General features: G+C 64.9%; 53 protein-coding genes, 1 tRNA gene and 2 pseudogenes (2 of these 56 only partly in view). 27 read left to right on the top strand and 29 right to left on the bottom strand.

All coding sequences use genetic code 11. From position 1 onward, the window contains the following. A protein-coding gene (locus tag AC5STI_RS06565; protein WP_495446093.1) for a lytic murein transglycosylase crosses the window boundary here: on the top strand, positions 1 to 998 show its 3' portion. The gene continues 148 nt to the left of window position 1, outside the view; only the last 998 of its 1,146 coding nucleotides appear in the window; its start codon lies off the left edge, out of view; its stop codon occupies positions 996 to 998. Between the two features lie 27 nt (positions 999 to 1,025). On the opposite strand, the gene AC5STI_RS06560 is transcribed toward AC5STI_RS06565, so the two are convergent. Together AC5STI_RS06560 and AC5STI_RS06555 are read right to left on the bottom strand one after the other, a co-directional pair. Continuing rightward, a complete protein-coding gene (locus AC5STI_RS06560) occupies positions 1,026 to 1,670 on the bottom strand; it encodes a response regulator transcription factor (protein WP_495446092.1) in 645 nt (214 codons plus the stop codon). A 61-nt stretch (positions 1,671 to 1,731) separates the two neighbouring features. Then, positions 1,732 to 3,159: a cache domain-containing protein gene (locus AC5STI_RS06555; protein WP_495446091.1), complete on the bottom strand. Its 1,428-nt coding sequence runs from the start codon at positions 3,157 to 3,159 to the stop codon at positions 1,732 to 1,734. Positions 3,160 to 3,442: 283 nt separating this feature from the next. On the opposite strand from AC5STI_RS06555, the gene AC5STI_RS06550 reads away from it, so the two are divergent. From AC5STI_RS06550 to AC5STI_RS06540, 3 genes are all read left to right on the top strand, one after another. Then, positions 3,443 to 4,525, top strand: coding sequence for a TRAP transporter substrate-binding protein (locus tag AC5STI_RS06550; protein ID WP_475052726.1), 1,083 nt, complete (start codon positions 3,443 to 3,445; stop codon positions 4,523 to 4,525). A 141-nt stretch (positions 4,526 to 4,666) separates the two neighbouring features. Further along, the gene (locus tag AC5STI_RS06545) at positions 4,667 to 5,593 is read left to right on the top strand and encodes a TRAP transporter small permease subunit (protein WP_475052723.1); all 927 of its coding nucleotides are present in this window, start codon (positions 4,667 to 4,669) and stop codon (positions 5,591 to 5,593) included. A 14-nt stretch (positions 5,594 to 5,607) separates the two neighbouring features. Beyond that, entirely contained in the window at positions 5,608 to 7,962 is a 2,355-nt protein-coding gene (locus AC5STI_RS06540) for a TRAP transporter large permease (RefSeq protein ID WP_490398070.1), read from the top strand. A gap of 146 nt (positions 7,963 to 8,108) precedes the next feature. On the opposite strand, the pseudogene AC5STI_RS06535 reads toward AC5STI_RS06540, so the two are convergent. The 4 genes and pseudogenes from AC5STI_RS06535 to AC5STI_RS06520 all read right to left on the bottom strand — a co-directional run bounded on the left by AC5STI_RS06535 (position 8,109) and on the right by AC5STI_RS06520 (position 10,438). Further along, a pseudogene (locus AC5STI_RS06535) lies at positions 8,109 to 8,493 on the bottom strand (VOC family protein). After that, complete coding sequence (locus tag AC5STI_RS06530; RefSeq protein WP_475052718.1) at positions 8,493 to 9,317, bottom strand: arginyltransferase; 825 nt, start codon at positions 9,315 to 9,317, stop codon at positions 8,493 to 8,495. Before AC5STI_RS06530 ends, AC5STI_RS06535 begins: the two are co-directional and overlap by 1 nt. 143 nt (positions 9,318 to 9,460) lie before the next feature. Further along, a complete protein-coding gene (locus AC5STI_RS06525; RefSeq protein WP_495446090.1) occupies positions 9,461 to 9,892 on the bottom strand; it encodes an RDD family protein in 432 nt (143 codons plus the stop codon). 84 nt (positions 9,893 to 9,976) lie between these two features. Further along, positions 9,977 to 10,438 carry a DUF2852 domain-containing protein gene (locus tag AC5STI_RS06520; RefSeq protein ID WP_490398067.1) on the bottom strand — a complete coding sequence of 154 codons (462 nt, stop codon included), beginning with the start codon at positions 10,436 to 10,438 and terminating at the stop codon, positions 9,977 to 9,979. Between the two features lie 346 nt (positions 10,439 to 10,784). Between AC5STI_RS06520 and AC5STI_RS06515 the strand changes: the two genes are divergently transcribed. The 4 genes from AC5STI_RS06515 (at position 10,785) to AC5STI_RS06500 (ending at position 15,709) form a co-directional block, all read left to right on the top strand. Further along, positions 10,785 to 13,592, top strand: a complete 2,808-nt coding sequence (locus tag AC5STI_RS06515; protein WP_495446089.1) for a [protein-PII] uridylyltransferase family protein — start codon at positions 10,785 to 10,787, stop codon at positions 13,590 to 13,592. Beyond that, positions 13,573 to 13,845: a hypothetical protein gene (locus AC5STI_RS06510; RefSeq protein WP_475052711.1), complete on the top strand. Its 273-nt coding sequence runs from the start codon at positions 13,573 to 13,575 to the stop codon at positions 13,843 to 13,845. The genes AC5STI_RS06515 and AC5STI_RS06510 overlap by 20 nt, the downstream gene beginning before the upstream one ends. Before the next feature lie 101 nt (positions 13,846 to 13,946). Next, complete coding sequence (locus tag AC5STI_RS06505; protein ID WP_495446088.1) at positions 13,947 to 15,161, top strand: RSP_2647 family RNA methyltransferase; 1,215 nt, start codon at positions 13,947 to 13,949, stop codon at positions 15,159 to 15,161. Positions 15,162 to 15,166: 5 nt separating this feature from the next. Continuing rightward, the gene (locus tag AC5STI_RS06500; RefSeq protein WP_495447738.1) at positions 15,167 to 15,709 is read left to right on the top strand and encodes an RSP_2648 family PIN domain-containing protein; all 543 of its coding nucleotides are present in this window, start codon (positions 15,167 to 15,169) and stop codon (positions 15,707 to 15,709) included. Positions 15,710 to 15,784: 75 nt separating this feature from the next. Here AC5STI_RS06500 and AC5STI_RS06495 read toward each other — a convergent pair whose 3' ends face one another. Next, positions 15,785 to 16,471, bottom strand: coding sequence for a M48 family metallopeptidase (locus AC5STI_RS06495; protein ID WP_495446087.1), 687 nt, complete (start codon positions 16,469 to 16,471; stop codon positions 15,785 to 15,787). Positions 16,472 to 16,632: 161 nt separating this feature from the next. Here AC5STI_RS06495 and AC5STI_RS06490 point away from each other — a divergent pair, with 161 nt between their 5' ends. Further along, positions 16,633 to 17,805, top strand: coding sequence for a threonine/serine exporter family protein (locus tag AC5STI_RS06490; protein ID WP_495446086.1), 1,173 nt, complete (start codon positions 16,633 to 16,635; stop codon positions 17,803 to 17,805). Here AC5STI_RS06490 and AC5STI_RS06485 read toward each other — a convergent pair. The 5 genes from AC5STI_RS06485 to AC5STI_RS06465 all read right to left on the bottom strand — a co-directional run bounded on the left by AC5STI_RS06485 (position 17,802) and on the right by AC5STI_RS06465 (position 23,001). Next, positions 17,802 to 19,253 (bottom strand): HD-GYP domain-containing protein, encoded by a 1,452-nt coding sequence (locus AC5STI_RS06485; protein WP_495446085.1) that lies wholly within the window; start codon positions 19,251 to 19,253, stop codon positions 17,802 to 17,804. The two genes, AC5STI_RS06490 and AC5STI_RS06485, sit on opposite strands and share 4 nt — an antisense overlap. Before the next feature lie 185 nt (positions 19,254 to 19,438). Next, on the bottom strand, positions 19,439 to 19,702 hold the full coding sequence (minE, locus tag AC5STI_RS06480) for a cell division topological specificity factor MinE (RefSeq protein ID WP_475052699.1): 264 nt from the start codon (positions 19,700 to 19,702) through the stop codon (positions 19,439 to 19,441). A gap of 3 nt (positions 19,703 to 19,705) precedes the next feature. Next, entirely contained in the window at positions 19,706 to 20,554 is an 849-nt protein-coding gene (minD, locus tag AC5STI_RS06475) for a septum site-determining protein MinD (protein ID WP_475052697.1), read from the bottom strand. 26 nt (positions 20,555 to 20,580) lie between these two features. Beyond that, positions 20,581 to 21,345, bottom strand: a complete 765-nt coding sequence (gene minC, locus AC5STI_RS06470) for a septum site-determining protein MinC (protein ID WP_495446084.1) — start codon at positions 21,343 to 21,345, stop codon at positions 20,581 to 20,583. A gap of 201 nt (positions 21,346 to 21,546) precedes the next feature. Next, positions 21,547 to 23,001 carry an alkaline phosphatase D family protein gene (locus AC5STI_RS06465; protein ID WP_495446083.1) on the bottom strand — a complete coding sequence of 485 codons (1,455 nt, stop codon included), beginning with the start codon at positions 22,999 to 23,001 and terminating at the stop codon, positions 21,547 to 21,549. Between the two features lie 185 nt (positions 23,002 to 23,186). On the opposite strand from AC5STI_RS06465, the gene AC5STI_RS06460 reads away from it, so the two are divergent. Continuing rightward, the gene (locus AC5STI_RS06460; protein ID WP_475052691.1) at positions 23,187 to 23,555 is read left to right on the top strand and encodes a hypothetical protein; all 369 of its coding nucleotides are present in this window, start codon (positions 23,187 to 23,189) and stop codon (positions 23,553 to 23,555) included. 217 nt (positions 23,556 to 23,772) lie between these two features. On the opposite strand, the gene AC5STI_RS06455 is transcribed toward AC5STI_RS06460, so the two are convergent. From AC5STI_RS06455 to AC5STI_RS06440, 4 genes are all read right to left on the bottom strand, one after another. Beyond that, entirely contained in the window at positions 23,773 to 24,957 is a 1,185-nt protein-coding gene (locus AC5STI_RS06455) for a vWA domain-containing protein (protein WP_495446082.1), read from the bottom strand. Between the two features lie 21 nt (positions 24,958 to 24,978). After that, complete coding sequence (locus AC5STI_RS06450; RefSeq protein ID WP_421053625.1) at positions 24,979 to 25,146, bottom strand: hypothetical protein; 168 nt, start codon at positions 25,144 to 25,146, stop codon at positions 24,979 to 24,981. A gap of 33 nt (positions 25,147 to 25,179) precedes the next feature. Next, positions 25,180 to 26,550, bottom strand: a complete 1,371-nt coding sequence (locus AC5STI_RS06445; protein ID WP_495447737.1) for a DUF2927 domain-containing protein — start codon at positions 26,548 to 26,550, stop codon at positions 25,180 to 25,182. A 226-nt stretch (positions 26,551 to 26,776) separates the two neighbouring features. Then, positions 26,777 to 27,616 (bottom strand): AAA family ATPase, encoded by an 840-nt coding sequence (locus tag AC5STI_RS06440; RefSeq protein ID WP_495446081.1) that lies wholly within the window; start codon positions 27,614 to 27,616, stop codon positions 26,777 to 26,779. 186 nt (positions 27,617 to 27,802) lie between these two features. On the opposite strand from AC5STI_RS06440, the gene dksA reads away from it, so the two are divergent. Together dksA and AC5STI_RS06430 are read left to right on the top strand one after the other, a co-directional pair. Next, the gene (gene dksA, locus AC5STI_RS06435) at positions 27,803 to 28,225 is read left to right on the top strand and encodes an RNA polymerase-binding protein DksA (protein WP_421053780.1); all 423 of its coding nucleotides are present in this window, start codon (positions 27,803 to 27,805) and stop codon (positions 28,223 to 28,225) included. Between the two features lie 102 nt (positions 28,226 to 28,327). Beyond that, complete coding sequence (locus tag AC5STI_RS06430; RefSeq protein WP_495446080.1) at positions 28,328 to 29,494, top strand: FAD-dependent monooxygenase; 1,167 nt, start codon at positions 28,328 to 28,330, stop codon at positions 29,492 to 29,494. Positions 29,495 to 29,595: 101 nt separating this feature from the next. Here AC5STI_RS06430 and xth read toward each other — a convergent pair whose 3' ends face one another. Next, the gene (gene xth, locus AC5STI_RS06425; protein ID WP_495446079.1) at positions 29,596 to 30,402 is read right to left on the bottom strand and encodes an exodeoxyribonuclease III; all 807 of its coding nucleotides are present in this window, start codon (positions 30,400 to 30,402) and stop codon (positions 29,596 to 29,598) included. 278 nt (positions 30,403 to 30,680) lie between these two features. Between xth and AC5STI_RS06420 the strand changes: the two genes are divergently transcribed. From AC5STI_RS06420 to AC5STI_RS06410, 3 genes are all read left to right on the top strand, one after another. After that, a complete protein-coding gene (locus AC5STI_RS06420) occupies positions 30,681 to 31,307 on the top strand; it encodes a hypothetical protein (protein ID WP_495446078.1) in 627 nt (208 codons plus the stop codon). Positions 31,308 to 31,403: 96 nt separating this feature from the next. Further along, positions 31,404 to 32,465, top strand: coding sequence for a DUF6902 family protein (locus tag AC5STI_RS06415; RefSeq protein WP_495446077.1), 1,062 nt, complete (start codon positions 31,404 to 31,406; stop codon positions 32,463 to 32,465). Further along, positions 32,465 to 33,376, top strand: a complete 912-nt coding sequence (locus tag AC5STI_RS06410) for a DMT family transporter (protein ID WP_495446076.1) — start codon at positions 32,465 to 32,467, stop codon at positions 33,374 to 33,376. The genes AC5STI_RS06415 and AC5STI_RS06410 overlap by 1 nt, the downstream gene beginning before the upstream one ends. Before the next feature lie 122 nt (positions 33,377 to 33,498). Here AC5STI_RS06410 and AC5STI_RS06405 read toward each other — a convergent pair whose 3' ends face one another. Beyond that, positions 33,499 to 33,822: a HesB/IscA family protein gene (locus AC5STI_RS06405; protein WP_475052673.1), complete on the bottom strand. Its 324-nt coding sequence runs from the start codon at positions 33,820 to 33,822 to the stop codon at positions 33,499 to 33,501. 102 nt (positions 33,823 to 33,924) lie between these two features. On the opposite strand from AC5STI_RS06405, the gene AC5STI_RS06400 reads away from it, so the two are divergent. The 8 genes from AC5STI_RS06400 to AC5STI_RS06365 all read left to right on the top strand — a co-directional run bounded on the left by AC5STI_RS06400 (position 33,925) and on the right by AC5STI_RS06365 (position 41,684). Further along, the gene (locus AC5STI_RS06400; protein WP_495447736.1) at positions 33,925 to 35,076 is read left to right on the top strand and encodes a deoxyguanosinetriphosphate triphosphohydrolase; all 1,152 of its coding nucleotides are present in this window, start codon (positions 33,925 to 33,927) and stop codon (positions 35,074 to 35,076) included. A 166-nt stretch (positions 35,077 to 35,242) separates the two neighbouring features. After that, a complete protein-coding gene (locus tag AC5STI_RS06395) occupies positions 35,243 to 35,542 on the top strand; it encodes a YciI family protein (RefSeq protein ID WP_495446075.1) in 300 nt (99 codons plus the stop codon). Between the two features lie 176 nt (positions 35,543 to 35,718). Further along, positions 35,719 to 37,464 (top strand): arginine--tRNA ligase, encoded by a 1,746-nt coding sequence (gene argS, locus AC5STI_RS06390; protein ID WP_495446074.1) that lies wholly within the window; start codon positions 35,719 to 35,721, stop codon positions 37,462 to 37,464. A 117-nt stretch (positions 37,465 to 37,581) separates the two neighbouring features. Continuing rightward, positions 37,582 to 38,766 carry an SPOR domain-containing protein gene (locus tag AC5STI_RS06385; protein ID WP_495446073.1) on the top strand — a complete coding sequence of 395 codons (1,185 nt, stop codon included), beginning with the start codon at positions 37,582 to 37,584 and terminating at the stop codon, positions 38,764 to 38,766. A gap of 117 nt (positions 38,767 to 38,883) precedes the next feature. Then, positions 38,884 to 39,888, top strand: coding sequence for a beta-N-acetylhexosaminidase (gene nagZ, locus AC5STI_RS06380; protein ID WP_495446072.1), 1,005 nt, complete (start codon positions 38,884 to 38,886; stop codon positions 39,886 to 39,888). Continuing rightward, positions 39,881 to 40,675 (top strand): segregation and condensation protein A, encoded by a 795-nt coding sequence (locus AC5STI_RS06375; RefSeq protein ID WP_495446071.1) that lies wholly within the window; start codon positions 39,881 to 39,883, stop codon positions 40,673 to 40,675. The genes nagZ and AC5STI_RS06375 overlap by 8 nt, the downstream gene beginning before the upstream one ends. Further along, positions 40,675 to 41,352 carry an SMC-Scp complex subunit ScpB gene (gene scpB / locus AC5STI_RS06370; protein ID WP_495446070.1) on the top strand — a complete coding sequence of 226 codons (678 nt, stop codon included), beginning with the start codon at positions 40,675 to 40,677 and terminating at the stop codon, positions 41,350 to 41,352. Before AC5STI_RS06375 ends, scpB begins: the two co-directional genes overlap by 1 nt. 83 nt (positions 41,353 to 41,435) lie before the next feature. After that, a complete protein-coding gene (locus AC5STI_RS06365) occupies positions 41,436 to 41,684 on the top strand; it encodes a hypothetical protein (protein ID WP_495446069.1) in 249 nt (82 codons plus the stop codon). Here the strand turns inward: AC5STI_RS06365 and AC5STI_RS06360 are convergent. Beyond that, positions 41,659 to 42,810, bottom strand: coding sequence for an MFS transporter (locus tag AC5STI_RS06360; RefSeq protein WP_495446068.1), 1,152 nt, complete (start codon positions 42,808 to 42,810; stop codon positions 41,659 to 41,661). The genes AC5STI_RS06365 and AC5STI_RS06360 overlap by 26 nt on opposite strands. 104 nt (positions 42,811 to 42,914) lie before the next feature. Between AC5STI_RS06360 and AC5STI_RS06355 the strand changes: the two genes are divergently transcribed. After that, positions 42,915 to 43,412: an Lrp/AsnC family transcriptional regulator gene (locus AC5STI_RS06355; RefSeq protein ID WP_495446067.1), complete on the top strand. Its 498-nt coding sequence runs from the start codon at positions 42,915 to 42,917 to the stop codon at positions 43,410 to 43,412. Between the two features lie 67 nt (positions 43,413 to 43,479). Here the strand turns inward: AC5STI_RS06355 and AC5STI_RS06350 are convergent, their stop codons facing one another. From AC5STI_RS06350 to AC5STI_RS06315, 8 genes and pseudogenes are all read right to left on the bottom strand, one after another. Then, complete coding sequence (locus AC5STI_RS06350) at positions 43,480 to 44,559, bottom strand: 2'-deoxycytidine 5'-triphosphate deaminase (protein ID WP_495446066.1); 1,080 nt, start codon at positions 44,557 to 44,559, stop codon at positions 43,480 to 43,482. Between the two features lie 124 nt (positions 44,560 to 44,683). Continuing rightward, a tRNA-Pro gene (locus AC5STI_RS06345) sits at positions 44,684 to 44,760 on the bottom strand. A 2,093-nt stretch (positions 44,761 to 46,853) separates the two neighbouring features. Next, positions 46,854 to 47,108: pseudogene (locus AC5STI_RS06340) on the bottom strand (MerR family transcriptional regulator); the annotation flags it as partial. A gap of 16 nt (positions 47,109 to 47,124) precedes the next feature. Further along, positions 47,125 to 47,427: an integration host factor subunit alpha gene (gene ihfA / locus AC5STI_RS06335; RefSeq protein ID WP_008207184.1), complete on the bottom strand. Its 303-nt coding sequence runs from the start codon at positions 47,425 to 47,427 to the stop codon at positions 47,125 to 47,127. A 101-nt stretch (positions 47,428 to 47,528) separates the two neighbouring features. Continuing rightward, entirely contained in the window at positions 47,529 to 48,503 is a 975-nt protein-coding gene (locus AC5STI_RS06330; RefSeq protein WP_475052647.1) for a beta-ketoacyl-ACP synthase III, read from the bottom strand. 16 nt (positions 48,504 to 48,519) lie between these two features. Continuing rightward, entirely contained in the window at positions 48,520 to 49,632 is a 1,113-nt protein-coding gene (gene plsX, locus AC5STI_RS06325) for a phosphate acyltransferase PlsX (RefSeq protein WP_475052644.1), read from the bottom strand. A 37-nt stretch (positions 49,633 to 49,669) separates the two neighbouring features. Further along, complete coding sequence (rpmF, locus tag AC5STI_RS06320) at positions 49,670 to 49,876, bottom strand: 50S ribosomal protein L32 (RefSeq protein ID WP_008558107.1); 207 nt, start codon at positions 49,874 to 49,876, stop codon at positions 49,670 to 49,672. A 225-nt stretch (positions 49,877 to 50,101) separates the two neighbouring features. Further along, complete coding sequence (locus AC5STI_RS06315; RefSeq protein ID WP_495446065.1) at positions 50,102 to 50,638, bottom strand: YceD family protein; 537 nt, start codon at positions 50,636 to 50,638, stop codon at positions 50,102 to 50,104. A gap of 100 nt (positions 50,639 to 50,738) precedes the next feature. Here AC5STI_RS06315 and AC5STI_RS06310 point away from each other — a divergent pair, with 100 nt between their 5' ends. The 3 genes from AC5STI_RS06310 to AC5STI_RS06300 all read left to right on the top strand — a co-directional run bounded on the left by AC5STI_RS06310 (position 50,739) and on the right by AC5STI_RS06300 (position 53,911). Further along, positions 50,739 to 51,212 carry an outer membrane protein assembly factor BamE gene (locus AC5STI_RS06310; protein ID WP_495446064.1) on the top strand — a complete coding sequence of 158 codons (474 nt, stop codon included), beginning with the start codon at positions 50,739 to 50,741 and terminating at the stop codon, positions 51,210 to 51,212. An 80-nt stretch (positions 51,213 to 51,292) separates the two neighbouring features. Next, positions 51,293 to 52,033 carry a GNAT family N-acetyltransferase gene (locus tag AC5STI_RS06305; protein ID WP_495446063.1) on the top strand — a complete coding sequence of 247 codons (741 nt, stop codon included), beginning with the start codon at positions 51,293 to 51,295 and terminating at the stop codon, positions 52,031 to 52,033. 69 nt (positions 52,034 to 52,102) lie between these two features. After that, the gene (locus AC5STI_RS06300) at positions 52,103 to 53,911 is read left to right on the top strand and encodes an ABC-F family ATP-binding cassette domain-containing protein (RefSeq protein WP_495446062.1); all 1,809 of its coding nucleotides are present in this window, start codon (positions 52,103 to 52,105) and stop codon (positions 53,909 to 53,911) included. A 144-nt stretch (positions 53,912 to 54,055) separates the two neighbouring features. Here AC5STI_RS06300 and AC5STI_RS06295 read toward each other — a convergent pair whose 3' ends face one another. Next, the gene (locus AC5STI_RS06295; protein WP_495446061.1) at positions 54,056 to 54,610 is read right to left on the bottom strand and encodes a sugar O-acetyltransferase; all 555 of its coding nucleotides are present in this window, start codon (positions 54,608 to 54,610) and stop codon (positions 54,056 to 54,058) included. A 281-nt stretch (positions 54,611 to 54,891) separates the two neighbouring features. Next, on the bottom strand, position 54,892 holds a 1-nt sliver of the coding sequence (locus AC5STI_RS06290; RefSeq protein ID WP_495446060.1) for a 3-hydroxyacyl-CoA dehydrogenase. It continues 755 nt past the right edge of the window; only 1 of the gene's 756 nt is visible here; its start codon lies off the right edge, out of view; the stop codon is cut by the window's right edge — 1 of its three bases falls inside, at position 54,892.

Raw genomic sequence — 54,892 nt, 5'->3', positions numbered from 1 at the left:
GGGTAGCCACCTTCCGGTCCCGGGCTGAAGCCAGGGGCATTGCCCCGTCCACCCTGCGCGCGGCCTTCCGCGGGGCGGGGTACCTGCCGGGGGTCATCAAGCGCGACCGCAACCAGACCGAATTCAAGCGCTCGCTGGAGGATTACCTCTCCATCGCCGTCTCGGACGAGCGGCTGGCCAAGGGCCGCGCCGCCTTTGCCCGGTATGGTGCTACCCTGCGGGCGCTGGAGCGGACTTACGGTGTTGATGCGGAAGTCATCTGCGCCATCTGGGGGCTGGAGAGCTTCTTTGGCGAGCGCCGCGGTGATGTGCCAGTGATCTCAGCTACCTCGACGCTGGCCTATGACGGGCGGCGCGGGTCGTTTTTTGAGAAACAGCTGCTGGCCGCGCTCAGGATCCTGCAGAACGGTGATATCACACCCGCCCGGATGACCGGCAGCTGGGCAGGCGCCATGGGGCATACCCAATTCATCCCGACCTCTTACCTGGCTTTTGCGGTGGACTTCACCGGCGACGGGCGCCGCGACATCTGGTCGGAGGATCCCAGCGACGCACTGGCGTCTACCGCTGCCTATCTGCAAAGGAACGGCTGGACCCGCGGGCTGAAGTGGGGCGGAGAGGCCGGGGCGTCCGGCACCCCCGCAGGCAGCATCATCCAGCCGCAGGCAGGCGGGCCGAAGTTTGCGGTCACCAGCAACTTCAACGCCATCAAGCGCTACAACAACTCAGATGCCTACGCGATCGGGGTGGGGCATCTGGCAGACCGCATCGCCGGGGGCGCCCCGCTGCGCGCCAGCTTCCCGCCGGACAAATACGGGCTGACCAAGGACGACCGCATTCTGCTGCAGAAGCGCCTGACCGCCAGAGGTTTTGACACCGGTGGCGCAGACGGGGTGCTTGGGCCGAAAAGCCGCGCAGCGATCAGCGGATATCAGTCAAGCCGCGGCCTGCCCGCAACCGGGGAGCCGTCACAGGCGCTGCTGGCCAGTCTGAGATAGGGTCAGTCTGAGATCTGGGGTGTCGGTTCAGAACCCGGCGCCGGTGCCTTGCAGCACCCCGTGCTCCAGCGCATAGCGGGTCAGCCCGGCGGTTGAGGATATGCCCAGCTTGCGCTTGATGTTCTTGCGGTGTGTCTCGACGGTTCTGACGGAGATATCAAGCGCTTGGGCGACTTCCTTGTTGGACTTGCCCTGCGCCAGCTCCAAGAGGATGGTCTGCTCCCGCCCGGTCAGCGCCTCGCGGGTGTCGTCGCCCTTGGGCTTCAAGGATCCGGCTGCGCCGGTGCAGAGATAGGTCTGCCCCTCCATCACCGCGTCGATGGCCTGCTTGATTTCCTCGGTGGGCACGTCCTTCAGCACGTACCCCATCGCGCCGTGGCTGAGCGCGGTTGAGATATATTCGGTGCTGTCGTGCATCGACAAGATCAGGATGCGGGTGCCCGGGTGCTGTTCCAGGATAATCTCAGTGGCGCTGAGACCGCCCAGCTTGGGCATGTTCAGGTCCATCAGCACCACATCCGGCGCCAGCCGGCCCATCTGCTCGACCGCATCGCGGCCGTCCGTCAGCGAGCCGACCACCTCGATGTCTTCATAGCTTTCCAGGATCGACTGGATGCCTTCGGCCACCATCGGGTGGTCATCCACGATCAGAACCTTCACCGGATCAGCCATCCTTCCCCCAATGCAGCTTTCCGTTAACCAGGTGCCTTGCACCTCGCCGTATCCTCCCCGGTCACGGCAGTTGTGCAGACGTTCCCTCCTCGCCCGGCGGCAGCAAATGGCTGAGAGGCAGGCTTGCCTCAATCACCGTGCCGCTTTGGGTGCCCCGTGATGACAGAATGCGCAAGGTGCCGTCAAGCTGCTCAATCCGTTCCTGCATGTTGCGCAGCCCGATCCCGGGGCCGGTGCGCGCGTCCCTGGGCGGCAAGCCGCGGCCATTATCGGTGATCCGCATGGTGGCGCCTTTGGTATGGCCGCGCAGGTCAATGCTGACTTTAGTGGCCTCCGCATGGCGCTCGATATTGGTCAGCGCTTCCTGGGCGATACGGTAGAGCGCGATCTTGGAGTCCTGGTCCAGCCGGTTGCGGAAGACCACGGTGGAAAACGCCGTCTCAATCCCCGTGCGCGCAGCAAAATCATCGGTCAGGGCTTTCAGCGCGGGACCGAGCCCCAGATCGTCCAGCACTCCCGGGCGCAGGTCGCGGCTGATACGGCGCACTTCGGTGATGGCGGTCAGCAGGTTCTCCGTGCCCTTTTCGAGCGGCGCCACCGCGCCCTCGCCATCGCCGCGGGTCAGGCGGCGGCGGGTGTTGTCCAAGGCATAGCGCACCCCCACCAGCAGCTGGCTGATCCCGTCATGAAGCTCCCGCGCCACGCGGCCGCGCTCTTCCTCCTGGGCGTCGAACACCCGCTGGGTCAGTTCCTTGAGCTTGGCATCGGCCAGCCGCCGCTCGCGGATGTTCAGGAACATGCCGGAGCCAAAAACCAGCATCAGCGAAATCAGGGTGATGGCACCAATATAAATGAACGTGCGCCGCACGCGCGCCTCCACCTCGGCGCGCGAGGCGGCCACCGTGGCCAGCACATCGTCGATGAACACGCCGGTGCCGATGGCCCATTGCCAGTCCTGCAGGCCCAGCACATAGGCGATCATCTGCGCTTCTTCCCCTGTCGAGGGCTTCTCCCAGGTGAAGCTGTGCCAGCCGGCGCCGTCGCGGGCCAGGCGGATGAACTCATCCACCACCGGCACGCCCGCGCTGTCGGTCAGGCCTGCCCAGTTGCGGTTGATGAACTCGGTCTGCCGCGGGCTGACCAGATTGGTGCCGTCGTAGTCGTAGACAAAGAAGAACCCGTCCTTGCCGTAGATCATCGCGCTGAGAATTTGGGCCACCTGTTCTTTGGCCTGCGCATCGTCCGGTGCCGCCAGGCCATAGATATGGGCAAAGCCGTTGCGGGCCTGGGTCACGTAGTTGCGCAGTTCCGCCTTCTTGGCCTCCAGGAGCTGCACCTCCAGCGCCTGTATCTCGCGCTCCGCCAGAGCGCGCGACTGGTAGCCCACCAGAACCGCAATCGCTGTGCCCGCCACGATCAGCGGCAGGGTCATCAGAAGCGACAGTTTCTGCGCGTAGGTAGGGCGCAAAAGTGTTTCGAACAGGCGCATAAGCGGGGTCCTAGAATTGGTCAGATTCTTGTACCGAATCATTGCGCAGCCGCCCAGGGGAATCAAAGAGGCGGGGCACGTTTGCATCCTTTGCATGTGCTTAACCCTGCCGATTCGCGCAAGAAATGCGTCAACTTCTCCCTCACAACCGCGAAAAACGTGCCGTTCTACGCAGTACTAGGTATTCACATAAAGTTCGCCGCCGCTAGGCTGGCCGCACTCGAACCGATCCGCCCGGGGGGGACCTTCCGGGCAATCCGAATGCTAATGGGAGGAATAATTAATGGATCGCCGTTCTTTCTTGAAAACGTCCGCACTGGGCGGCTCCGCCGCAGCAGCCAGCACCCTGGCTGCGCCGGCCTATGCCCAGGGCAACCGCACCCTGACCATGGTTACCACCTGGGGCCGCGGTCTGGCAGGTGTGCATGATTCTGCGCAGTATGTTGCCGACGCCATTACCGCTATGTCCGATGGCTCGCTGACCATCGACCTGAAAGCCGCAGGCGAGCTGGTTGGCGCGTTCGAAGTTTTCGACGCCGTGACCGCAGGCCAGGCCGACATGTATCACGCGGCCGACTATTACTTCGTCAGCCAGCACCCGGGCTACGCCTATTTCACCGCCGTGCCCTTTGGCATGACCCCGCAGGAACTGACCAACTGGTACTACCACGGCGAAGGCATGGCGCTGCATGATGAGCTGGGCCAGATTTTCGGCCTGAAGTCCTTCATCGGCGGCAACACCGGCCCGCAGTCCGGCGGCTGGTACAACAAGGAAATCTCTGGCCCTGAAGATTTCAACGGCCTCAAATTCCGTATGCCGGGCCTGGGCGGCAAGGCGCTGGGCAAGCTGGGCGCCTCGGTGCAGAACATTCCGGGCTCCGAAGTGTATCAGGCGCTCTCCTCCGGCGCCATCGACGGCACCGAGTGGATCGGCCCCTGGGCGGATGAGAAGGCCGGTTTCCAGGAAATCACCAAGACCTACTACACCGCGGGCTTCCACGAGCCGGGCGCGGCACTGTCGGTTGCCACCAACCGCGAAGTCTTCGAAAGCCTGTCGCCTGCGCACCAGAAGATCATCGAAATGGCGGCCGCTGCCGGCCACCAGTGGAGCCTGGCGCAGTTCATGAACAACAACGGTGCAGCGCTGCAGCGCCTGCAGTCCGGCGGCGTGAAGACCCTGGAATTCCCGGACAGCGTCTGGGACGCTTTCGGCCAGGCAACCAAGGACACCCTGGACGAGTTCATGGGCGACGAGCTGTTTGCCAAGATCCGCAACAGCGTGGAATCCTCGATGAAAGCCTCCTCCGGCTGGATCACCAAGTCCGAAGGCGCCTACCGCGTACAGCGCGACCGCGTCCTGGGCTGATCCGCCTGACTGGCATTAACCGGATCCTCCGCCGCAGGCGGGGGATCCACATGCAGTTGCACGCAGTGCAGACGGGCCGGCCATCAGCGCCGTGAGCCCAGCCTGCCACCGCAGCTTCGCAGCAATCTTCCCGGGGGAAACATGCAGGAAGAGAGTGGCATCACCTTCTTTGGCGCAATCTGGGGCGGACTTGTCTGGCTGATCCAGAACATCGCCGGCGCCTTTTATAATCTCGGCTACGCCGTCACCCATCCGCAGCTCTGGCTCGACTGGTCCGACAAGGCCTCGATCATGCGCTTCGTCTACTATGGCGGCTCGGTCGAGTTCTTCTTTGTCGTCTTCACCACCTTCCTAGTGCTGACAGGCATCGGCCTCTACTTCCGCGGCTTCATGTGGGGCATGGTGCGGGGCCTGGAGGGGCTGGCCAACACCGTCGGCCGTTTCTTTGCCTGGGCAGGCCTTCTGATGGTGCTGCAGCAAATCATCATCGTCTTCATGCAGCGTGTGTTCGCGCGGCCGGACATCAGCTTCGGCTTTGGTATCCCGTTCAGCCAGGACATCAGCTGGTTTGCCGAAGAACTGAAGTTTTACAACGCCTTGGTGGTCTGCCTTTGCGTGACCTACACCTTTGTGCAGGGCGGCCACGTGCGGGTGGACCTGATCTATTCCGGCATCAGTTTCCGCGCCAAGAAGGTCGTGGACATGATCGGCTCGCTGATCTTCATGATGCCTGCTGCGGTCCTGACCTGGATGTACGGCTGGTTCTTCCTGTGGCGGCACCTCATTGTGCCGAACCCCTCGGCCTCGGACACGCTTGAGCGGCTGGTGATGAAATCCCGCGCGCTGCGCTGGAACGTGGAAACCATCGGCTTCAGCCCGAACGGGTTCAACGCCTACTTCCTGTTCAAGATCCTGCTGATCGCCTTCGCCGGTCTCGTCTTCCTGCACGCCATCGCCTTCTTCTACCGCTCCTTCCTGGAGTTCGTCGAAGGCCAGGGCAGTGAAAACAAATACCTCGACAAGGACAGCCTTGGAGAGGGTGAAGAAGCCTACGAAGGCACGCATTAAGGGACGTCGGAAACATGCTATTTGGACTTGATGGCGTCGAGATCGGCCTGCTCATCGTATTTTTCTGCCTCTTCGGGGGCATCCTCTCCGGCTTTCCGGTGGCCTTTGCCATCGGCGGTGCCGGGATCATCTCCTTCGGTATCATCGCCGCGCTGGACAGTGCGGGCATCCTGATCCACCAGGCCATCGACACCTCGTCGCAGGCCTACCGTGATCTGGTGAGTACGGGCATCAGGCCCGACAAAATATCCACCTTCCGCTATCCGGACCTGCCAAGGATCGCCGAGCCCGTTTTCATCCAGGGCTGGGAAGTGGCGCTGGACCGCAACATCTCCTTCATCGTCAACCGCATGAACGAGCGGGTGCTGGCGGGCGCGTCGATTGAAACCCTGCTGGCAGTGCTGATGTTCGTTCTGATGGGCATCACCCTGGAGCGGTCCAAGATCGCCAACGACCTTCTGACCACCATGGCGCGCGTCTTCGGGCCGCTGCCGGGCGGCCTGGCGGTGTCGATCGTGGTTGTGGGCGCCTTCCTGGCGGCCTCCACCGGTATCGTTGGCGCGACTGTGGTGACCATGGGCCTGCTGGCGCTGCCCACCATGCTGCGCAACAACTACTCGCCGGAACTGGCGACCGGTGTGATCGCGGCGTCCGGCACGCTGGGCCAGATCATTCCGCCGTCGATCGTGATCGTTCTCCTGGGCACGCTGGCGGGCGACCTTTACTCGACCGCGCAGGAAACCCGCGCGATGGAGGCAGGCTGCTCCGACGCGCTCACCTACCTGGGTGAGCCGGCGGTGGTCTCGGTCGGGACCCTGTTCCAGGCGGCGCTGCTGCCGGGCATCCTGCTGGCGCTTCTGTATGCAACTTACGCCTTTGGCTACGCGCTGCTGAACCCGCACAAGGCGCCCGCGGTGACCATCGAAGGCGGCACCGGCGAGGTGATCACCCGCAATGAAGGCCTGACCTGGTTCCTGGCGGTTCCGGCGGCACTGATCGGCGGCGCGATTCTGCTGTCGAGCTTCAATGTGATCGGCAGCCAGAACATCACCGTCTCGACCTTCTCGGACGCCGGTGAGACCGCTTCGCTGCGCACCAATGTCGGACCGCAGTGTCAGGAGGCCATGATCGACCTGCACGGGCAGGAGGCCTGGGACGCCGCCGTTGCGGAACAGGAAGCCATCGACGCAGCTGGCGGCGTGGCTTTGGCTGCGAAGCTGAGCGAAGAGGAAATCGCCGCTGCCCGCGAAGCCAAGATCGCCGCTGCGGCCCCGATCGGCACCGGCATCAGCGTGATCATGATTGTGCTGGGCCTGGTGCTGGCGTTCGGCCGCGGCGTGGCGCCTTCGCGCGATGCCAAGCCGCTGATCCTGGGGGCCATCGGCATCCTGCTGATTGCGCTGGTGGATCTGGTGGCGATTGCGCCGACCACATCGGCGGGCGTAACCGTGCTGTGGATCGCGCTGCCGCTGCTTCTGGCGCTGTGGGGCTGCCGAGAAGCGGCTGCCCGCTGCGCCAAAAACGATCTGATCCGGGTGGTATTCCCGCCGCTGGTTCTGATCGTTGCGGTGCTGGGCTCGATCCTGGGCGGCATCACCAACCCGACGCCGGCTGCGGCGCTGGGGGCTGGCGGCGCCATCATGCTGGCGGCCTACCGCAAGCTGCAGGACGAGGGGCGCTCCGGCAAGATCATCATCTGGTCCACCTTTGCGGTGATGCTGTGCATCCTGGTCGGCATGAACTTCGACCTGCGGGTGAACCAGGGCGGGGTCTCGGTTGAAACCTGGATTGCCTTCATCGTCGCCTATGCCGCGTATCTCTATGCGCTGTTCGGGCTGCTGTTCGGCTGCTGGGTGCTGTTCAAATCGGGCGTCCTGACCCCGGTGGTGCGGGAAACCGCCAAGGTGACCTCGATGGTCTTCACCATCCTGATCGGCTCGCAGCTCCTGAACCTGGTGGTGATCTCCTTTGGCGGCGAGCACTACATCCAGCAGTTCCTGAAGAGCTTCGACAACGAGATGACGGTCTTCCTGATCGTGATGCTGGTGCTGTTCTTCCTGGGCTTCGTGCTGGACTTCCTGGAAATCATCTACATCGTGATCCCGATCGTGGGGCCGGTGATCTATGGCGGGTCTTTCGATCCGAAGTGGGTGACCATCATGGTGGCGGTGAACCTGCAGACCTCGTTCCTGACACCGCCCTTCGGGTTCGCGCTGTTCTACCTGCGCGGGGTTGCCCCCAAGGAGGTGACGACAGCCCATATCTACCGCGGGATCGTGCCCTTCGTGCTGATCCAGGTGGTGGGCATCGCCATCCTGTGGGCCTTCCCGTCGATCGTGACCATCGTGCCGGCGCTGATCCCGAACTGATCCGGGACGCAGGACAGGAAAACGGAAAAGGGGCCCCAAGCGGGCCCCTTTGCTTTTCCTGCAGGGGGAGGGGCGCTGCCCCTCTTGGCCAAGGGCCAATTCACCCTGGAGTACTTCTTGAAAGATGAATTGGGGCGGCGCAGTTCTCAGGCGAACTGGATCAGATCCCAGCGGTTGCCGAAGGGATCGCGCCAGACAGCGACGGTGCCGTAGGGCTCGTGCCGCGGGTCTTCCTCGAAGGTCACGCCCTGGGCCAGCATGGCGGAATGGTCGCGGTCAAAGCTGTCTGTGGCGAGGAACAGCCCGACGCGGCCGCCGAACTGGTTGCCGATGGCGGCCTGCTGCTCAGGGCCTTCGGCACGGGCCAGCACCAGGCTGCCCTGCGAAGCACCCCGGCGGCAGAATGCGCACCCAGCGTTTGCCGCCCTGATCGATGTCCTCGGCCAGCTGCCAGCCGAGCTGGCCGCAGTAGAAGGCGATGGCGGCGTCGTAATCGGGCACCACCAAGGAAACCGCGTGGAGGTATTGCATCAGCGGCTGCGGTGTATGGGATGTTCAGGCAGCTGGATGTTGGCGACCTGTTCGGCGATCGGATCGGTCGACAGCGGGTGGCTGGCCGCCTCGAATTCCGCCGGGTCGGTCATCTTCTTCCATTCGCTCTGATGATAGATCTCAAGGCCTGAGAATTTGGCTTTGTAGCCCATCTTCTGGCTGCCGGGCACCCAATAGCCGAGGTAGACGTAGGGAAGGCCCGCCTCGCGCGCAATGCTGATGTGGTCGAGGATCATGAAGGTGCCGAGCGAGTTCTGCGGCTGGTCCGGCGCGTAGAACGAATAGACCATGCTGAGCCCGTCCTCCAGCACATCGGTGAGCGATACAGCAGTCAACTGGTTGCTGCCTTCTTCGGCATATTCCACCACCCGGCTGCGGACCGGTGTTTCCTCAATCATCGCAGCGTATTCGAAGACATCCATGTCAGCCATGCCGCCATCGGCATGGCGGCTGTCCAGATAGCGGCGGAACAGGGCGAACTGATCCTCGGTCGCCCAGGGCGATGTCGCCCGCCGCTCCAGACGGGCGTTGCGCTTGAGCGTGCGTTTCTGGCTGCGGGTTGGGGTGAAGGCCGAAACATCAATCCGCGCCGACAGGCAGGCCGAGCACTCCGAGCAGGAGGGCCGGTAAAGCACGTTCTGCGAGCGCCGGAAGCCCTGCTGGCTGAGGCTGTTATTAAGCTGCTCCACCCCGTCGCCCTGCAGCGCGGTAAACAGCTTCCGCTCCATCCTGCCCGCCAGATAGGGGCAGGGCTGCGGGGCTGTCACGTAGAACTGAGGAGCAATGGGAAGGGTATGGCGCATCGGAACTCTTCAGCGGTTTTGCGGGGCAGATGGAACGGTCGCCTGCAACGGGCGGCAGATACTCCAGCTGATGATAGCAATGCGGTTCCGATGCGCCAAGTAGCCTTGTGGAAAATGGTTTAACGGGCTCTTGCGGATTTCGCTCAAACCCGGCGGTTCAGCATTACGGTGCCGAGGAAATGGTCGGTCAGCCCCTGGCCGCGCGGCGAGGTCAGCATCAGAATAATCGAGATCACTTGCAGGACCGGAAAGCCCAGCGAGATGGAGTAGCCCGCGGTGTGCAGTGCTGCCAGGCCGCTGTCGAGCCGCTGGCCGGTGCTGTCGCGCAGCTCGATCCCGGCAAAGCGCATCCCCCAGGTGGCGGAGCCGTTGGCGATTGTCACGGTCCGGTAGGCAAAACCCACTGCCAGATACAGAAGCGGCCAGATCAGCAGGCCGGTAAAGGCGGTCAGCACCACCGCAACGGCGCTGAGGGTAAAGATCAGGATGCTGTCGATGATCCAGGCGATCAGCCGCTTGGCCGGAACAGACGCATAGAATTCTGCCTGGTAGTCGGGATCGGGCAGGGCGGTCATGTATGGGGTCCTTTGCGAGGGGGAAGAAGCAGGTAGGGGAAGCCCCGCCCGGACGGGGCGGGGCAGCCGGAGGAGGAGGGCAGCTTAATGGCGCTTGGGTTCGCCGCCGTCTTGGTCCTCGTCCTCCGCGTCATCGCCATGATCGGCGGCGCGGGCGCGCTCATTCATGAACTGGTCGAACTCGGCTTTGTCCTTGGCTTCGCGCAGGCGTTCGAGGAAAGCTTCGAAATCATGCTGCTCCTGTTCCAGGCGGCGAAGCGTGTCGGCCTTGTAGGCGTCAAAGGCGCTGTTGCCCGAGGGTTTCATCGCCGAGAAGCCGTGACGTGCCCAGGTTTTGCCTTTGTGGCGGCAGGAGGATTTGCTGAACATTCGTTTGCTCCAGATCATGTAGAAAAGAAGGGCCAGGCCCACTGGCCAGAAGAAAACAAAGCCAAGCACCATGGCGGCTATCCAGGCGCCTTTGCCCTTGCTGTCCAGCCAAGCTTCGCTGCGGGAAAACCAGCCCTGCACCGGTGCATGGGGGGCGGTTGGGGTGAAACTCGTCATCGGGGTCCTCCAGTTTGCGGGTGTATGTAAATCCCTTTCACATTACAGCATATCGGAAGCTCCCGCTGGGGTTTCAAGGTCCCATGTAAATCTTTTTCACATCTTCTGCTGCGGCCAGGTCCTCAGGTGCGCAAGGGGCAATTGTCTTGCTGATAAGGCAATTGCTATTTCTTCAGAGGCCGGACCGTCAGCGGTTGGCGCAATCCTGCGTCAGCTCCGGCTAGACGCAGATGCTAAAGAAGGGCCATGGAAACCTTGAAAACGCGCGCCGGCACCGGGCCTCGCATAGTGCGGAGCGGCAATTCGGCCATTGACGCGGCGGTGCAGCGGGAACAGTGTCGGGAGCATGACGACCGCTCTGCAGATCACCCGCATTCCCCGCCCCTTTGACCACGAACTTGGCGACGAAGCGCGCGCGCTTGTACCGGCGCTAACCGGCGATCTGGCGGATCTGGTGGCCGGGGCCTGCGGCTCCAGCCCCTATCTCAAGGAGCTGACAGCGCGGGAGGCGGGCTGGTTGCCGGAAGCGCTGCAGGACCCGGATGCGGCGCTGCGCAGCGTGCTGGCGGACTGCCGCGCGCTGGAAGGCACACAGCTCAAACCCGGCCTGCGTCAGGCCAAGCGGCGGCTGGCGCTGCTGACCGCGCTGTGCGACCTCAGCGGCGGCTGTAGCCTGGAACAGGTGACCGGCGCGCTGACGGAATTCGGCGGGCTGAGCGCGGATGTGGCCATCAAGGCGGAGATCGCGACGCTGATCCGGCGTAAAAAACTGCCGGGGCTGACGGAGGATGACGTGGAGACCGCAGGCGGGCTCACCATCCTGGCGATGGGCAAGATGGGCGCGTATGAGCTGAACTACAGCTCTGACATCGACCTGATCTGCCTGTTCGACGAAACACGTTTCGACCCGGATGATTTCTATGAGGCACGCCAGGGCATGGTGCGCGCGACCAAGAACATGTGCGCGGCGCTCAGCGACCGCACCGGCGAAGGCTATGTGTTCCGCACCGACCTGCGGCTGCGGCCGGACCCGGCGGTGACACCCGTCTGCCTGGCGATGGAAGCGGCCGAACGCTATTATGAAAGCCTGGGACGAACCTGGGAGCGCGCCGCCTATATCAAAGCACGTCCCTGTGCCGGCGACATCAAGGCTGGGGAGCGTTTCCTCAGCACCCTGCGCCCCTTTGTGTGGCGGCGGCACCTGGATTTTGCCGCCATTCAGGACGCCCACGACATCCGCCTGCGCATCCGCGAGAACAAGGGCACCGGCGGTGCCCTGCATGTTCCGGGCCACGATATGAAGCTGGGCCGCGGCGGCATCCGCGAGATCGAGTTCTTCACCCAGACCCGGCAGCTGATTGCAGGCGGGCGCGACGAGAGCCTGCGTCTGCGTGGCACCGTTGAAGGGCTGGCAGCACTGGCGGACAAAGGCTGGGTGCCGCCAGAGGTGGCAGAGACCTTGACTGCCCATTACCGCGCTCACCGCGAGGTCGAGCACCGCATCCAGATGGTGCATGACGCCCAGACCCACCGGATGCCGAAATCCGAGGACGGGATCGCCCGGGTCGCTTGCCTGATGGACCGTGACCCTGCCGAGCTGATGGCGGAAATAAAGGAGCGCCTGGAAGAGGTGCATACGCTGACCGAGGGATTCTTTTCCCCGGGCGCCGCTCCGCCGCCTGCAGCCGTGCCGGAGGATACGGCAGAACTCGACGGCGCCGTAATCGCCCGCTGGCCGACTTACCCGGCGCTGCGCTCGGCCCGCGGCGCGCAGATCTTTGAACGGCTGAAGCCGGAACTGCTGGCCCGGGTCGCCAAGACCGCCAAACCGGCCGAGACGCTGCTGGCGCTCGACGGTTTCCTGGCGGGGCTGCCTGCCGGGGTGCAGCTGTTCTCGCTGTTCGGCGCAAATCCGCAGCTCATCGACCTGCTGATCGACATCGCCGGCACTTCCCGCGAGCTGGCCAGCTTTCTGTCCCGAAACTCTGCCGTGTTCGACGCCGTGATCGGCGGTTCGTTCTTCGACCCCTGGCCGGGGAGCGCCAAGCTGCGGGAAGAACTGGATCGCCGCCTGGCCCTGGAAGGCGATTACGAATCCCGCCTCGACGCCACCCGGCGCTGGTGCAAGGAATGGCACTTCCGCATCGGGGTGCACCACCTGCGCGGGCTGATCGACGGCCGCCAGGCCGGGGCGCAATACGCCGAATTGGCCGAGGTGGTGATCGCCGGGATCACTCCGGAAGTGGTGGATCACTTCTCCCGCAAGCACGGCCCGCCGCCGGGCCGGGGCGCAGCGGTGCTGGCGATGGGCTCGCTCGGTGCCGGGCAGATCCACGCACAATCCGATCTCGACATCATCGTGATCTATGATCCCGGCACGGAGGAGATGTCCGAAGGCAAACGCCCGCTGGCAACGCGCCCCTACTACGCCCGTTTGACCCAGGCCTTTGTCACGGCGCTTTCCGCCCCGATGTCCCAAGGCCGCCTTTATGAGGTCGACATGCGGTTGCGCCCCTCCGGAACGCAGGGCCCGGTGGCGGTCAGCCTGGCGGGGTTCACCCTCTACCAGCAGAACGAGGCCTGGGTCTGGGAGCATCTGGCATTGACCCGCGCGCGGGTGGTGGCCGGGGAGGACAGCCTGGCTGCGGAAATCGAGGATTTCCGGGCAGGCTTCCTGGCGCAGCCGCGGGAACGCGGCAAGGTGCTGCAAGAGGTCGCGCAGATGCGCACGCGGCTTGCTGCCGCCAAGGCGCCGGCGGGCGTTTGGGACGCCAAGAACGGGCCCGGCCGGATGATGGATGTGGAGCTGATTTCCCAAGCAGGCGCGCTGACGTCCGGCTCCGGCGCGCGCGATGTGGCCGCGGGCCTGGCCGGTGCTGTCGCTGCCGGATGGCTGAGTGACGCGGATGCAGAATACCTCGGCGCCAGTTACCGTCTATTCTGGTCCGTGCAATGCGCAGCGCGGCTGCTCTCCGGCAAAGCCATCGACTCCGATGGTATAGGGGAGGGCGGGGCGCAGTTCCTTTGCCGCACCACCGGCTATACCCGGCTGGAAGAGCTGGAGCAGGAACTGCAGGCCCGCTACACACGCTGTGCTGCGATCATAGGGGAAGCCTTGCAACAGGAAGGGGCGGATGAAGAAGGGCAGCATTGAACAGGACCCGCGCGGTCTGATCTACGAATCCTACCGGATCGACGGCATTACCGGCGCGCAATGCCGCAGCATCTTCTTTGACTGGGCGCTGGGCATGGACGCCGCTCGCGACAGCCGCGCCGATATCCAGGCGCTGCTGGAGCGCTACGGCAGCGAACAGCCGGATCACCCGATGACGGCCGTGCTGCGCGACGGTTTGGCTGGCGCGGAAAAGCCGCGCCGCCGCGGCGGCTGGCGCTCGCGCGAACGGTGACAAGCCTGCTGGGCACACAGACCCAACTCCGGGCTAATGTTCTGAAGGCAGGGGTGAAGCGGCCCCTTTTCCTGTACCTGGCTTAAGGATATGAGGGGGCCATGACAGCCTCCTCCGATGCGCCGCAGCGCCCCCGTGTGAAAATGAAACCCAAGTCCAACGCCCGCGCCATCCGGCACGGGTTTCCTTGGGTCTATGCCAACGAGCTGGTGACCGACCGGCGCACCCGCAAGCTGGCGCCCGGCACCCTGGCGGTGCTGGAGGATGAGGCACAGCGCCCTCTGGGGCTGGTCTCCGTGAACCCGGAAAGCAAGATCATCGCCCGGATGCTTGACCGCGACCCGGAGGCGGTGATTGATCAGGCCTGGTTCGCCGCTCGCCTCTCCCGTGCACTGGAAATGCGCGAACAGCTCTATGACGCGCCCTTCTACCGGCTGGTGCACGCAGAATCCGACGGGCTTCCCGGTGTGGTGATCGACCGCTTTGGTGCGGTTTGCGTGGTGCAGCCCAACGCTGCCTGGGCTGAGGCGCATCTGGACATGCTCTCTGCCGCTCTGGCCGAGGTAACCGGCGCCGAAGTGATCCTGAAAAACGCAACGGGCCGCACCCGCGGGCTGGAAGGCCTGGATGACGTGAACCAGACCGTGCTGGGCGAGGCCCCCGCAGCGCCGGTGCCGGTGCAGATGAACGGCGCCACCTATATGGCGGATCTCACCGGCGGCCAGAAGACCGGGCTGTTCTTTGACCAGCGGGAAAACCACGCCTTTGCCGTCCGCCTGACTGCGCCGGGCGCCAAGGTGCTGGATGTGTTCTCACACGTCGGCGGCTTTGGCCTTGCGATGCTGGCCGGCGGGGCAGGGCATGCGACCTGCGTCGACGGCTCGGCAGCAGCACTCGAACTGGCTGTGCAGGGCGCCGCCTCCAGCGGCCACCAGGAAAAGTTCACCGCCCGCCAGGGCGATGCCTTCGAAGTGCTGGCCGCGCTGGCTGAGGAAGGCGAGAGCTTTGACGTGGTGATCTGCGACCCGCCCGCCTTTGCACCGTCGAAACAGGCGCTGGAGGCTGGCCTGCGCGCCTATGAGCGCGTCGCCAAGCTGGCCGCACCACTGGTGAAACCCGGTGGCTACCTGGGCCTCTGTTCCTGCTCGCACGCCGCCGATCTCACCAGGTTCCGCAACGCTTCGGCCCGCGGCATTGGCAAGGCAGGCCGCCGGGCTGCGCTGATCCACACCGGCTACGCCAGCCCAGACCACCCGCAGCTGCCGCAGCTGGCCGAAAGCGGCTATCTGAAGGCCGTGTTTTTCCGGCTGGATTGAAACGGGTGAAGCTGCTCTTCGACACTTGCGTGCTCTACCCGACCGTGATGCGGGAGATGCTGCTGGGCGCGGCGGGGCTGGGCCATTTCACCCCGCTCTGGTCTGCCCGCATTCTGGGCGAGTGGGAACGCGCGGCGCTGAAACTCGGACCTGAGGGCGCAGCGCAAGCGAAGGCGGAAATCGCCCTGGTCCGGGCTCATTGGCCCAAGGCCGAAGTTGATCCGGCCCCGGGTATTGAGGCCCGCCTCTGGCTTCCTGACAGCGCAGACACCCATGTGCTGGCCGCTGCTATTGCAGGGCATGCCGACGGTATCGTGACAGTGAACAACAAGGACTTCCCCCGCCACACATTGGCAGAGGAAGGCCTGGAGCGCCTTGGCCCGGATGAACTCCTCTACCGTTTTTGGCTTGAGGACAGCACCGGATTGGAGGCGCTTGGCAACCAGGTGCTCGCGGAGGCAAACCGCCTCTCTGGCGGCAGCTGGGAGATCCGCCCGCTGCTCAAAAAGGCCCGATTGCCACGGCTCGCCAAGGCATTGTCAGCCTGACCGCGATTTCATCTTTCCTGAAATACTCCGGGGAGTTTGAGGGGCCGGCCCCTCAATCCCGCCCGTGCCGCAGGCTCAGCCCTTGGCCCATTTCGCTTCCAGCCGCTCCAGCGCGGCGATGCGCTCTTCGGTTTTGGGGTGGCTCATCAGCCAGGCCGGTGCCATGCCTGCGCGCGATTGCGTCAGCTCTTCCAGCTTGGCAAACAGGCTTTTCTGCGGGGCGAGGCCGATGCCTGCCTTGGTCAGCAGTGCAGCGGCGTATTCATCGGCCTCATACTCATCGCCGCGCGACAGCCGCGCCGCGAGCAACGATGTCAGCACCCCGGCAATCCACGGCCCGACAAAGGGAATGTAGCGCCCGAGAATGATCATCAGCGCGGTGCGCAGCGCGTTCTGGCCGGAGAAATCAATCATCCGCTTCTTCGCATGCCCCAGCGCCACATGGCCCAGCTCGTGCGCAATCACGGAGGCCATTTCCTCGGCGCTGACCTCACCGTTCTGGTACTTGCGGTAGAATCCGCGGGTAATGAAGATCCTGCCGTCCGGCGCTGCCAGCCCGTTCACCGGGTCGACCTCGTAGATATGCACCGGGATGCGGGCAATGTTCAGCGCCGCCGCCAGCCGGTCAGTCAGCTGTTTGAGCCTGGGGTCGGCCAGCTCAGTCGAGCGCTGGTCAAGCTCCCGGTGGGTGCGCCAGATCGAAATCCGGTACATCACAAGGCCATAGGCAACGGCCAGCAGGATCGGCAGAAGGCGCAGCATGCTTCAGATATGGGCCGAAACCGCGCCGCCAGCAAGAGGCAGCAGTCAGGAAGCCTTGCACCCAGCGCAGGCCGCCATGCAAAATCCGCACTCGCCGCCGCGCCCCGCATCCATTAAGGGGGTGCGACCCAAAGGCTCCAGATAACAACGGCTTCCGGCACATGGCACCGCTCTCTCAGCTCCGCAACATCGCCGACACCGGCGAGACCCTGCACCGCAGCGGCTGCGCGCCCTACAAGATCGAGAAATACCTGCAGTTCTATGCCAGGAAGCAAGGCATCAACGTGATCGTGCAGGCCACCCCCACCTCGATCTCCTGCCAGTTCCCGGACGAGGACAACCAGTTCATCATCCGCCGCCTGGAGCCCGCACAAATCAACCTCAGCCTGCTGGCGCGCACCATCATCCGCATCAACGCGGTGGAGGACCCGGGGATCGAGGAGCCGGGGCGCTATCCTGGCTGGCTGATCATGCTGGCCAATATTGCCATTCCGCCCGCCTTCCTGACCCTCATCGGCAGCGCGCTGACGACAATCGCGCTATCGGCGGTGCTGGGCTTCCTGGTCTGGCTGTGCCAGCTGTTCTGCCGCGGCGACCGGGTGATCCTGGTGGAATTCCTGTCGGCGCTGGTCGCGGGGCTGGCGGTGTCGCTGGTCAGCAGCATGGGGGTGGAGGTGCCGGTCTGGGGCACCTGCATCGCCGCCATCGTACTGTTCGTGCCGGGGCTGTCGATTGCCAACTCGCTGGAGTGCCTCGCCTTCAATGACGTGATCTCAGGTTCCAGCCTTTTTGCCCAGTCTATCTTCGTGCTGATGAAACTTTTCATTGGCATCTACATCGGCGTCAGCATCGGCGCCGCGCTGTGGGGGGCAACGCCGCATGTGGAGAACGTGAACGGTGTCTTGTGGTGGATGCCCTACCTGGCGCTGCCGGCGCTGTCGTTTTCCATCGGGATAATCTTCAACGCGCGGATGGTGGACATCCTGCGGGCGCTGCCGGTCACCGTGCTGGGTATGTGGGGGCCGCTCTATCTGGGCTTTGGCGGCGGCTGGATCGTCGGCACCTGGGTTACCGCCATGTGCATCACCCTTTATGGCACCTGGCTGGCCAAGACGCTGAACCTCACCGGTGCCATCTACATCGTGCAGGGCATCCTGATCCTGGTTCCCGGCAGCCGGGTGCTGATGAGTGCGACGCAGTCGCTGTTCAATGAGACACTGATGGCAGACGCCAGCATCGGCCTGTCGGCCCTCCTGATGTTCTCGGCCATCGTGGCGGGGCAGGTGACGGCGCTGGCCCTTTATTCGCAGAAGAACCGCAACCTCGCCAGCTAGGCGCTGCGTTCAGCGGCCGGAAGTTCCCACGTGCTTTCGGGCAGCCCCGCGTCCGAGGCCGATGGCCAGCCGCTGGCGGTCACCGCATCCTGCAGCGCAGCATAGCAGTCCGGGTCGATACCGGGGCCTGCCAGGTCATCCATGATGGCATAGGTCTTCTCCAGCGGCAGCGCTGACCGATAGGGGCGTTCGGCGGTCAGCGCGTCAAAGATATCGGCCACTGCCATCACCCGCATATCCTGCGTCAGCTGGCTGGCATCCATACCGTAAGGGTAGCCCTTGCCGTCCAGCCGCTCATGATGCGCCGCGCTCACATCCGCAAGCTCCCGGAAGGCGGCAATCCTGCTCAGCACCTCGTGGCCCAGTGCCGGGTGCCGTTTCATCAGGGCGAACTCCTCATCCGTCAGCTTGCCGGGCTTGTCCAGGATGGTGTTGGAGACACCAAGTTTGCCGATGTCATGCAACAGGGCCCCCCGCACCATCCAGCGGCGGCGTCCGGGGGAGTAGCCCAGCTGGTCGCAGATCAGCCCGGTATAACGCGCCACCCGCTGCGAATGGCCGTGGGTAAAGGGGCTCTTGGCGTCGATCACCAGCGAAAACGCCCGGGCGATCTCATCCAGATAGTCTTCATCCACGGTATGGATATGCTGTGCCTGCGGGGTGGCAAAGACCTCTGCCTCCAGCCCTGGGTCCTGCAAGTCCGCCAGGAAGCCGGGGCGGCGGATCACCGCGGTGAATACCGGCACAAGCTCCGGGTCGAACCAGCTGCCTGCGCGGGCTTCCAGCTCCGCCGCGGCGGCCTCTGCCCCTGCGCTGGCGGCAAAGACGTCTGCTACCTGCGCCATCAGCGCGATGCGCGCAAACAACGGTATTGCTGCGCCTTCCAGGCCCTGCGGCTGGCCGCCGCCGTCCCAGTGCTCATCCAGGCTGGCGATGCCCTCTGCCACATCCTCGGAAAAGCGCATCTGCCGGGCAATACCGGCGCCGCGGTTGCAGCGGGTCTCGATCAGCTCGCCCGCCAGCTGGCCGTTTCTGGCAATCACGTGGCCCAGCGTTTTCAGCTTCTGCAGCGGGCTGGCCCCCAGCGCGGTGTTGCGCAGCAGGAATTCGATGCCCTGCCGTGAGCCGCTCACCGTCTTGAAGTTCTGTTTGAAGGACAGATCATCGGTCAGGTACAGCTGGCAGATGCGGGCCGCGTTGGAGCTGCACCCCAGATCCTTCAGCAGCAGCGTGAAATAGAGGTCGGAGAGCGCCTGCGGCGGCAGTTCCAGCTCCCGCGCGGCCTGCATACCGATCCAGCAGCAGCGGACGCAATGGCCCTTGGGCTGGCCTTCGGTAAGATCCAGCGCATGGCTGAGCGCGCCAAGCAGCTCCCCCAGCCGCAGGATGCCCTGCGGTGCGGAACCGCCGGCCTGGCCGGGACTGGAGGAGGAAAAGGTATAGGTCATTGGCCTTCGGCAGTGATAATGCGGAAGGCCAATGACAGCACGGACAGGATTAACCTGGCCTTACCCGGCGCAGGATAGGGTGGGAACTCTGCGCCCGATTTTCGTAAAATGTCCGGGGCCGCCGTTTGGCAGCCCCGCGGTCATAATTCAGGGGCCGCCGCTTGGCAGCCCCCAGGGCCCCGGCCCTAATTCACACCCAGCTTGCCTGGGAATTCTATGTTGATCTCCAGGCTCGACAGTTCGTCGCCGCGCTCCATGCGGATGTCGATCGCCTCGTCGCCGAGCTGCATGTGGCGGCGGATCACTTCGAGAATCTCGCGCTGAAGCTGGGGCAGGCAGTCGGGGCGGGCGCCGCCGCTGCCGCTGCGTTCATGCGCCAGCAGGATCTGCAGCCGTTCCTTGGCGGTGCTGGCAGAAGCTTTGCGGGGGCGGAGGGAAAATCCGAACATCGCTTACACCGCCCGGCGGAACAGCCGCTGCAGCAGCCCGCGCCTCGGGTCGGCCGCAATCCGCATCTCGATCTGCTCGCCGATCAGCCGGCCCACCGCGTCCTCATAAGCGGTTGCCGCTGCAGACGGTTCATCCATCACCACCGGCACACCCAGGTTAGAAGCGCGCAGAACCGCAGTGCTTTCCGGGATGATGCCCAAGAGCGGCACCGCCAGGATTTCCAGCACATCCTCCACCGGCATCATCTCGCCGCTGTCGATGCGGGACTTGTCGTGGCGGGTGATCAGCACCTGCGCCTTGACCGGCTCGGCACCGGTTTTGCTGGCGCGTTCGGTGATGCTGTTCAGCAGCCCAAGAACCCGGTCGCTGTCACGGACAGAGGACACTTCGGGGTTGGTGACGACAATCGCCTCATCGGCAAAATGCATCGCCATCTGCGCGCCGCGCTCAATCCCGGCAGGGCTGTCGCAGATGATATAGTCGAACTCCTGGCGCAGCTCGTCCAGAACTTTCTCAACACCTTCTTTGGTCAGCGCATCCTTGTCGCGCGTCTGCGACGTGGGCAGCACCGACAGGTTCTCCAAACGCCGGTCGCGGATCAGCGCTTGCTTCAGCTTGGCATCGCCCTGGATCACGTTGATGAAGTCGAACACCACCCGGCGCTCGCAGCCCATGATCATGTCCAGGTTGCGCAATCCGACGTCAAAATCGATCACAACCGTTTTGTGTCCGCGCCGCGCCAGTTCGGCACCCACTGCCGCCGAGGTTGTGGTCTTACCAACGCCGCCTTTGCCCGAGGTGACCACGATCACCCGGCCAAGCGGCTCTTCCAGTTTCAGGTCTTTACTCATTCGTCCTGCCTCTCTCATCCCAGCCTTCATCCCAGGGCTTCTACACACAGCCGTTCGTCCTGCAGGAATACCTGCACCGGACGGTTCAGCAGATCCGGCTCCAAATTCTCGCTTGTCCGGTACAGCCCGGCGACTGCCAGCAGCTCCGCGTCCAGGTCGCGGCAGAAGATCCGGGCGCTCTCGTCACCTTCGGCCCCCGCCATGGCACGGCCTCTCAGCCGCCCGTAGACATGAATGCTGCCGCGCGCGATCAGCTCCGCGCCCGAACTTACCGGCCCGACCACCACCAGGTCGCCGCCTTCGGCCACCACCGTCTGGCCCGAACGCACCGGCTGGGTGATCAGCCTGTTTTCCGGCGGCCGCAGTTTCTTGGGGAGCCCGCGGCGGGTGCCCGGCTTGGTGCCGCTGTCCATGTTCAGCGGTGCATCTTTGCCGCTGGCGATGCTGATCAGCCCGGCGTCCTCAGCCGCAGAGATCTGTTCCGGCGAAGCATTCTGCACACCAAACACCGCCAGGCCGCGGCTGCGCAAACTGTCGGTCAGCGCCCGCAGCTCGGCCGGGCGCGACAGGCCGGGAGCCTGGGCCAGATCCAGAATCAGCGGTGCGCCGTCAAAGAAATGCGGGCTCCAGCGCAGCTGTGCATCCAGTGCCGCGTAAAAGGCCTTGTCCAGCGGCCCGTCCTCCGGGCGCAGCGCTACGGCGGTGAAGTACCGCCCGCGGATTTGAAAGGGCTTTATGGCGGCGGCGGGGGAGTCCCCGCGGGGGGCTATGTCTTGATGCGGCACGCTCACGCGATGCTCCTGCTCGGGGGATTGCGGCTTTGGCCCGCTGTTTCTTTTTAACTTGGGTACCGTTTGGGCAATGGGCCGTTCAACCGTCGCATGGCGGCTTCGGCGGACATGCGCCGGATGCCGTGCGCACCGGCGGATTTCCGCAGGCAAACTGCTTCAGGTTGCAAAGAAAACCATTGCCCCGGCCAGATGCGGCTGCGGCTAAAGCTGCAGGGGCGCGGACTGTCCTGAGGTCTCGAGGTCCCAGACCGCTTTCCACTCTGCCCCCTGGCGCTCGAGGATCAGATAGTTCCGCTCCGCCGCATAGCGGCCGGCCTGACCGGGGATCTTGCGGATACGGATGGGGTGGCCGGGCAGGGGTGCATCGCCCAGCCAGGACAGAACGCCCAGTGCCCGCGCCCAAGCCTTGGGCGGGGCGCGGTGGGAAATGCCGGAGGCCACCAGCTGGTGCAGAACCTTGCCGCCGCCCAAGGCCATCTCGCCCCGCGTGGCCAGGTGGATTTCGCCGGACACCGCCGCGACCTGCTGGCCGTCCTTGGCGGCCACGTCCCGCATCATGCGCAGCATCCGCCGCCAGGAGGCACGATGCGCCCGGCTCTGCCACTGGTCGCGCAGGTCGTCCTCATATTTCTGCATCCTCGGCGTCAGCACCATCAGAAGCTCCAGCAGCGACAGCCGCGGCCCCAGCAGAGGCACGCTGGACAGCAGAAAGGTTTGCCCCGGCGCAGCACGTTTCACCTCTGCCTTGATCATCCGCCAGCCGCCCCGTGCCATCACACGGCGGCGGCTGCGCTCGGAGCGCAAGTCCGGCGCCAGCAGCCGCAGCCCCGGCGCCTCGATACGCCAGCCCAGATGGGTGCCCTCGGGGTCAGCAAACCGTGCGGGCAGGTCTCCGTCGCAGCAGCCGTGCTGGTACAGCAGCGCCGCCTCGCGGGCCGCTGCAAACAGGGTCTGCCCGACCGGCGAATAGGTGCTGGAGCGGCGCAAGCTGCCCCAGCCGTCGCAGATATCGTGATCATCCCACTGCATCAGCGAGGGGACGCGGGCCGCAATCCACGCCAGCTCCGGCGCGCTGTAGACCGCCAGGTAGCGGCGCAGAAAACCTTCCCGCAGATGCCTGCGCAGACTGGCAAGGTCCTCCCGCGAGGGGTCGCTCGGCAGTTTGTCCGGCCAGCCATTGCTGAGCCGGTGGCCGTCCGTGACCTCGTCGGCATAGACCTGATCGCCGCCGTGCAGCAGCAGCGAAAAAGGCCGCGCACGGTGCTCAGCCCCCATCCGCGCCCACATGGCGTTGCGCTCTTTGCCGTCGCGGTCCAGGTCGCCATGCTCCTCGCCGTTGCAGGAGGCATAGGCAATCCGCATATCGCCGCCAAAACCGCCTGCGAGCTCATAGCGCGTGCCGTTCCATTGGTAGGCGGAAGGGCAGTCCGCCGACAGGCTGAACCGCGCCCGCAGCACCGTATGAGTGCCGTATTCCGCCAGCGGTTCGGGCTGCGCTTCACCGCCGTCCAGCTGAACAGGCGGCAGAGCCGCGCCGTAGGGCGCAATGAACATAGCGGCCAGATGCATCCGGCCATCGCGCAGATCATCAAGGATCAGGATCGGGCCGGTTACTTCGCCAGTTTTCGGGACTGTAGTATGGGTGCTGCTGCTCATGCCGTCACAGCACCTAGGTGCGGGCTGCGGCGCAATCAACCGCTGGCGGCATTACTTTGTGCGGTTGCCGGGTCTGCGGCAGAAAAGCCGGTGGCGATACACGGGCGGGTGTGGTCAGACTGCCTGCATATTGGCCCAGCCGCCTCCGGCCCGCCCGCAGGTGCGGATTTTTTAGGAGATTTGACATGCAATGGAGTTTCTTGGCCGCAGCCCTTCTGGCCGCCCTTTGGATGCTTGTTCATGCCTTTGCTGGAGGCCGTGAATGCGCCCGTCCCCTGGCGCAGGACCGGCAGCTGCCGGATGTCGTGCGCGAGACCACGCTCTTGTGCTGGCATCTGGTCACCGGCTGCCTGGGGCTGATGGCGCTGTTCCTGTTCCTCGGCGCCCGCGGATCGGAGGGGTTGGCGCTGGCCGGAACCGCAATGGCCGCAATGATGGCGGCGGTCGGCCTGGTGCTGCCGCCGTTGCGCCGGGCGGGTTACGGGCTGCTGCCGCAGGGCTGGCTGTTCGTGCCGGTGGCCGCTCTGGGCGCTTGGGGGCTGTGGGGCGGTTAGCGCAAGGTCGAACACAAAGGCGGCCCTCCCGCCCGTCCGGCCAGCATTGGAAATGCCGACCTCCCGGTTGGGCCCGGCGCCGGAGCCGCGGCTCCAGCGCGCATCCTGCCCGCAGGGCAGGATGCCATGCCCAAGACCGCCAAGGGGTTCTGGCACCAGCCAGCGCACCTGCGGGGGCGGGAGAGCTGATTGGCCTGAGGGTCCGCTTGTTCCGGGGTTAGCGGCTCAGCTCGCGCATTCCGCGTTCCAAACCGTCCAGCGTCATCGGCACCATGCGGTCTTCAAAGATCTCGCGGATCATGCCGATAGAATGGGTGTAGTCCCAGTATTTCTCCGGCACCGGGTTGATCCACAGGTTCGAGGCCCAGGCTTCACGCGCGCGTTGCAGCCAGACCTGGCCCGCTTCCTCGTTCCAATGCTCATTGGCGCCGCCGGGATAGGCGATCTCATACGGTGACATCGAGGCGTCGCCGACGAAGATGCATTTGTAGTCCGGCCCGTAAGTGCGCAGCACCTCGTGGGTTGGGATCTTTTCGTTCCAGCGCCGCCGGTTATCGCGCCAGACGCCTTCATACAGGCAATTGTGAAAGTAGTAGTATTCCAGATGCTTGAATTCGGCCCGCGCGGCAGAAAACAGTTCCTCTACCACTTGGATATGGGGATCCATCGAGCCGCCCACGTCCAGAAACAGCAGCACCTTGACCGCATTATGCCGCTCCGGCCGGGTCTTCACGTCCAGATAGCCGTGCTCGGCAGTGGAGCGGATGGTGCCGTCCAAATCCAGCTCTTCCTGCGCGCCTTCGTGGACCCAGCGGCGCAGGCGCTTGAGGGCCACCTTGATGTTGCGGGTGCCCAGCTCGACATCGCCGTCCAGGTTCTTGAACTCGCGCTTGTCCCAGACCTTGACCGCGCGCTGGTGGCGGCTCTTGTCCTGCCCGATCCGCACGCCCTCAGGGTTATAGCCATAGGCCCCGAACGGCGAGGTGCCCGCTGTCCCGATCCACTTATTTCCGCCCTGGTGGCGGCCCTGCTGTTCCTTAAGGCGCTCCTTCAGCGTCTCCATCAGCTTGTCGAACCCGCCTAGCGCCTCGATCTCGGCCTTTTCTTCCGCGCTCAGATGCTTCTCGGCCATCTTGCGCAGCCATTCCTCGGGAATGTCCACGGCTTCCATCACCGCCTCGGCGGGGATCGCCTCCAGTCCTTCGAAGGTGGCGGCAAAGGCGCGGTCGAACTTGTCGATGTTGCGCTCATCCTTCACCATCGCCGCGCGGGCGAGGAAGTAGAAGGCCTCGATGTCATAGGTCGCCAGCCCCGCCTTCATCCCTTCAAGGAATGTCAGGTACTCGCGTAAGCTGACCGGAATGGCTGCCTTGCGCAGGTTTTCAAAGAAGGGCTGGAACATCGCGGGGGCCTCCGGCTCTGGTTACGCCAGCACCCGGTGCGTCAGGATGGTTGCCAGCAGGCCGAGAATACCAAAAACGATGGCATACACAGCCCCGTATTGCAGCATGTCCAGGGTGTTGCCGCCACGTTTGCGGGCCTTCAGCGCGCCGATGAGGGCGCCCAGCAGCACGCCTGCGATTACGATCATGGTCTTTTCCGTCCGTTGTCTTTTGTTGCAGGATCAGGACCCGGCGGGGCGCAGCGCGGCAATTTCCTCCAGCCGCGCCTCGACCACCCAATCCGGGCCAAAGCCGTACCTTGCCCATCCCAGGCTGTCCAGCCTGACCCGGCGGGCTTCGGTAGTGCGGTCCTCCAGTTCCAGGGCTTCCGCTTGCAGCATCAGCAGGGTGGACAACAGCGCTGCGTTTTCATGCGCCGAGGCGGTTTCCACTGCCGGGCCAAGCCGCGCCAGCGCCGCCGCACCGTTGCCGGTCGCAACCTCATAGGCGGCCAGCTGCACCGTCAGCTTGGCCTGGTGCATCCGGGTGCCCGGCTGGCCTTGCAAATAGCTCATCGCGGTCTGGAAGTGCTGCAGCGCCAGTTCCGGCTCGCGCACATGCAGCATCCGGCCCAGCGTATAGTGGCTCAGGGCGCGGCGGTGGTCCTGCCAGCCCAGGTCGCGGGCAATCGCCGCGGCGCGGTTGGCGGCGCGCAGCCGCTCGCGCAGCCCGGTGCCAGGCCCCAGAGCCTGCTCATAGGCGTTGATCCAGGCCCGCGGGGTTTCCGGCAGCCAGGTGGCTGCAGACCGGGCGCCGCCGGGATTGAGCCGCGCCAGGATCGCGGGCAGCCGCTGCGCCACTTCCGCCCGGCTCATGCCGGTGCGCAGCTCGGTCGCATAGGTGGCGCGCAGGATCAGCATGTCAAAGCCGGTCAGCACCGCGTGGATATTGTCGTCGTTGAAGATCGAATCCGGCAGCCTGTACAGATCGTTCAGCGGTCCGAGCGCCTGGGCCAGCTCCTCATGCAGGCAATCGCGCACTTCCTGCGGGCTCACGTCGTTGGGGATGAACACTGCCAGCCGCTCGCGGCTGCGCAGCAGCGACCAGTTGGTGCGCGGGCTGCGCCGGTTGCGCCGGTATTCCGCCAGAGACGAGACATTGGGCACCACGAAACAGGCCGCCTTGGGCAGCGCCCGGCGGATCTCGGCGCGGGAGACAGACTGGATTGTAATGCTCGCACTGTCGCCGGAGACGCGGCGGATCGGAATGCCGGCCTCGTCCTGCAGCCGCGCCAGAAGCATGTTCAGATCACGGCTGAAACCCGGCGCAGGGGTGCCCGTCACCCGCAGGGTGATCGGGGTTTCGAACCGGGTGAACTGGGGCAGGGTGCTGCCGCCTTCCAGCCGGAAATGCAGGTCCAGAAAATCGCGGGCGATGTCGGCGTTGGACCGCTGCGGAGGCTGCGGCCGCTGGCGGGTGAACACCTTGACCGGAGGCAGCGCTGCCGGAGCCGCCACGGCCCGTGTCGGGGCCTCCACCCGCGCAGACGGGACGGCGCAGGCCGAAAGCGCCAGCAAGGCAGCGCCTGCAGCAGCTCTCTGAAGCAGCCTCAGGCCCTCGCGGCAGGCCAGGAGGTGTGAAACCGGGGCAGCGTCAGCAGGCAATCTGGCGTCTCCTATCAGCCCGGACCTGGACGCCCGGCTATTTCTCTTCTGATAGTGGAATTCGGCGGTGATTAGAAGGGACAGGCTCAACTGCCGGAAAAGGGCGCCTTCCGAATGGTCCCGCGGGCAGGGCCGCGGAACCGTTAAGCGCGGATCACGCGCGCAAGGCTGGGCCTCAGCGCCGCCCGCGGGCCATGAAGGCAAGCCGCTCGAACAGATGCACGTCCTGTTCGTTCTTCAGGAGCGCCCCATGCAGTTTGGGCAGCGCGTCCGCGCCGTTGCGGGCGATGTCCTCGGGGCTCAGATCCTCGGCCAGCAGCAGTTTCAGCCAGTCGATCACCTCGGAGGTCGAAGGCTTCTTTTTCAAACCCTGCGTTTCCCGGATCTCGTAGAACTGGGTCAGCGCGGCCGTCAGCAGCGCGTCCTTGATGCCAGGGTGATGCACCTCGACAATCTTCTTCATCGTCTCCGCATCCGGGAAGCGGATGTAGTGGAAGAAGCAGCGCCGCAGGAAGGCGTCCGGCAGCTCTTTCTCGTTGTTAGAAGTGATGATCATGATCGGCCGGTGCTTGGCCTTGATCGTCTCGCCGGTCTCGTAGACGTGGAACTCCATCTTGTCGAGTTCCTGCAAAAGGTCGTTGGGGAACTCGATATCGGCCTTGTCGATCTCGTCGATCAGCAGGACGACCTTCTCATCCGCCTCAAACGCCTCCCACAGCTTGCCCTTCTTAATGTAGTTCTTCACGTCATGGACGCGCTCGTCGCCCAGCTGGCTGTCGTGCAGGCGGCTGACGGCGTCATATTCATACAAGCCCTGCTGGGCGCGGGTGGTGGACTTCACGTTCCACTCGATCATCCTGAGCCCGAGGGCGTCTGCCACCTGCTTGGCCAGCTCCGTCTTGCCGGTGCCCGGTTCGCCCTTGACCAGCAGCGGCCGCTCCAGTGTCACCGCCGCATTCACCGCAACCTTCAAGTCATCCGTTGCGACATATTCCTTAGTGCCCTGAAATTGCATATCTTTCCTGTTCCAGTCATAATCGGTGCCGCAGCGCCAAGTTCTTATCACGCTTTTAACCAAACCACGCCACTATTGTGTAGTGACATTCCTTCCCGATAGGGATAAACGCTGCGGCAGAGGGGGAGCCAAAATGTTCAGGTGCAAATTATGACCAACATTATGGGCCAGACCGAAGGAGCCGAAATGAAGCAAGAAGTGTTTCTGCCGGACGACTACCGACCGGCCGAAGATGAGCCGTTCATGAATGAACGGCAGCTTGAGTATTTCCGACGCAAGCTATTGAATTGGAAGCAGGAACTACTGTCCGACAGCCGCGATACGATCGAAGGGCTGCAGGGCAACACCCGCAACATCCCCGATGTTGCCGACCGTGCCAGCGAAGAGACCGACCGCGCGCTTGAACTGCGCACCCGCGACCGCCAGCGCAAGCTGGTCGCCAAGATCGACTCTGCGCTGCGCCGCATTGACGAAGGTGAATACGGCTATTGCGAGGTGACCGGCGATCCGATTTCGCTCAAGCGCCTGGATGCGCGTCCCATCGCGACGATGAGCCTGGAAGCCCAGGAGCGCCATGAGCGCCGCGAAAAAGTCCACCGCGACGACTGACCGCTGTCTGCAGCGGACAAACCGACAATTAGATGACGCCGGGGTCTTTTGCTCCGGCGTTTTTTGTTTCATTGGGGGCGGGCGGAGAATCTGCAGGAGCCCATGGAACTCAAAGGCCTGAAAATAACCGTCATCGGCGCCGGGATCGGCGGTCTGACCGCAGCGCTGGCGCTGCGGCGCCAAGGCGCCAGCGTGACCGTGCTGGAACAGGCCGAGGCAATCTCCGAGGTTGGCGCGGGCCTCCAGATCACTCCCAACGGTGTCGCGGTGCTCAAGGCGCTGGGGCTGGCCGATGACCTGGCCTGGTGCTCACAGCGCGCGCGCGCGGTGGTGCTGCGCGGCCACCGCCGCGGCAATGAGGTGCTGCGGCTGGACCTCGACGAATACGCCCACGGCCTGAACTATTACTTCGTGCACCGCTCGGATCTGATCGGCATCCTGGCCGGCGCTGCCCGGCGCGAGGGTGTGCAGGTGCGGCTGCTGCAGAAGGTTGAGCGGGTGGAGACCGGACCGCAGCCCGTGGTGCATCTGGGCAATGGCGCTCAATGCGGCGGCGACCTGGTGATCGGTGCCGACGGGCTGCACTCGAAAGCCCGCGCTGCGCTCAATAGCGCGGATAAGCCGGTCTTCACCGGCCAGGTGGCCTGGCGCGCGACCGTTCCGAACCATCTGAACCTGCCGGCCGAAGCGCAGCTGTTCATGGGGCCGGGACGGCATCTGGTCGCTTACCCCTTGCGCGATGGCAGCCTGGTCAACCTGGTGGCGGTGCAGGAGCGCCGCGCCTGGGCTGAGGAGGGCTGGCATTTCAAGGACGACCCCGCCAACCTGCGGGCTGCCTTTGCAGGCTTCGGCGGCAATGCTGCGGCCCTGCTGCAAGCGGTCGAGGAAGTGCTGCTGTGGGGGCTGTTCCGGCATCCGGTGGCGGACCGCTGGCACGGCCGCAACACCGCGATCCTGGGTGATGCCGCGCATCCCACGCTGCCGTTTATGGCTCAGGGCGCCAATCTGGCGCTTGAGGATGCCTGGGTTCTGGCCCGCGCGCTGCACGAGGCGGAAGATACTGGCGCAGGCCTCGCGCTCTATCAGGCCCGCCGCCGCGAGCGCGCGCAGAAAGTGGTGCGGGCCGCGAGCCGCAACGCCTGGAAATACCATCTGCGGGCGCCGCTCAGCTGGCCGGCGCATCAGGTGCTGAAACTGGGCGGCCGCTTTGCGCCGGACAGGATGGTCAGCCAGTTCGACTGGATCTACCGCCACGACGTCACCGCCTGAGGCAGAGCTGGCGGAGGCCTCCCGCCCGTCGCAGGCTCATTTTTGAAATGAGCCGCGCCCGTTGGGCCGTGCGCCGCGCTGGCGCGCGGCGCTGGCTGTGCCTAGATGTCCAGTTCGACCCAGACCGGCACGTGGTCGGAGGGTTTCTCGCGGCCGCGCACATCCTTGTCGATCTGGCAGTCCAGCAGCAGGTCGGCGGCTTGCGGGGTCAGCAGGAAATGGTCGATCCGGATGCCGTCATCGCGGTTCCAGGCGCCGGCCTGGTAATCCCAGAAGGAATAATGCCCCGACCCCTGGTGCCGCGCGCGGAACGCCTCGGTAAAGCCCAGGTTGATGATCCGCTGGAAGGCGGCGCGGCTTTCCGGGCGGAACAGCGCATCCTCCACCCAGACCTCCGGCCGTTTGGCATCTTCCGCCTGCGGGATGATATTGTAATCGCCCGCCATCAGCGCAGGCATCTCGCCGGCCATCAGCGCCTGCGCCCGCGCCTTCAGCCGCTCCATCCAGGCGAGTTTATAGGCGTATTTGCCGCCCGCCACCGGGCTGCCGTCCGCTTCCAGCTCCACCGGGTTGCCATTGGGCAGGTAAAGGCCGCAGATCCGGATCGCCTGCTTGCCAACAACGGTGGCCTCGATCCAGCGCGCCTGCTCGTCGCTGTCATCGCCGGGCAGACCGCGGCGCACATCCTCCAGCGGCAGTTTCGACAGGATCGCCACCCCGTTAAAGCTCTTCTGCCCGTGGGTTTCCACGTTATACCCGCGCTCTTCGAAGATCTCGCGCGGGAACGCCTCGTCCACTGATTTGATTTCCTGCAGCACCACCACGTCGGGCTGAGCCTCGTCCAGCCAGTCCGGCAGCGCCTGCGCCCGGGCCTTGATGCCATTGATGTTGAAGGTGGCGATTTTCATGGCTTGTCTCCGGCGCAGGTTGCGGTATTTGAGGCTGATCTATCGCTGAATCAGCGCCGCGGGGCAAGCCTGCTTGCGCGGCCAGCGAATCACTGCATCGCGGCTGGATCACCCGGTTTTGCGTTGCTGAAAAATAGCCCGCCAGGTTGATTTGGATTATTTTGCAAAAACACCCGTGTGAATAACGCGGTGAATATTCTGTGGATTAGTTGAATTAAATTAAATTCAACAAAAAATAACGCGCAGAAGTTAAAGTTTAAATTTTGCAAAAATACAATGTGAAATTGCATTTTATCTTTGCGCTGTGCAGCGGGCGTGCCAGCGTCGAGGAGCCTTTTGTCTTCAACGAATGGGGTTCCAAAATGACTGCTCAGCAAAAAATCAATGCCTTCCGCGCAACCCGTCCGGGCGCAGACGACAGCCTGTTCACAGGCGGTGCCACTGAGATGTTCTCCTCCGGTTCCGCACCCGGATACGCGGCAGATCCCGCCGTGGGGGATGGTGTGTCGCTGTTTTCGTCCGGTTCAATGCCGCAGAAGACCGAAAGCTGGGCTGGGGAGGAAACCGGTCTTTTCTCGTCTGGATCTGCACCTTCGACCGCAGCGGAAAGCACTGCGGGCGATCTGGTGCAGCTTTTTTCATCCGGTTCCGCACCCGCTTCACACGCAAGGGTTGAGGCTGGTGATCAGACCGGGATGTTCTCGTCCGGCTCCGCGCCTGCTCTGCGCAGCGGTTCAGCAGAGGGCGAATTGACGGAAATGTTTTCGTCTGGCTCTGCGCCGGCGCCGCAGTCCGAAACCCGTGCGGGCGACCTGACGGAAATGTTCTCTTCGGGCTCCTCTCCCGCGGCTGAGGCGCGCACCAGCACCGGCGATGCCACCCGGCTGTTCTCTTCGGGCAGCTGATCCTGGCGGGGCCGGGGAGCCTCCCGGCCTTATGCCCCGGGGCGGCGCCAGTATTCGGGGCCGCCGCCGTACCGCATCCAACTGCAAGAGGTTTCCATGGCCAAGATCCTCCCGTTTTTCTCTCCCGCCGCCCGCCAGTCCCGGGCCGCCGCTCAGGAGGCGCTGATCGCCAGCTTCGCATCGCACCGGCGCAGTCAGGAAGACGTGTTCTGGCTCAAGGAAAATGCAGAGCTTCTGAACATTCTCGAATGCACCGGGGCGGATGTGACTGCTGAGGCCCTGGCGCCCTTGCAGCCGTTTTACGAGGGCGCGGCGCGCCGCATCAGTTTCTTCCGCCAGTACTACCGCTTCATCCTGTCGATCTGCCTGGATCTGGAGGATCTGGGCCTGCCGGGCCAGACCGGGGCGCAGATTGCCGAGTGGGTTTGCGCCCAAGGGCTGGTAGCGGCAGAGCTTTCGGACCTGCAGCGCGCCGAGGCCCGCCGCCTGCTGGCGCGGCGCGGCGTCACTGTGCGGGATGACGGGCTGGATGATCGGCTCCGCAGCTTTATCTCGCGCCCGCAAACCTTTGCCATTCCCAACAAAAAAGCCGCCTACGAGCTAACACATATCGTGTTTTACCTGTCCGGGTACGGACACCGGGACCCTGGCCTGCCGCAGGCCGCAATCACCAGCCTGGATTTCTCCGGGCTGGTGGCGTTCCTTGATCAGAATGCCGACCTGCTGGCCGAGATTTGCATCGCCATGCGCTACGCCGGGCAGCAGCCGCCGGCCGCGTGGGAGGCCTGGCTTGATGCGCAGGTTTCTGCCTATTCACTCGCTAGGGGTGAATTTTGTGGACTTCATGATGCGTATCACGAGTATTTTGTAGTCAACTGGCTCATGCTGCTGTCCGGTCGCCCGGCCTTCCGGCAGCCGGTTCCCGTAGGGGCGGTGCATGTGTCGGCGCAGCAGGGAGGGAGCATCTTGAGGAGCCTGTCTGAAGCCGTATTCGAGGCCGGAATGGCCCGGGCCAGCTGGAGCGTCGTGAAAGCGCGCGCGGAGGCGGCGCTGAGCGAAGAGGAACATGGCATCCTGCTGGCGGCCGAACGCAGCTGCGAGGGATTTGCCGGATTTTTCGAAGGTTTTGCGCGCGCGGGCAGCGCAGGGGCGGCGTGATGCGCTGGTCCCGCAACCAAGCCCTGGCCGGGGCGTTGCTGGTGGTCGCCTACACCGGGCTGATTGCTTCCGCCGACGGGATCACCAAGCTGCTTGCAGGCCAATACGCCGCCGCCCAGCTCTATGCGCTGTCCGGCGCGATGGTCGCTGGCTTCTGCCTGCTGGCGGACCGGCTGCCCGCGATGCGCGGCGGCTTCCGGACCGTGTGCCCCCGCGCCATGGCCTTGCGCTCTGGCGCGACGCTGGTTGCGGCGGTTTGCTTCTTCTATGCGTTCCGGTTGCTGCCCTTTGCCGAGGTGTTCGTCTTTATCGGTTTGATGCCGCTGCTGGCCGGCGCCATGTCCGGTCTGGTGCTGAAGGAGCCGGTGCGCCCGGCGGCCTGGGCAGCCCTCGGCGCTGGTTTTACCGGGGTGCTGTTCCTGTTTCCGGGAGGGATTGCCTCTGCGTCTCTGGGCCATTTTGTAGCCTTTGGCGCTGCGGTCTCCGGCACGTTTTCCATGACGCTGGCGCGGTTTATAGGCCGCTATGAAAGCAATTCCCTGGCCCAGGTTTTCTATCCCAACCTGACCATCTGCCTGGTGATGCTGCTGCTGCTGCCTTTTGTCTGGCTGCCGATGCCGCTTAGGGATGTGGTCTGGGCCGGCGCATATGCGTTTCTCTTGTTCGGGGCGCGCTGGCTATTGGTGGTGGCGCTGCGGCTGCTGGCGTCTTATGCCGTCACCCCGCTGATGAACCTGCAATTCATCTGGATGGCGGTGATCGGCGCGGCGTTCTTTGGAGAGTTTCCACCCCTTACAACCTATGCCGGCGGCGCCATTGTGATTGCCTCCGGCCTCTACCTGGTCTGGGACCAGCTCGCCCCGGCGATGCCGCGGCTGCGCGGGGCGGGATGGTTGCAGACCGATCCCTGACGTCTGAAACAGGGTGCCTGTGCCCTGCAAGGGGCACCGGAATTATGCAGTGACTACCGCCCGGAAAACACGCGTTTTCCGGGTCGTTTCGCGCGCCGGGAAACATTCCGGCAAGGCTGGGATTACATTGAGAACGAGGTGCCGCAGCCGCAGCTGGAGGTGGCGTTCGGGTTCTCGATGGTGAACCGCGCGCCGATCAGCTCTTCGGTGAAATCGATCACGGCGTTCTCCAGGAACGGCAGCGAGACGGCGTCGACCACCACTTTTTCGCCCTGGCCCTCAAGCACCAGATCGTCATCTTTTGCCTCGTCCAGCGCGATCTCATACTGGAAGCCGGAGCAGCCGCCGCCTTCGACCGCGACGCGCAGCGCCTGGCCCTGATCCGCGGCGCCGATCTCGGCCAGCCGGGCAAAGGCGCGGTCAGTGACTTTCGGGGGCAGGTTCATCAGCTTTCTCCACGGGCGTAGGTTGCAGCGCAAAGCTTTATATAGAAAGGTGCAATTCACGCGGCAAGATGTGGAGCCCCAGCTTTGGCCAAAAGATTTGAATTGCACGCACCTTATGCCACAATGCCGGACCGCAGCCGCGGGCGGCAGGTGCCGGAGGAGGAAAGCTCCTTCCGCTCGCCCTACCAGCGCGACCGCGACCGCATCATCCATGCCAGCGCCTTCCGCAGGCTCAAGCACAAGACGCAGGTGTTTGTGGAGCATGAGGGCGACAACTACCGCACGCGGCTGACACACTCGATCGAGGTGGGGCAGGTGGGCCGCACCATTGCGGGCGCACTGGGTCTGAACCAGGAGCTGACTGAGGCGGTGGCACTGGCGCATGATCTGGGCCACACCCCTTTTGGCCACACCGGCGAAGACGCGCTGCACGCGCTGATGGCACCCTACGGCGGTTTTGACCACAACGCCCAGGCGATCCGTATCGTGACCCGGCTGGAACGGCATTATGCCGAGTTCGACGGCTTGAACCTCACCTGGGAAACCCTTGAAGCGATTGCCAAACACAACGGTCCTGTGGTGGGCGAGCTGCCTTGGGCACTGGCCGAATGCAATGCCGCGGTGGATCTGGAGCTGCACACCCACGCCAGCGCCGAGGCGCAGGTGGCCGCGCTGTCGGATGACATCGCCTACAACAACCATGATCTGCACGACGCGCTGCGCGCCGGTCTGTTCAGCGATGATGACCTGGCCCGTCTGCCGCTGCTGGACAATGCCTATGGCGAGGTGGACCGGCTTTACCCCGGGCTCGACCCCAACCGCCGCCGCCACGAGGCGCTGCGCCGCTTCTTCGGGGTGATGGTGAGCGATGTGATCGACACCGCCCGCACGCTGCTGACGGAGAGCGGCGTGCAAAGCGTCGAGGAAGTGCGCGCCCTGGGGCGGCCGGTGGTGAAATTCTCCGATCCCTTGTGGCGCGACCTGAAGGAAATCCGCGCCTTTCTGTTCACCCGCATGTACCGCGCGCCCTCGGTAATGGAAAAGCGCGCCAAGGTCGCCAAGGTGGTGGAGGCGCTGTTTCCCTACTTCCTGGACAACCCGCTGGAAATGCCCGAGCGCTGGCACGCCGACATCGCCGCGGCCCAGGACCGCACTGCGCTGGCCCGTATCGTGTCGGACTATATCGCTGGCATGACCGACCGCTTCGCCTTGCAGCAGCATGAGCGGCTGATCGGGGTGAAGGTCGAGGTCTGAGCTCAGACCCGCGAAACAAGACGGGAAACAGGTCCGGAGGCGCATCGCCTGCCTGCCGCCTCCGGACCGCGGATTCGGGAATTGGCCGTAAGCCGTGCTATCATCTGGCCCTATGATCCCGCGGCGCATCGGCGGTATCCGCGGGAGAGGCAGCAAGGGGAAAGCCATGGCACGCTGGACCGTCACATTCACAGACAAACCGGAGATGGACCGGGTGCGCGGCGACAGGAAACGGCGCGACGCCCATATCGCCTTTGTGCGCGCCCATCCGGAGCTGCAGATCGGCGGCGCGCTGGCGATGCGGCCGATGCAGGATTTTCCCGGCGCGATCTGGAACGTGGAGGCCGAAACCCGCCAGGACGTGGAGCGGCTGATCCTGCAGGACCCTTATTATGTCGCCTCCCTGCGCCGTTACACGATCACCCAATGGGGCACCGCCTCCGCCGTCCAGGGAATGCTCTCCTAACCGCCGGGCGGGCGCCGCGCCGCGGCAACGGCGCAATTTTCTTGAGGAAGAAAAATGGCCGGAAAATTCGAATTTTCCGGTGCGCTCCGCCTGAGGCGCCGGGCTGCCCCTGCAATCCTGTTGACCCTGCCTGCGGGCCTCGGTATCCGCAGTTCTGAACAGTTGGGACGCCAGATATGAACCTCTTTACCGATATCCGCTCGCTTGTGATTGACAGCCTGACCGCCATGACCGGCGAAGGCGCGCTGCCCGAGGGGCTCGATTTTGCCAATGTCGCGGTAGAACCGCCGCGCGACGCCGCCCATGGCGATATGGCGACCAACGCGGCGATGGTGCTGGCAAAACCGGCAAAGATGAAGCCGCGCGACATTGCCGAGGCGCTGGCGGCCAAACTGGCCGCGGACGAACGGATCACGAGCGCGGAAGTTGCAGGCCCCGGCTTCCTCAACCTGCGGCTCGCGCCGGGCATCTGGCAGGGTGTGCTGAAATCCGTCCTGGACGCAGGCACGGATTACGGCCGCTCGGACATGGGCGCGGGCAAGCGCGTGAACGTGGAATATGTCTCCGCCAACCCGACCGGGCCGCTGCACGTGGGCCATACCCGCGGCGCGGTGTTCGGCGACGCGCTGGCGGCTTTGCTGGCTTATGCAGGCTATGACGTCACCCGCGAGTACTACATCAACGACGGCGGCGGCCAGGTCGACGTGCTGGCGCGCTCGGTCTACCTGCGCTATCTGGAGGCGCACGGCCAGGAGATCGCCTTTGCCGACGGCACCTATCCCGGCGACTATCTGGTCCCCGTCGGGCAGGCGCTGAAAGAGAAGGTCGGCGATGCCTATCTGGATCAGCCCGAGGAGGTCTGGCTGGCGGATGTGCGCGAGTTCTCCACCGATGCGATGATGGCGCTGATCCGCGAGGATCTGGCCCAGCTTGGCATCGAAATGGACGTGTTCTATTCCGAAAAATCCCTCTACGGCACCGGCAAGATCGAGGCCGCGCTGAAGGCGCTGGAGGCCAAGGGCCTGATCTACCAGGGCGTTCTGGAGCCGCCGAAGGGCAAGAAGCCCGACGATTGGGAGCCGCGCGAACAGACCCTGTTCAAATCCACCGACCACGGCGACGACGTCGACCGGGCAGTGAAGAAATCCGACGGTTCATGGACCTATTTCGCGCCGGACATCGCTTATCACTATGACAAGGTGGAGCGCGGCTTTGACGAGCTGATCGACATCTTCGGCGCCGACCACGGCGGTTACGTCAAGCGGATGAAGGCGGCGGTTTCGGCGCTGTCCGACGGCAAGGTGCCGCTCGATATCAAGCTGTGCCAGCTGGTGAAGCTGTTCAAGGACGGCCAGGAATTCAAAATGTCCAAGCGGGCAGGGACCTTTGTCACCCTGCGTGACGTGGTCGATGCGGTGGGCCCTGACGTCACCCGCTTCATGCTGCTGACCCGCAAGAACGACCAGGGTTTCGACTTCGATCTCGACAAGGCGCTGGAGCAGTCCAAGGACAACCCGGTGTTCTACGTGCAATACGCCAACGCGCGGATCTGCTCGACCCTGCGCAAAGCAGCGGAGCAGGGGATTTCGGCAGATGACGCGGCGCTGAACGCCGCCGACCTGAGCCTTGTTGCTGACCCCGCTCAGCTGGCGGTGGCCAAGAAGCTGGCCGAATGGCCGCGCCAGGTGGAAATCGCCGCCCGCACCCATGAGCCGCACCGGGTGGCCTTCTATCTCTACGATCTCGCGTCGGAGCTGCACGGGCTGTACCACCTCGGCAAATCGCAAGAAGGTTTACGATTTGTTAACGAGAGCAGCCAATCGGCAACACATGCGAATTTGGCCCTGGCCAAAGCCGTTTCCGTTGTCATTTCGGCAGGTCTTGGTATTCTTGGCGTGAAACCGGCAGAAGAGATGCGATAAACCAAAAAGGGCGTCAGCCTTTGCGGTGAAAATTGCACATCCGCCGGAGTGAGGCAGTTCAAGAGACTTGGGGCGCAGCGCAGAACATGCGCTGCCACCTGGGCAGTGAGGCGGAAAATGGCGTATTTTGCGCAGGCGGGCCAGGGGCACGCCTATACACAGGGCAGTGGCCGGCAGCAGGACACCGCAACTGGCGGCCCCTACGGGCAGCAGTACTCCGATCAGCAGTATGCAGGACAGCAGTACACCGGGCCGGGCGCTGAACCGGACTATGGCTACGCCGACCCTTCCTACGGCTACCAGCCGGACGGGCAGGGCTGTGATGACGATGGCTACACCGCCTATGCCGCTGCTCCCGCCGGGCTGAGGGCGCGATTCTCCAAGACCTTGAGCCTGCTGGGCGCCGCGGCCTCGATTGCGCTTGTCGCGGGGGTTGGTTTCTGGGGCTACAAGCTGGTGATGCGGGACGTCAGCGGCGTGCCGGTGGTGCGCGCGGCCGAAGGGCCGATGCGCGAACAGCCTGCGAATCCGGGCGGCTCCCAGGCGGATCACCAGGGGCTTGCGGTCAATGCGGTTGCCGCCAGCGGCAGCGCCGAGGCCCCGGCCGACCGTTTGACCCTGGCACCGCCCGCGATCCGGCTGACCGAAGATGACAAACCGCTGCCGCAGCTGGCCGCGGAATCCGCCCCGGCAGAGCTGCCGGCCGTTCCGGCAGAGCCAGGGGCGTCCGAAGGGCCGGGCGTCAGCGACGACGCGGTGGCCTCCTTCCAGAACGGCGATATCGACGCATTGGTTGCGGAACTCGCCCGCGAGGCGGAAACGCTGTCGGCTGCGGTACCCGCCTCGGCACAGGCACCCGCCATCGTTCAGCCGGAACCGCTGCAGCCGGCACTTGCCGCTGCTGCCGCATCGCCGGCAATCCTGAACGCGCCCGGCGTCAAACTCTCGCTGCGGCCATCGGCCCGGCCCGCAAGGTTCAGCCCCGCTCCGACCGCAACCGCACCGGCGGCACGTGCCGCGGCCGTCGATGTCGACCCGGCCACCCTTCCGGCCGGCACCAGGCTGGCGCAGCTGGGCGCCTATGAGAGCCCCGAAGTCGCCCGCGCCGAATGGGACCGCATCCATGCCCGCTTTGCCGACTATCTGGAAGGCAAGCAGCGGGTGATCCAGCGCGCCGAAAGCGGCGGCCGCACCTTCTACCGCCTGCGGGCGATGGGCTTTGCCGGGCTGTCGGATGCCCGCCGCTTCTGCTCGGCGCTGGTGGCTGGCAATGCCGACTGCATTCCGGTAACCACGCGGTAACGAACCGCCCGGCCGCCAGGCCGGGCAGCGCCCGACCCGCCCCCAGGGCGGGCGCATAGCACCCACCCCGGGCCGGGCGCTGCCCTCCCGCAACTCAGGGGGCGATAGGGCACACTCATGACTTTTGGAGCCACCATCCTCGACGCCGACGGCCTGCGCCTGAGCGCAGATGAAAAGGCGTTCTTCCGCGATGCCGATCCCTTCGGCTTCATCCTGTTTGCCCGCAACATCCAAGACGCCGATCAGGTCCGCGCCCTGTGCAACGATTTCCGCGAGGCGGTGGGGCGCGACTGCCCGATCACCATCGACCAGGAGGGCGGCCGGGTGCAGCGCCTGCGCAGCCCGCTGGGGCGCGAGTGGCTGCCGCCGCTGGAACATGTGCAGCGGGCCGGCGCGGGCGCCGAGCGCGCCATGTACCTGCGCTACCGCCTGATCGCGGATGAGCTGCACAGCCTCGGCATCGACAGCAACTGCGCCCCGATTGCCGATGTGGCCTGCGCGGACACCCATGAATTCCTGAAAAACCGCTGCTACGGCGAAGACGCGCCGAGCGTGGCCGCGATCGGCCGCGCGGTGGCGCAGGGCCATCTCGACGGCGGCGTGCTGCCGGTGCTGAAACACATCCCCGGCCACGGCCGCGCCACCGCCGACAGCCATCTGGACCTGCCGCATGTGGGTGCTGAACCGCGCACTCTGGAGCAGACCGACTTCGCCGCATTCAAGGCGCTGAACGGCATCCCGCTGGGGATGACCGCGCATCTGGTCTATGACGCTTACGACAGCCGCCCGGCCACCACCTCACCGGTGATGATGCAGCTGATCCGAGAGCAGATCGGCTTTGACGGGCTGATAATGACTGACGATATTTCGATGAAGGCGCTCAAGGGGGCGCTGACGGACATTGCCCGCGACTCGATCGCCGCAGGCTGTGACGTGGTCCTGCTGTGCAACGCCTCGCTGGACGACCGCATCGCGGTGGCCCAGGCCGCAGACCGCATGACGGAGGCAGCGCAAACCCGCGCAGACCGCGCGTTGGCGGCCCGCAAACCCCCTGCGGATCTTGACATTCAGGCCGCTGAAGACGAACTTGCCGCCCTCATGGGCGGGCAGGTGTATGGCTGAGCAGACACTCTTTTCAGACGCGGACACATCGGTAGAGGAACGGCTGGCGGCCGAGGCCCTGATCGTGGACGTCGACGGGTTTGAAGGCCCGCTTGATCTGCTCTTGACCCTGTCGCGCACCCAGAAGGTGGACTTGCGCAAGATCTCGGTGCTGGAGCTGGCCAAGCAGTACCTGGCATTTGTCGAGAAGGCCAAGGAGCTGCGCATTGAGCTTGCCGCCGACTACCTGGTGATGGCGGCCTGGCTCGCCTTCCTGAAATCCCGCCTGCTGCTGCCCCCCGACCCGGAGGAGGAGGGCCCTTCGGGCGAGGAACTGGCCGCCCACCTGGCGTTCCAGCTGGAGCGCCTGCAGGCGATGCGCGATGCCTCCGCCCGGCTGATGGGCCGCGACCGGCTGGGCCGCGACTTCTTTGCCCGCGGCGAGGTCGAAACCGTCGCCCGGATCAAGACCGTCACCTATACCGCCAACCTTCTGGACCTGATGCAGGCCTATGCCCGCATCCGCACCAAGGAGGATTTCCGCCCCTTCGTGATGGACCGCGACTCGGTCTTCACCATGGAAGAGGCGCTGGACCGGATGCGCCACCTTTTGGGCTTTACCGGTGATTGGACTGACCTGATCAGCTATCTGCCGGACGGCTGGCACAGCGACCCGGTGAAACGCCGGTCGGCCACCGCGGCGACCTTTGCCGCCTCGCTGCAGCTGGTCAAGGAAGGCAAGGCCGAGCTGCGCCAGAGCGAAACATTTGCGCCGATCCAGCTGCGCAGCCTGAACGAGGATACCTGATGGAAGACCAGCTTATGGACAGCCCCGGCGCTCCCATCCGCGAAGACAACGACACGCTGTTCGACGCGCCGCCGATGGCGGAGCAGGAGCGGATGGTGGAAGCGGTGCTGTTCGCCAGCGCCGAGCCGGTGACTCTGCGCGACCTGGAAGGCCGCATGCCGCATGGCTGCAACCCGCGCGAGGCGGTGGAGCATCTGCGCAAGCGCTACGAGGGGCGCGGCGTGCGGGTGGTGCGGCTGGGCGATGCCTGGGCGATCCGCACCGCGCCGGACCTGGGCTTCCTGATGCAAAAGGAAACCACCGAGCTGCGCAAGCTCAGCCGCGCCGCGATCGAGACCCTAGCGATTGTCGCATACCACCAGCCGGTGACCCGCACCGAGATCGAGGAAATCCGCGGCGTCTCGGTGTCGCGCGGCACCATCGACCAGCTGATGGAGATGGACTGGATCCGCCTTGGCCGCCGCCGGATGACCCCGGGCCGGCCGGTGACTTTTGTGGTGACGCCGGATTTCCTGGATCACTTCGGGCTGGAAAGCGCCCGCGATCTGCCGGGCCTCAAGGAACTGCGCGCCGCGGGCCTCTTGGAAAACCGCCCGCCGCCGGGCAGCCTGCCGATGGGCCAGGGCGGCGACGAGGACGACGAGCCGGAAGAACAGGCGGAACTGTTCGAGGAGTAACCCTCCGCCGCCGCGGTCTGCGCATTCGTGTGTGCTGGTTTCGTGCCCCGGAACTGTCCCGCGCCCCGGAATTGTCCTAATCTGTGCTTAAGATCGCGGGCAGGGCAGAAACTGAGGCCAAGGGTATGAACATCAACTGGATCATCAACATGGTGCTGCGGCGTCTGGTCCGCCGCGTGGTCAATGCCGGTGTGAATGCCGGCATCAGCGCCGTCGCCAAGCGCAGCAAGCAGCCGGGACGCAGCCAAGGGCAGGGGCGCAGCGCCCCGCCCGCAGAGCAGGCCGGGCGCTCGCGCATTCCTTCCGTCAAGCAGGGGCGCCGCCGGGGCTGAGAGGTGTGCGGCGCAGGCTCAGGGCCTCTGCCGCGCCGCTGAGGGCCAAGAGCGCCGACAGCGCCAGGCAGCCTGCCAGCCCCCAGGCGGCAAACAGCAGCCCGCCGGCAAAGGGCGCGGCAAAGACGCAGAGATAGGTGACGGTGCTGTACAGCCCCATGATGGCGCCGCGCTGGGACGGGTCCAGGGCGGTGAGCCGCGCCACCAGCAGGTTGAGGCCCAGATGCTGGAACACGCCCCAGACCAGGGCCGCGCCCAAGAGCGGCACGTAGTGCGGCGCCACAGCCATCATCAGAAGGTAGCTCGCAGTGACTGCCAGCAGCACCGGTGCGGTGGCGCGCGCCAGCCCCAGCCGGTCCAGCAGCGGATCCAACAGTACGGCCAGGCCGAATCCAACGCCGTAGCACAGCGGCAGGAGGCCTGCCTGTGTGGTGCTGAGCCCCAATCCCTGCGTGATATGCGCTCCGGTGAAGAAATAGCTGCCGTAGAACCCCAGCATCAGCAGGGCAGTTGCCAAGAGGCCGCGGAAGATCCCCGGCACCCGCAGCGCCGTCAGCGGCGAGGTCGCCTGGCCGCTGGGGCTGCCCGCGGCGCGCAAGGAGGCGGAGGCGGCCCACAACAGCAGCGCCACGCCCGCCAGCGTGCCATAGACCGCGCGCCAGCCCGCCAGGTCGGTGGCCCAGGCGCTGACGCTGACTCCCAGCACCATCGACACGGTCCAGCCCGCCAGCACATAGCCCAGCACCCGCGCCTCGCGCCCCTTGGGGGCAATCACCATCGCCAGCGTGTAGATCGAGGGCAGGGCAGCCCCCGCCGCCAGCCCGCAGACCGCCTGCGCCGCCATCAGCGTCCATACATCCGGTGCCGCCGCGCTGGCACCCAGCCCGGCCCCCAGCAGCAGCAGCGCGGCGCGCAACAGCCGCCCGGCGCCGATGCGGTCACCCAGCGGTGCCAGCAGCAGCGCCGCCACCGCTACCCCCAGCCCATAGGCGCTGGCCGCCCGCATCACCTCTGCCGTGGTGGCATTCAGGGTTTGGCTGACAGCCGTCACTACCGGCGACAGCAGCAGCGAGTTTGCGCCAATCACGCCAATTGCGCTCATCAGGATCAGAATCGGGGTTCGCATGGGTTTACCTCGAAAATTGTTCAGGTAATTTAGCTACGGACTGAATGTGGTTCTGTGAAGGGCGGGCCGTTCAGGCGGCAGAAAAAACAGATGGAGTTCGGAAAATGGCTGGGACCACCCGTGCGCTGGACGCTTTGGACCGAAAAATATTAGGCACGCTGAGCCAGGACGCGACCCTCTCCTACGCTGCCATTGGCCAGCAAGTCGGCCTGTCGGCACCCGCGGTGCATGAACGGGTAAAGCGGCTGCGGGCGTCCGGTGCGATTGAGGCGACCATCGCACGGCTCGACGGCGCCGCGGTGGGCAAGCCGCTTCTGGCCTTCATCCATGTGGATACCGAGGGCTGGGGCGTGACCACGGACCTGCTGGCCTTGCAGGACATGCCGGAGCTGGAGGAGGTGCACAGCTCCGCCGGGGACACCAACCTGATCCTCAAGGTCCGCGTCGCCTCTCCCAAGGCGCTGGAGGGGCTCTTGGCGCGGATCTACGAGGTTGGCTGCGTGCGCGCCACCCGCACCTACACGGTGCTGTCCACCCATCTGGACCGGCCGGTTCAGGCGGGCACGACAGAGGGGCTGGCAGACGGCGGACCAGTGAAATAGACCGCCCGGCCGAAAGGCCGGGCAGCGTCCGCCCTCCCCCACGGGGAGGGCGCTGCCCTCACCGTGATCAGGCAGGCGTCTTGAAATGCTTGGACAGCTTCAGCCCTTGGCCCTGGTAGTTCGACGCAATCCCCGCGCCATAGAGCTGCTCCGGCACCTCGGCCATCTTCTCATAGACCAGGCGGCCCACCACCTGGCCATGCTCCAGCACAAACGGCGCCTCGTGGCAGCGCACCTCCAGCACTCCGCGTGACCCGGCACCGCCCGCCGCGTCATGGCCGAAACCGGGATCGAAGAACCCCGCGTAATGCACCCGGAACTCTCCCACCATCGCCAGATAGGGCGCCATCTCGGCGGCAAAGGCGGGCGGGATATGCACCGCCTCGCGGCTCACCAGGATATAGAACGCGCCGGGGTCCAGGATGATGCGGCCATCCTTGGTCCGCACCTCTTCCCAGTATTCCTGCGGGTCGTATTCACCAATCCGGTCGAGGTCGATCACGCCGGTATGCGGCTTGGCGCGGTAGCCGACCAGATCGGTGCCCGGCAGTTTCAGATCGACGGAAAAGCCCAGCCCGTCCTCGATCACGGCCTCGCCATCGACCAGCGGGGTCCCTGCGTGCAGCATCTTCAGTTCCGCGTCCGACAGCACCGCCTGGCCGCGGCGGAACCGGATCTGGTTCAGCCGCATTCCTGGCCGCACCAGCACCGAGAAGGAGCGCGGGCAGATCTCTGCATACAGCGGGCCGGTGTACCCTGGCTTGATCCGGTCGAACTCCTCGCCGCCGTCGGTGATGGTGCGGGTCAGGAGGTCCAGCCGCCCGGTCGAACTCTTGGCATTGGCCACCGCCGACACATCCTGCGGCAGCGCCAGCCCCTCCATCAGCGGCACCACGTAAACACAGCCCTTTTCCAGCACCGCACCGCCATCCAGGCTGATCCGGTGCATCTCGAATTCCGTCAGGCGGTCTGAGACACTGCGGCCCTGGCCCGCCAGGAAGGACGCGCGCACCCGGTAGGCCACATTGCCCAGCCGCAGGTCGAGGCTGGCAGGCTGCACCTGACCCTCCACCAGCGGGGTGCTGACGGTGATCTCACCGCGCTCCAGCATGTTTTCAATGGTTTGGCTGGGCAAAACGCCTGTCATTTCCTGTCCCCCTCCGCGCCGGCTTTGCGGCGATGCTGGCCCAATCGGCCCTGCTGCGCAATCGGCAAATCAGGGCCGGGATATGAAAACGCCCGGGTGCCGAAGCACCCGGGCGTTTTTCAAATGGTCGGGCTAGCAGGACTCGAACCTGCGACCTTCCGTCCCCCAGACGGACGCGCTACCAGGCTGCGCCATAGCCCGTTGAAGAGCCTTCTAACCGTTTTCACGGCAGGGGCAAGAGGGCGCGGCAAGATTTTTTCGGTCCCCGCAAAGAAATTCAGTCGGCTGAGGCAGTTGCGGCGCCGAAGCCCTGAGACTGCGGTTTTCCGGCGCGGGGCACAGCCCGGAAATCAAGTGATTTCCTGACTGGATTCCCGTGCACCTGAAACCGCCTCCCGTGCGGTCAATGCGCGCAGTTTTTCGGCGCAGGCGGCGATCTCTTCCAAAGTCTGCGGCGGCAGGCTCCGGATCGCGGCCAGATGGGCCAGAACAGCATGATGCGGCGCAGCGGGGGCAGGGGAGGGATCCGCCGCCTCCTGCAAAGGCGGTTCTGCTGCCTCTGGTGCAGGCGCTTCTGCTGCCTGTGGTGCAGGCGGTTCTGCTGCCTCCGGCACAGGCGGTTCTGCTGCCTCCGGCACAGGTGGTTCTGCTGCCTCCGGCACAGGCGATTCAGCTGCCTCTGGCGCAGCCGGTTCTGCCGGATCTGGCGCAGACAGTTCCGCCGCTTCCGGCACAGGTGGTTCCGCCATCTCCGGCAGAGGCGTTTCCGCGGCTTCCGGCGTTGGCAGTTGTTCTGCCGCCAGGCTGTCTTGCGGCGTTTCCGCCTCAGGGGACACGTCGGCATCAGGGTCAAAGCCAGAGGCGAATTCCATCGCATCCACCTGCCGCGCGGCCTCGTCCAGATCATGCGGCGGGAAGGCGGCCGCAGGGTCAGCTTCCGTATCCACGTTTTCCCCGGAGCCGCTCACCGGCAGAGAGGCGGCGGCCGGCTCGGCACCGCTGCCAAACTCCAGCGGCATATCAGGCTGCAGCCCGGCCGCAGCAACCAGAGTATCCTCTGCTGGCGCCGTTTCGGCTTCAACGGCCGAGAGCGGGGGCATGTCCTCCGCCTGGCCAGCCTCTGCAGCCGTCTGGTATTCCTCCTCGGGCCCGGAAGCAGCCACCGGCTCAGGGTCTGCGGCGGGTTCCGGGGCGATGCCTTCTCCGGAGTGTTCAGTGCGGTTAGGGCTGTCCAGCCGTTCCGGCTCCGCCTGCGGCCCGGCTTCGCCAGGCTGCAGAGTGGCCGTGCCGGCGGAAGCTTCCTCTGGCATCTCCGCCACGTCCTGCGCAGCTAGTTCCACCGGCGAATCCAGCACCGGCGCTTGCGGTTCCGCACTAGACGAAGCCCGCCGGGTCAGCCCTGCAGGAGCTGACTGCGCGGATGGCGTCTCTGCTGCGGAAGCAGGGTCTTCCGGCAGATCCTGCTCCTGGCTGGCTTCAGGTTCTGCATGGGAAACGTCCATGTCACCTTGCAGCGGGTCCACCATGTCAGTGGGGGCAGCCACGTGATCCGGCGCGGTGATTGCCTCAGCAGCCTGGGCGTCCTCAGATACTAACGGTGCGGCGTCTTGCGGCGCTTCATCTGCGGCAGCCGCTGGCATCTCAAGCTGCTCAGGGTGTTCCGCCGCTGCCGGCGCCTGCGGGGCTGCTGGCGGTTCATCTGCGGCCTCGCCGGCCTCCTTGCCGGCGGCTTCTGCCGAGGGGGCGTCTTCGGGCGCAGCCTCTGCGCTGGTATCGTTCCACGGTGAGGCGGCCCCCGTTTCCGCCATCGCAGCGGGGTGGTCCTCCTCAGCAGCAGTGTCATCCGCCGCCGCTTCGTCGGCAGACACTGTGCCGGAGCCGGGCTGGCCCAGCTCAGGCTCTGCCGCTTCCTCTGTTTCTGCCTCGTCGGCGGGGTGGCTCAGGTCCATCCGCATCTGCGGCTCTTGCGCTGCTTCCGGGCCTTCCGGCTCTGCGGGAGCGGGCTCAGAAACTGTGTCCGGAGCGTTTTCCGGGGCCGCAGGGCTCATCTCTACGGGGGCGGCGGCGCTCTCCTGCGAGGTGCCGCTTGCCGCGGCGTCCGGGTCCGCTCCGCCGGCGGTCTGTTGCGGGAAGCCAACCACATTGCTGGGGCCAAGGCCGGAACCGGCCTCATCCTGCGCGGCCAGCTCGTGGCTCAGGTCCAGAGAGCTTTGCCAGTCATCACCCAGCTTGTCTGCGGGCGGGACCGCGGCAGCCCGGTCCTCGGCGGTGGCGTCGAGGGAATGGGAAAACTCCGCCACATGGGCGACGCCATGCTCGCGCAGCAGTGCCTGCACCTCCTTGATCGACATTCCGTCGTCGTGCAGCAGTTTCTTGATGCCGCCCAGCAGCTGCATGTCCGCAGGCCTGTAATAGCGGCGCCCGCCGGCGCGCTTCACAGGTTTGATCTGGGTGAACTTGCTCTCCCAGAAGCGCAGGACATGCGCCTGCACGCCCAGCCAATCCGCAACTTCGCTGATGGTGCGGAAGGCGTCCGGTGATTTTGACATGGCTCAATTGGTCCCGTTATTTACGGTTGCCGTCTGCCACGCGGTCTTTCATCAGGTGGGAGGGCCGGAAGGTCAGCACGCGGCGCGGCTGGATCGGCACTTCTTCGCCGGTCTTCGGGTTTCGCCCGACCCTGGCAGACTTGTCCCTTACGCTGAATGTCCCGAACGAGGAGATCTTCACCTGTTCACCGCGCACCAGGGCGTCCGACATATGCTGCAGCATGCTTTCCACCAGCTGCGCGCTTTCGTTGCGCGACAGGCCAACTTCCCGGAAAACTGCTTCACTCAAATCCATTCGTGTCAGTGTTTTTTCGCCCATACCAATCCCCGTTGTTTGCCAAAGCATATGGCGCGGGGAAATTCCCTGTCAATATCAATGAATTGCGCGGGGTGTTTCGGGCAGGAATCCGGGCGGAAAGGTTACCAGCGCAGCACAACAGCACCCCAGGCCAGGCCGCCGCCGATGGCCTCGGTCACGATCAGGTCGCCTTCTTTGATCTGGCCGCGCTCTTTGCCGACAGACAGGGCAAGCGGAATGGAGGCGGCGGAGGTATTGCCGTGATCCTGCACGGTTACCACCACGTTGTCCATGCTCAGCCCCATTTTCTTGGCCGTGCCCTGGATGATGCGGATGTTGGCCTGATGCGGCACGATCCAGTCCACATCTGCCGCCGAAAGCCCGGCGCGGTCCAGTGCGGTGTTCGCGGTAGAGGCGAGTTTTTCGACTGCATGGCGGAACACCTGGTTGCCCTGCATCCGCAGATGGCCGGTCGACTGGGTCGACGATACGCCGCCGTCAACATACAGCAAATCCTTGTAGCGGCCGTCCGAGTTGAGGTCGGTGGCCAGAATGCCCCGGTCCTTGTTGGTGCCTGCCAGCTCCTGGCCCTCCAGCAGCAGCGCCCCGGCGCCATCGCCGAACAGCACACAGGTGGAGCGGTCGGTCCAGTCCATGATCCGGCTGAAGGTCTCGGCGCCGATCACCAGCACCCGCTCCGCCTGGCCCGAGGCGATCAGCGCGTTGGCGTTGCTCAGCGCATAGACAAAGCCGGCACAGACCGCCTGCACGTCAAAGGCAAAACCCTTGGTCATACCCAGCTTGGATTGCACCATGGTAGCGGCAGACGGGAAGGTGAGGTCGGCGGTTGAGGTTGCCACCACGATGGCGTCCACGTCTTCAGACGTCAGGCCAGCGTCAGCCAAAGCGCGCTCAGCAGCTTTGGCAGCCATATCCGATGTGGTCTCTCCCTCAGCGGCGAAATGGCGGCGTTCGATGCCGGACCGGGATCGGATCCATTCATCCGATGTATCCAGCGAGGCCTCGAATTCCGCGTTTTCAACCACCCTTTCAGGGAGATAGTGGCCTATGCCAACAACTACCGCGCGTCGCGTCATCCGGTGCCTGCCTATTTCAGTCTTTATCGGTGGCCGCCCGCAGGGTGCGGGGGGCAGTATTATCTTGGGTATGCGCGCCGGCAGATGCAACCCGCGCGGCCAGTTTTTCGGCGAATCCGTGCTGAGCCAGGCGGAAGGCGAGCTTCACCGCCGCCGAGACACCGGTGGCGTCCGCGCCGCCGTGGGATTTCACCACAGTGCCGTTGAGGCCCAGAAAGACGCCGCCGTTAACCCGGCGCGGGTCCATCCGCTTGGACAGCCGCTTGAGCGAGGTCATCGCCAGCAGCGCCGCAATCTTGGACAGGAAGGAATACTGGAACGCCTCGCGCAGCGCAGTGCGCATCACGCGGGCGGTGCCTTCGCCGGTCTTGATCGCCACATTGCCGGTGAACCCATCGGTGACGATCACATCCGCCACGTCGCCGGGGATGTCGCTGCCCTCGACAAAGCCCACAAAATCATAGCTGGCCTGCGCAGCATTGTCGGTGATCAGCCCAAAGGCCTCTTTCAGCTCGGCGCGGCCCTTGTGCTCTTCGGTGCCGACATTCAGCAAGCCCACGCGGGGGCGTGAAATGTCCATCGAGTTGCGCACATAAGAGGTGCCCATCAGGGCGTATTGCAGCAGATCCTCGGCATCCGCCTTCACGTCGGCGCCGACATCCAGCATCACGTTGAACCCCTGCGGATTCAGCGACGGCCACAGGATGGCGATTGCCGGGCGGTTGACGCCCGGAAGCTTGCGCAGGCGCAGCATCGACAGCGCCATCAGCGCGCCGGTGTTGCCGCAGGAGACCGCGCCGGCGGCCTCGCCTTGCTTGACCGCCTCCAGGGCGGCCCACATCGAGGTGCCCTTGCCGTTGCGCATCACCTGGGAGGGCTTGTCCTCCATCGTCACCACGTCGCGGGCATCGCGAATTTCCACGCGGCCCTTTAGGGCGCGCTTTTTCGCGACCAGAGGTTTCAGCTGCTCGGCAGGACCGTGCAGGATGAACCCGATATCCGGGTTCTTCTGTGCCGACATGTCAATGCCGGCCACCACAACAGCGGGGCCGGCGTCTCCGCCCATGGCGTCGACAGAAATGATGATGCGGCCGGCTTCTGCCTGATTTTTCGCGGGTTTACCCGTCATGCGAAAGCCTGCCTGGCATCAGGATCCTGTCCGTGGCTTACGCCGCGTCCTCATCGATCTCGATTTCGTCAGCTGCCGCGACGATTTCCTTGTCGTCGTAATGGCCGCAGGACGGGCACACGTGGTGCGGGCGCTTCAGCTCGCCGCAGTTGCCGCATTCGTTCGGGTTCGCAGCAACCAGTGCATCGTGCGCGCGGCGGTTGTTGCGGCGCGATTTGGATACTTTGTTCTGTTGGACGGCCATGTCTCAACCTTTGTCTGTTTGGGCCTTGGGGCCATCCCCGCGGCGCGATTGCATTCGTGTTCGATCGGTGTGACGTGCGTTTAGGCGTCTGCCTAAGCATTGTCCAACCAAAAATTCCGATGAGCGCGCGAAAATACTGCGAATCTCCGGCGGCGCAAGGTGTTTTTTAGGGCAGCGCCGCGCCCGGCGCCAGAAACAATTTCCGCATGTGCGAAAAAACTGCCTTTAGTCCTCATCTTTCAGGTGCCCGCGCAGCGCGGCGAGGCCGGCAAAGGGCTTGGTGTCCTCGTCCCGCATCGGCGCCACGCCGTCTTCGGCATAGACCGCTTCGCCAAGTTCGGCGCCGTCCTTGCGCGGGTAGGGCGGGATATGCAGCGCCAGCGCCTCGGCCATCACTGCGGCGGGGTCAATGTGGCTGCCCAGCGGCTCGATGCTGTCGTCCTCGGGCATTTCCACTTCGGCGCCTTCCGGCGTCTCGAAGCGGGCCACATAGGTGAGGCTGACCTTTTCCTCGATCCGGGTGGTCACCGGCTCCAGCGTCACCACGCAGTCCTGAACCACGGTGGCGCCCAGGCTGCCGGTCAGCTGCCAGTCGCGCTTGCCCATGGCCTTGACCTCTCCGGTGAAGCGGACCTTGCGCAGGGCGTTTACCCCCAGCGCTGCGGCCAGGGCGGCCAGCTCCTCCTTGCCCGGGGTGATTTCAAAGGCGGTCGGGGTGTTCTGCGGCAGGTCCGCCACCCGCAAAGCGGTGCTCTCAGACATGTTAGGGGACTTTCGTTTCTTGAACCGGAAGCGGTCATTAGGTAATCGGGTTGAAAGACGTATTCAAGCCGCGCAGTGCGGCGCGGCTCGGGGGGCCCTCATGTTTGCAAAGGCGTTTCATTACAAGTCCGTTTTGCGCGGCGCGGTATTTGCGGCCGCCGGGCTGGCGCTGGCGGCCTGCACGTCGGTCTACCGCAAGCATGGCTATGTGCCGACGCCCGGCCAGCTGGCCGAGGTGGTTCCGGGGATCGATACAAGGGATTCGGTGGCCGAAACCATCGGCGTGCCGTCCTCGACCGGTGTGCTGAACGACAGCGGTTACTACTATGTGGCCACCCGGTTCCGCCACTATGGCGCCGCCGCGCCGGAACCGGTGGCGCGGGACCTGGTGGCAATCAGCTTTGACGCCCAGGGCGTTGTGGAAGGGATCCGGCGCTACAGCCTGGAAGACGGCAAGGTGGTGCCGCTGGAGCGCCGGGTGACCAGTTCCGGCGTGCAGGACAGCACCTTCCTGCGCCAGCTGCTGGGCAACCTTGGCAACTTCGGCCCCGGTCAGATCCTGAACACCGAGTAAGCCGGCTTTACCGCCGTGCTGCAGCGCCTATGTCAGGATATGCGCGCCGCTGCAGCGCGGGCTTGCAGCAGGGGGCAGCCATGGCCGAGCCGGAGATTTTGCTGAGCAAAGGGCAATACAGCGCCCGTCTTGCCTGCGGAGCGGCGGATATCGCTGCGGCGCAAAACCTTCGGGCCCTGTGTTTCCGGACCGTTGGAACAGATTGCGACGCCTTCGACGGCATCTGCGCGCATGTTCTGGTCGAACATGCCATGACCGGTGAGCTGGTCTGCTGTTTCCGGCTGCTGGTGCTGGAGCGCGGCGCGGACCTGGGCCGCAGCTATGCAGCGCAATTCTATGACTTGCCGGGGCTTCTGAGCTTCACGGGCCGGATGGCCGAGCTGGGCCGCTTCTGTATCCACCCGGACTGGCATGACCCGGATATCCTGCGCATCGCCTGGGGGGCGATCACAGGCCTGGTTGACGGGCAGGGGGTGCAGATGCTGTTTGGCTGCTCGTCCTTTGGCGGCACCTCCGCGGCGCCTTATCAGGACGCCTTTGCACTGCTCCGGCAGCGGCACCTGGCACCGCCCCGCTGGCGGCCGGGGGTGAAAGCGCCTGAGGTGGTCCGCTACGGCGCGGACCGGCAGCGGGAGCCGGATGCGAAACAGGCGGTGCAAGCCATGCCGCCGCTGCTGCGCACCTATTTGGCAATGGGCGGCTGGGTCAGCGATCACGCGGTGGTGGACCGGCAGATGAACACGCTTCATGTATTCACCGGACTGGAAATCGGCGCGATCCCGGAGGCCCGCAAACGGGTTCTGCGGGCCGTGGCCGGGTGATTTTGAGTATTTTTGGAAAGATGAACGGTGAGCGTTGACGCGATTTTGCCGCCGGGGTAGCTGGCTGGCATGGCACGTATTCCTCTTTTGCAGATGTCCGGCATTTCCCTCACCTTTGGGGGCGATCCGGTTTTCGCCAACCTCGATCTGGTGGTGCAGCCCGGCGACCGGGTGGCGCTGGTGGGCCGCAACGGTTCGGGAAAATCCACGCTGATGAAGGTGATGGCGGGGATTGTTGAAGCCGACCAGGGCGATATCGTGGTGCCGCCAGGCAAATCCGTGGGCTACATGGAGCAGGACCCCAAGATGGAGGGGTTTGCGACGCTGGGCGACTTTGCCGCCAGCGAGCTGGACCCCGGCGAGATGTACAAGGTGGAGCGTGCGGGCGAGGGGCTGAAGTTCGATCCCGCGCGGCCCGTCGGGACCGCCTCGGGAGGGGAGCGCCGCCGCGCCGCGCTGGCCAAGCTGATGGCCGAGGCACCGGACCTGATGCTGCTGGACGAGCCGACCAACCATCTGGATATCGAGGCGATCACCTGGCTGGAGAACGAGCTGAAGGCGACCCGCGCGGCGTTTGTGCTGATCTCCCACGACCGGGCGTTCCTGCGGGCGCTGACTCGCGCCACCCTGTGGGTGGACCGCGGCGAGGTGCGGCGGCAGGAGAAGGGGTTCGAGCATTTCGAAGCCTGGCGCGACAAGGTCTGGGAAGATGAGGACATGCAGCGCCACAAGCTGAACCGGCTGATCAAGTCGGAAAGCCGCTGGGCGGTGGAGGGCATCTCTGCCCGGCGCAAGCGCAACATGGGGCGGGTGCGGGCGCTGCAGGATCTGAAGGCGGAACGCTCTGCCCAGATCAAGCGGCAAGGCGCTGCCGAGATGGCGCTGGAAGCAGGCCCCAAGTCGGGCCGCAAGGTGATCGAGGCCGAGGGGCTGAGCAAGGCGTTCGGCGGCAAGCAGATCGTCAAGGATTTCTCGCTGAAGGTTCAGCGCGGCGACCGGGTTGCCTTTGTCGGCCCGAATGGCGCCGGGAAGACCACGCTGTTGAAGATGCTGCTGGGCATGGAAGAGCCGGATGCCGGCAAGGTTCAGCTGGGCACCAATCTGGAAATCGCGCTTTTCGACCAGACCCGCGACCAGCTGGACGGCGATTCGACCCTTTGGGAGAACCTGACTGCCGACCCCTTGCTGGGGATTTCAGGCAAGGCGGATCAGGTGATGGTGCGCGGCCAGCCCAAACATGTTGTCGGCTACCTCAAGGAATTCCTGTTCGACGAACGCCAGGCGCGGGCGCCGGTACGCTCCTTGTCGGGCGGTGAGAAGGCGCGGCTCTTGCTGGCGCGGCTGATGGCGCGGTCCTCAAACCTTTTGGTCTTGGATGAACCGACCAACGACCTGGATGTGGAGACGCTGGACCTGTTGCAGGAGCTCTTGGACAATTACGACGGCACCGTGCTGCTGGTGAGCCACGACCGGGATTTCCTGGACCGGGTGGCGACCACGACGATTGCGATGGAAGGCAACGGGCGGGCCACGGCCTATGCCGGTGGCTGGAGCGACTACATCGCGCAGCGCGGGCCGCTGGAGGTGGCGGAACGGCCTGAGAAGGTGAAGGCAGCCAAGCCCAAACCCAAGCAGGAGAGCCAGCCCAAGGACGGGCTCAGCTTCAAGGAGAAGCACCGGCTGGAGGCGCTGCCGGGCGAAATCGAGCGGCTGGAAGCGGAGATCGGCAAGCTGCAGGAGCTGATGGCGGATCCGGAACTGTTCACCCGCGAGCCGGTCAAGTTCAAGAAAGCCACCGAGGCGCTGGTGGAGCGGCAGGAAAAGCTGGCGGCGGCCGAGGAAGAATGGCTGCTGCTGGAGGAAAAGGCCGAAGGCTGAAGCGGCTTTTTAATTAGGGCAGCGAGGCTGACCAAATGTTTCGCGCGCGAAACATTTGGTCAAAGTTGCTGCCGTAAAGCTTTGGAATTCATTAGGAAATGCTAAGCGCAGGTTGAGGCGGCGGGCGCTGCCTTGATCGTCCGTTTACCTGTGCCGGGGGCGGGCGGGATTGCCGGTCACGGTTTCACCTGCTGCGACATCCTTGGTCACAACTGCGCCTGCGCCGACAATGGCGCCATCGCCGATGGTGACGCCCGGCAGGATGATGGCGCCGCCGCCGATCCAGACATCGGCCCCGAGGGTGACGGGGTATGCAATTTCGAGGCCTTTCGCCCGCAAGTTCCTGTCTTTGTGGTGCTGGGCACAGTAGATCTGCACGTTCGGTCCCATCATGGTGCCGTCGCCGATGGTCACGGGCGCAGTGTCCAGAATGGTGCAGCCCGCGTTCATGTAGACGTTCTTGCCGAGGCTGATGTTGATGCCATAGGCGCAGTGAAACGGCGCCTCGATCAGGCAGTTTTTACCGTGGCCGGCAAAGAGCTTGGCGAGCGGCGGGCTGAGTCTTTCAGCCGGATCAGGGGCCGCCATGTTGTGCTGGTGCACCGCAACGCGGGCCTGGTGGCGCAACGCGGAGAGTTCGCTGTCCAGGCAACAGTACCACTCGCCCGCCTGCATTTTCTGCCGTTCTGTTTTGTGCATCGCGGCCTCCTGACCGGAGTGAATTGCGGAGCGCAGGGATTGTCAATTGCGGCAATGCTCCCGCGCCCGCAGGTGCCCTGGCTGCGCCAAGGCGCCTTCGTGCGGCCTTGGGCCGCGCATTGCTGCGCAATGAAGAAGAAACTGCTGAGAAGCGCTTGAGGGGCAGGTTTGCCCCTCAAGACGCCATTTCGATTGTGTGATCCGCCGTTTGCGCGTCAAGGGTGAACCGTGCTGCGCACGGCGGCGTTGCCGCCCTTGACCCGCACCCACCGGCAGGGGCGT

It is taken from the genome of Leisingera sp. CC-HEC096 (genome assembly GCF_059429235.1).
Note: the sequence above shows the minus strand (reverse complement) of the source record. Positions and strands in the feature narration are given on the sequence as shown.

Excerpts from the sequence above, each read along its gene's own strand:
- AC5STI_RS06330 (WP_475052647.1), bottom strand. The coding sequence starts at position 48,503 with ATGACGCGACGCGCGGTAGTTGTTGGCATAGGCCACTATCTCCCTGAA.
- AC5STI_RS06545 (WP_475052723.1), top strand. The coding sequence starts at position 4,667 with ATGCAGGAAGAGAGTGGCATCACCTTCTTTGGCGCAATCTGGGGCGGA.
- AC5STI_RS06310 (WP_495446064.1), top strand. The coding sequence starts at position 50,739 with ATGTTTGCAAAGGCGTTTCATTACAAGTCCGTTTTGCGCGGCGCGGTA.
- AC5STI_RS06355 (WP_495446067.1), top strand. The coding sequence starts at position 42,915 with ATGGCTGGGACCACCCGTGCGCTGGACGCTTTGGACCGAAAAATATTA.
- AC5STI_RS06430 (WP_495446080.1), top strand. The coding sequence starts at position 28,328 with ATGGAACTCAAAGGCCTGAAAATAACCGTCATCGGCGCCGGGATCGGC.
- AC5STI_RS06525 (WP_495446090.1), bottom strand. The coding sequence starts at position 9,892 with ATGACCGCCCTGCCCGATCCCGACTACCAGGCAGAATTCTATGCGTCT.
- AC5STI_RS06520 (WP_490398067.1), bottom strand. The coding sequence starts at position 10,438 with ATGACGAGTTTCACCCCAACCGCCCCCCATGCACCGGTGCAGGGCTGG.
- AC5STI_RS06555 (WP_495446091.1), bottom strand. The coding sequence starts at position 3,159 with ATGCGCCTGTTCGAAACACTTTTGCGCCCTACCTACGCGCAGAAACTG.
- AC5STI_RS06440 (WP_495446081.1), bottom strand. The coding sequence starts at position 27,616 with ATGCAATTTCAGGGCACTAAGGAATATGTCGCAACGGATGACTTGAAG.
- AC5STI_RS06510 (WP_475052711.1), top strand. The coding sequence starts at position 13,573 with ATGAAGAAGGGCAGCATTGAACAGGACCCGCGCGGTCTGATCTACGAA.
- AC5STI_RS06405 (WP_475052673.1), bottom strand. The coding sequence starts at position 33,822 with ATGAACCTGCCCCCGAAAGTCACTGACCGCGCCTTTGCCCGGCTGGCC.
- AC5STI_RS06530 (WP_475052718.1), bottom strand. The coding sequence starts at position 9,317 with ATGCGCCATACCCTTCCCATTGCTCCTCAGTTCTACGTGACAGCCCCG.
- AC5STI_RS06465 (WP_495446083.1), bottom strand. The coding sequence starts at position 23,001 with ATGAGCAGCAGCACCCATACTACAGTCCCGAAAACTGGCGAAGTAACC.
- AC5STI_RS06360 (WP_495446068.1), bottom strand. The coding sequence starts at position 42,810 with ATGCGAACCCCGATTCTGATCCTGATGAGCGCAATTGGCGTGATTGGC.
- rpmF (WP_008558107.1), bottom strand. The coding sequence starts at position 49,876 with ATGGCCGTCCAACAGAACAAAGTATCCAAATCGCGCCGCAACAACCGC.
- minE (WP_475052699.1), bottom strand. The coding sequence starts at position 19,702 with ATGTTCGGATTTTCCCTCCGCCCCCGCAAAGCTTCTGCCAGCACCGCC.
- minD (WP_475052697.1), bottom strand. The coding sequence starts at position 20,554 with ATGAGTAAAGACCTGAAACTGGAAGAGCCGCTTGGCCGGGTGATCGTG.
- AC5STI_RS06375 (WP_495446071.1), top strand. The coding sequence starts at position 39,881 with ATGGCTGAGCAGACACTCTTTTCAGACGCGGACACATCGGTAGAGGAA.
- scpB (WP_495446070.1), top strand. The coding sequence starts at position 40,675 with ATGGAAGACCAGCTTATGGACAGCCCCGGCGCTCCCATCCGCGAAGAC.
- AC5STI_RS06515 (WP_495446089.1), top strand. The coding sequence starts at position 10,785 with ATGACGACCGCTCTGCAGATCACCCGCATTCCCCGCCCCTTTGACCAC.
- AC5STI_RS06300 (WP_495446062.1), top strand. The coding sequence starts at position 52,103 with ATGGCACGTATTCCTCTTTTGCAGATGTCCGGCATTTCCCTCACCTTT.
- AC5STI_RS06350 (WP_495446066.1), bottom strand. The coding sequence starts at position 44,559 with ATGACAGGCGTTTTGCCCAGCCAAACCATTGAAAACATGCTGGAGCGC.
- xth (WP_495446079.1), bottom strand. The coding sequence starts at position 30,402 with ATGAAAATCGCCACCTTCAACATCAATGGCATCAAGGCCCGGGCGCAG.
- AC5STI_RS06505 (WP_495446088.1), top strand. The coding sequence starts at position 13,947 with ATGACAGCCTCCTCCGATGCGCCGCAGCGCCCCCGTGTGAAAATGAAA.
- argS (WP_495446074.1), top strand. The coding sequence starts at position 35,719 with ATGAACCTCTTTACCGATATCCGCTCGCTTGTGATTGACAGCCTGACC.
- AC5STI_RS06305 (WP_495446063.1), top strand. The coding sequence starts at position 51,293 with ATGGCCGAGCCGGAGATTTTGCTGAGCAAAGGGCAATACAGCGCCCGT.
- AC5STI_RS06410 (WP_495446076.1), top strand. The coding sequence starts at position 32,465 with ATGCGCTGGTCCCGCAACCAAGCCCTGGCCGGGGCGTTGCTGGTGGTC.
- nagZ (WP_495446072.1), top strand. The coding sequence starts at position 38,884 with ATGACTTTTGGAGCCACCATCCTCGACGCCGACGGCCTGCGCCTGAGC.
- AC5STI_RS06560 (WP_495446092.1), bottom strand. The coding sequence starts at position 1,670 with ATGGCTGATCCGGTGAAGGTTCTGATCGTGGATGACCACCCGATGGTG.
- AC5STI_RS06455 (WP_495446082.1), bottom strand. The coding sequence starts at position 24,957 with ATGTTCCAGCCCTTCTTTGAAAACCTGCGCAAGGCAGCCATTCCGGTC.
- AC5STI_RS06485 (WP_495446085.1), bottom strand. The coding sequence starts at position 19,253 with ATGACCTATACCTTTTCCTCCTCCAGTCCCGGCCAGGCCGGCGGTTCC.
- AC5STI_RS06450 (WP_421053625.1), bottom strand. The coding sequence starts at position 25,146 with ATGATCGTAATCGCAGGCGTGCTGCTGGGCGCCCTCATCGGCGCGCTG.
- ihfA (WP_008207184.1), bottom strand. The coding sequence starts at position 47,427 with ATGGGCGAAAAAACACTGACACGAATGGATTTGAGTGAAGCAGTTTTC.
- AC5STI_RS06495 (WP_495446087.1), bottom strand. The coding sequence starts at position 16,471 with ATGCTGCGCCTTCTGCCGATCCTGCTGGCCGTTGCCTATGGCCTTGTG.
- AC5STI_RS06295 (WP_495446061.1), bottom strand. The coding sequence starts at position 54,610 with ATGCACAAAACAGAACGGCAGAAAATGCAGGCGGGCGAGTGGTACTGT.
- AC5STI_RS06385 (WP_495446073.1), top strand. The coding sequence starts at position 37,582 with ATGGCGTATTTTGCGCAGGCGGGCCAGGGGCACGCCTATACACAGGGC.
- AC5STI_RS06315 (WP_495446065.1), bottom strand. The coding sequence starts at position 50,638 with ATGTCTGAGAGCACCGCTTTGCGGGTGGCGGACCTGCCGCAGAACACC.
- plsX (WP_475052644.1), bottom strand. The coding sequence starts at position 49,632 with ATGACGGGTAAACCCGCGAAAAATCAGGCAGAAGCCGGCCGCATCATC.
- AC5STI_RS06490 (WP_495446086.1), top strand. The coding sequence starts at position 16,633 with ATGGCACCGCTCTCTCAGCTCCGCAACATCGCCGACACCGGCGAGACC.
- AC5STI_RS06415 (WP_495446077.1), top strand. The coding sequence starts at position 31,404 with ATGGCCAAGATCCTCCCGTTTTTCTCTCCCGCCGCCCGCCAGTCCCGG.
- dksA (WP_421053780.1), top strand. The coding sequence starts at position 27,803 with ATGAAGCAAGAAGTGTTTCTGCCGGACGACTACCGACCGGCCGAAGAT.
- AC5STI_RS06540 (WP_490398070.1), top strand. The coding sequence starts at position 5,608 with ATGCTATTTGGACTTGATGGCGTCGAGATCGGCCTGCTCATCGTATTT.
- AC5STI_RS06395 (WP_495446075.1), top strand. The coding sequence starts at position 35,243 with ATGGCACGCTGGACCGTCACATTCACAGACAAACCGGAGATGGACCGG.
- AC5STI_RS06550 (WP_475052726.1), top strand. The coding sequence starts at position 3,443 with ATGGATCGCCGTTCTTTCTTGAAAACGTCCGCACTGGGCGGCTCCGCC.
- AC5STI_RS06460 (WP_475052691.1), top strand. The coding sequence starts at position 23,187 with ATGCAATGGAGTTTCTTGGCCGCAGCCCTTCTGGCCGCCCTTTGGATG.